Source organism: Labrenzia sp. PHM005 (assembly GCF_006517275.1).
In the GTDB taxonomy this organism is placed as follows: Bacteria; Pseudomonadota; Alphaproteobacteria; order Rhizobiales; family Stappiaceae; genus Roseibium.
The window spans coordinates 3,329,054-3,386,724 of record NZ_CP041191.1; the positions used below are offsets into that span (position 1 = coordinate 3,329,054).

53 protein-coding genes, 1 tRNA gene and 1 riboswitch (2 of these 55 running past the window's edge) are annotated in these 57,671 nt (G+C 55.7%); of the genes, 39 read left to right on the forward strand and 15 right to left on the reverse strand.

The window, feature by feature from the left end:
• The 20 genes from rplE to FJ695_RS15180 all read left to right on the forward strand — a co-directional run.
• A protein-coding gene (rplE, locus tag FJ695_RS15085; RefSeq protein WP_141186219.1) for a 50S ribosomal protein L5 crosses the window boundary here: on the forward strand, positions 1-454 show its 3' portion. It extends 104 nt beyond the left edge of the window; the window shows 454 of its 558 coding nt (coding positions 105-558); the start codon falls outside the window, past its left edge; its stop codon occupies positions 452-454.
• Positions 455-475: 21 nt separating this feature from the next.
• Positions 476-781: a 30S ribosomal protein S14 gene (gene rpsN, locus FJ695_RS15090; protein ID WP_141186220.1), complete on the forward strand. Its 306-nt coding sequence runs from the start codon at positions 476-478 to the stop codon at positions 779-781.
• A gap of 12 nt (positions 782-793) precedes the next feature.
• Entirely contained in the window at positions 794-1,192 is a 399-nt protein-coding gene (gene rpsH / locus FJ695_RS15095; protein WP_006936438.1) for a 30S ribosomal protein S8, read from the forward strand.
• Between the two features lie 41 nt (positions 1,193-1,233).
• Positions 1,234-1,767, forward strand: a complete 534-nt coding sequence (gene rplF, locus FJ695_RS15100; RefSeq protein ID WP_141186221.1) for a 50S ribosomal protein L6 — start codon at positions 1,234-1,236, stop codon at positions 1,765-1,767.
• A 12-nt stretch (positions 1,768-1,779) separates the two neighbouring features.
• The gene (gene rplR / locus FJ695_RS15105) at positions 1,780-2,142 is read left to right on the forward strand and encodes a 50S ribosomal protein L18 (protein WP_141186222.1); all 363 of its coding nucleotides are present in this window, start codon (positions 1,780-1,782) and stop codon (positions 2,140-2,142) included.
• A gap of 41 nt (positions 2,143-2,183) precedes the next feature.
• A complete protein-coding gene (gene rpsE, locus FJ695_RS15110) occupies positions 2,184-2,750 on the forward strand; it encodes a 30S ribosomal protein S5 (RefSeq protein ID WP_141186223.1) in 567 nt (188 codons plus the stop codon).
• Between the two features lie 41 nt (positions 2,751-2,791).
• Entirely contained in the window at positions 2,792-2,989 is a 198-nt protein-coding gene (gene rpmD / locus FJ695_RS15115) for a 50S ribosomal protein L30 (RefSeq protein ID WP_006936433.1), read from the forward strand.
• A 19-nt stretch (positions 2,990-3,008) separates the two neighbouring features.
• On the forward strand, positions 3,009-3,476 hold the full coding sequence (gene rplO / locus FJ695_RS15120; protein WP_141186224.1) for a 50S ribosomal protein L15: 468 nt from the start codon (positions 3,009-3,011) through the stop codon (positions 3,474-3,476).
• 49 nt (positions 3,477-3,525) lie between these two features.
• Entirely contained in the window at positions 3,526-4,857 is a 1,332-nt protein-coding gene (secY, locus tag FJ695_RS15125; RefSeq protein WP_141186225.1) for a preprotein translocase subunit SecY, read from the forward strand.
• On the forward strand, positions 4,854-5,450 hold the full coding sequence (locus tag FJ695_RS15130; protein WP_141186226.1) for an adenylate kinase: 597 nt from the start codon (positions 4,854-4,856) through the stop codon (positions 5,448-5,450). Before secY ends, FJ695_RS15130 begins: the two co-directional genes overlap by 4 nt.
• 181 nt (positions 5,451-5,631) lie before the next feature.
• On the forward strand, positions 5,632-6,000 hold the full coding sequence (gene rpsM, locus FJ695_RS15135; RefSeq protein WP_141186227.1) for a 30S ribosomal protein S13: 369 nt from the start codon (positions 5,632-5,634) through the stop codon (positions 5,998-6,000).
• Positions 6,001-6,069: 69 nt separating this feature from the next.
• Positions 6,070-6,459 carry a 30S ribosomal protein S11 gene (gene rpsK / locus FJ695_RS15140; protein ID WP_006936427.1) on the forward strand — a complete coding sequence of 130 codons (390 nt, stop codon included), beginning with the start codon at positions 6,070-6,072 and terminating at the stop codon, positions 6,457-6,459.
• 92 nt (positions 6,460-6,551) lie between these two features.
• Positions 6,552-7,574: a DNA-directed RNA polymerase subunit alpha gene (locus FJ695_RS15145; RefSeq protein ID WP_141186228.1), complete on the forward strand. Its 1,023-nt coding sequence runs from the start codon at positions 6,552-6,554 to the stop codon at positions 7,572-7,574.
• Between the two features lie 80 nt (positions 7,575-7,654).
• Complete coding sequence (gene rplQ, locus FJ695_RS15150) at positions 7,655-8,080, forward strand: 50S ribosomal protein L17 (RefSeq protein WP_141186229.1); 426 nt, start codon at positions 7,655-7,657, stop codon at positions 8,078-8,080.
• Positions 8,081-8,247: 167 nt separating this feature from the next.
• Positions 8,248-10,428 carry a methyl-accepting chemotaxis protein gene (locus FJ695_RS15155; RefSeq protein WP_209010674.1) on the forward strand — a complete coding sequence of 727 codons (2,181 nt, stop codon included), beginning with the start codon at positions 8,248-8,250 and terminating at the stop codon, positions 10,426-10,428.
• 130 nt (positions 10,429-10,558) lie between these two features.
• Positions 10,559-12,016 carry a DegQ family serine endoprotease gene (locus FJ695_RS15160; protein ID WP_247653641.1) on the forward strand — a complete coding sequence of 486 codons (1,458 nt, stop codon included), beginning with the start codon at positions 10,559-10,561 and terminating at the stop codon, positions 12,014-12,016.
• Positions 12,017-12,029: 13 nt separating this feature from the next.
• Positions 12,030-13,337 carry a replication-associated recombination protein A gene (locus FJ695_RS15165; protein WP_141186230.1) on the forward strand — a complete coding sequence of 436 codons (1,308 nt, stop codon included), beginning with the start codon at positions 12,030-12,032 and terminating at the stop codon, positions 13,335-13,337.
• Between the two features lie 216 nt (positions 13,338-13,553).
• Entirely contained in the window at positions 13,554-15,944 is a 2,391-nt protein-coding gene (locus FJ695_RS15170) for a patatin-like protein (protein ID WP_141186231.1), read from the forward strand.
• A gap of 118 nt (positions 15,945-16,062) precedes the next feature.
• A complete protein-coding gene (gene crcB, locus FJ695_RS15175) occupies positions 16,063-16,446 on the forward strand; it encodes a fluoride efflux transporter CrcB (RefSeq protein WP_141186232.1) in 384 nt (127 codons plus the stop codon).
• Between the two features lie 148 nt (positions 16,447-16,594).
• The gene (locus tag FJ695_RS15180; RefSeq protein WP_141186233.1) at positions 16,595-17,617 is read left to right on the forward strand and encodes an RluA family pseudouridine synthase; all 1,023 of its coding nucleotides are present in this window, start codon (positions 16,595-16,597) and stop codon (positions 17,615-17,617) included.
• 46 nt (positions 17,618-17,663) lie between these two features.
• Here the strand turns inward: FJ695_RS15180 and FJ695_RS15185 are convergent, their stop codons facing one another.
• Together FJ695_RS15185 and FJ695_RS28175 are read right to left on the reverse strand one after the other, a co-directional pair.
• Positions 17,664-17,876, reverse strand: a complete 213-nt coding sequence (locus FJ695_RS15185) for a hypothetical protein (protein ID WP_141186234.1) — start codon at positions 17,874-17,876, stop codon at positions 17,664-17,666.
• A 29-nt stretch (positions 17,877-17,905) separates the two neighbouring features.
• The gene (locus FJ695_RS28175) at positions 17,906-20,029 is read right to left on the reverse strand and encodes a DUF2778 domain-containing protein (protein WP_209010675.1); all 2,124 of its coding nucleotides are present in this window, start codon (positions 20,027-20,029) and stop codon (positions 17,906-17,908) included.
• Positions 20,030-20,418: 389 nt separating this feature from the next.
• Here FJ695_RS28175 and FJ695_RS15195 point away from each other — a divergent pair, with 389 nt between their 5' ends.
• Positions 20,419-21,099, forward strand: coding sequence for an HAD-IA family hydrolase (locus tag FJ695_RS15195; protein WP_141186235.1), 681 nt, complete (start codon positions 20,419-20,421; stop codon positions 21,097-21,099).
• Complete coding sequence (locus FJ695_RS15200; RefSeq protein ID WP_141186236.1) at positions 21,099-21,872, forward strand: ATP12 family chaperone protein; 774 nt, start codon at positions 21,099-21,101, stop codon at positions 21,870-21,872. Before FJ695_RS15195 ends, FJ695_RS15200 begins: the two co-directional genes overlap by 1 nt.
• Before the next feature lie 72 nt (positions 21,873-21,944).
• Here the strand turns inward: FJ695_RS15200 and mgtE are convergent, their stop codons facing one another.
• The 5 genes from mgtE to FJ695_RS15225 all read right to left on the reverse strand — a co-directional run bounded on the left by mgtE (position 21,945) and on the right by FJ695_RS15225 (position 27,508).
• Entirely contained in the window at positions 21,945-23,372 is a 1,428-nt protein-coding gene (mgtE, locus tag FJ695_RS15205) for a magnesium transporter (protein WP_141186237.1), read from the reverse strand.
• Between the two features lie 93 nt (positions 23,373-23,465).
• The gene (locus FJ695_RS15210; protein ID WP_141186238.1) at positions 23,466-24,197 is read right to left on the reverse strand and encodes a proteasome-type protease; all 732 of its coding nucleotides are present in this window, start codon (positions 24,195-24,197) and stop codon (positions 23,466-23,468) included.
• Between the two features lie 83 nt (positions 24,198-24,280).
• Positions 24,281-25,099, reverse strand: coding sequence for a transglutaminase family protein (locus tag FJ695_RS15215; protein ID WP_141186239.1), 819 nt, complete (start codon positions 25,097-25,099; stop codon positions 24,281-24,283).
• A 27-nt stretch (positions 25,100-25,126) separates the two neighbouring features.
• Entirely contained in the window at positions 25,127-26,077 is a 951-nt protein-coding gene (locus FJ695_RS15220) for an alpha-E domain-containing protein (protein WP_141186240.1), read from the reverse strand.
• 6 nt (positions 26,078-26,083) lie between these two features.
• On the reverse strand, positions 26,084-27,508 hold the full coding sequence (locus FJ695_RS15225; RefSeq protein WP_141186241.1) for a circularly permuted type 2 ATP-grasp protein: 1,425 nt from the start codon (positions 27,506-27,508) through the stop codon (positions 26,084-26,086).
• 271 nt (positions 27,509-27,779) lie between these two features.
• Between FJ695_RS15225 and FJ695_RS15230 the strand changes: the two genes are divergently transcribed.
• The gene (locus tag FJ695_RS15230; RefSeq protein ID WP_141186242.1) at positions 27,780-29,312 is read left to right on the forward strand and encodes an acyl-CoA carboxylase subunit beta; all 1,533 of its coding nucleotides are present in this window, start codon (positions 27,780-27,782) and stop codon (positions 29,310-29,312) included.
• Positions 29,313-29,408: 96 nt separating this feature from the next.
• Here FJ695_RS15230 and FJ695_RS15235 read toward each other — a convergent pair whose 3' ends face one another.
• From FJ695_RS15235 to FJ695_RS15250, 4 genes are all read right to left on the reverse strand, one after another.
• Positions 29,409-31,088 (reverse strand): BCCT family transporter, encoded by a 1,680-nt coding sequence (locus tag FJ695_RS15235; protein ID WP_141186243.1) that lies wholly within the window; start codon positions 31,086-31,088, stop codon positions 29,409-29,411.
• Between the two features lie 320 nt (positions 31,089-31,408).
• Positions 31,409-31,717 (reverse strand): hypothetical protein, encoded by a 309-nt coding sequence (locus tag FJ695_RS15240; RefSeq protein ID WP_141186244.1) that lies wholly within the window; start codon positions 31,715-31,717, stop codon positions 31,409-31,411.
• A 124-nt stretch (positions 31,718-31,841) separates the two neighbouring features.
• Positions 31,842-32,321, reverse strand: coding sequence for a hypothetical protein (locus FJ695_RS15245; protein ID WP_141186245.1), 480 nt, complete (start codon positions 32,319-32,321; stop codon positions 31,842-31,844).
• A 111-nt stretch (positions 32,322-32,432) separates the two neighbouring features.
• Positions 32,433-32,906: a hypothetical protein gene (locus tag FJ695_RS15250; protein ID WP_209010676.1), complete on the reverse strand. Its 474-nt coding sequence runs from the start codon at positions 32,904-32,906 to the stop codon at positions 32,433-32,435.
• 224 nt (positions 32,907-33,130) lie between these two features.
• Here FJ695_RS15250 and FJ695_RS15255 point away from each other — a divergent pair, with 224 nt between their 5' ends.
• Positions 33,131-35,143 (forward strand): acetyl/propionyl/methylcrotonyl-CoA carboxylase subunit alpha, encoded by a 2,013-nt coding sequence (locus FJ695_RS15255; RefSeq protein ID WP_141186246.1) that lies wholly within the window; start codon positions 33,131-33,133, stop codon positions 35,141-35,143.
• Between the two features lie 70 nt (positions 35,144-35,213).
• Here the strand turns inward: FJ695_RS15255 and FJ695_RS15260 are convergent, their stop codons facing one another.
• Entirely contained in the window at positions 35,214-36,806 is a 1,593-nt protein-coding gene (locus FJ695_RS15260) for a bifunctional diguanylate cyclase/phosphodiesterase (RefSeq protein ID WP_168206375.1), read from the reverse strand.
• 286 nt (positions 36,807-37,092) lie between these two features.
• On the opposite strand from FJ695_RS15260, the gene FJ695_RS15265 reads away from it, so the two are divergent.
• The 4 genes from FJ695_RS15265 to FJ695_RS15280 all read left to right on the forward strand — a co-directional run bounded on the left by FJ695_RS15265 (position 37,093) and on the right by FJ695_RS15280 (position 41,726).
• Positions 37,093-37,749, forward strand: a complete 657-nt coding sequence (locus FJ695_RS15265; RefSeq protein WP_141186248.1) for an HAD hydrolase-like protein — start codon at positions 37,093-37,095, stop codon at positions 37,747-37,749.
• A 128-nt stretch (positions 37,750-37,877) separates the two neighbouring features.
• A riboswitch (FMN riboswitch) is annotated at positions 37,878-38,026 on the forward strand.
• A gap of 81 nt (positions 38,027-38,107) precedes the next feature.
• On the forward strand, positions 38,108-39,013 hold the full coding sequence (locus FJ695_RS15270) for a DMT family transporter (RefSeq protein ID WP_141186249.1): 906 nt from the start codon (positions 38,108-38,110) through the stop codon (positions 39,011-39,013).
• 92 nt (positions 39,014-39,105) lie between these two features.
• Positions 39,106-39,645, forward strand: a complete 540-nt coding sequence (locus FJ695_RS15275) for an RNA polymerase sigma factor (protein ID WP_141186250.1) — start codon at positions 39,106-39,108, stop codon at positions 39,643-39,645.
• A complete protein-coding gene (locus FJ695_RS15280; protein ID WP_141186251.1) occupies positions 39,642-41,726 on the forward strand; it encodes a VWA domain-containing protein in 2,085 nt (694 codons plus the stop codon). Before FJ695_RS15275 ends, FJ695_RS15280 begins: the two co-directional genes overlap by 4 nt.
• 47 nt (positions 41,727-41,773) lie before the next feature.
• Here FJ695_RS15280 and FJ695_RS15285 read toward each other — a convergent pair whose 3' ends face one another.
• The gene (locus FJ695_RS15285; RefSeq protein WP_141186252.1) at positions 41,774-42,028 is read right to left on the reverse strand and encodes a hypothetical protein; all 255 of its coding nucleotides are present in this window, start codon (positions 42,026-42,028) and stop codon (positions 41,774-41,776) included.
• Between the two features lie 89 nt (positions 42,029-42,117).
• Here FJ695_RS15285 and FJ695_RS15290 point away from each other — a divergent pair, with 89 nt between their 5' ends.
• From FJ695_RS15290 to FJ695_RS15315, 6 genes are all read left to right on the forward strand, one after another.
• Positions 42,118-42,405, forward strand: a complete 288-nt coding sequence (locus tag FJ695_RS15290; RefSeq protein ID WP_141186253.1) for an acylphosphatase — start codon at positions 42,118-42,120, stop codon at positions 42,403-42,405.
• A gap of 153 nt (positions 42,406-42,558) precedes the next feature.
• Positions 42,559-43,779, forward strand: coding sequence for an NAD-dependent epimerase/dehydratase family protein (locus FJ695_RS15295; RefSeq protein ID WP_141186254.1), 1,221 nt, complete (start codon positions 42,559-42,561; stop codon positions 43,777-43,779).
• Positions 43,780-43,789: 10 nt separating this feature from the next.
• Complete coding sequence (locus tag FJ695_RS15300; protein ID WP_141186255.1) at positions 43,790-44,641, forward strand: glycosyltransferase; 852 nt, start codon at positions 43,790-43,792, stop codon at positions 44,639-44,641.
• A 12-nt stretch (positions 44,642-44,653) separates the two neighbouring features.
• Positions 44,654-45,571, forward strand: coding sequence for an NAD(P)-dependent oxidoreductase (locus FJ695_RS15305; RefSeq protein WP_141186256.1), 918 nt, complete (start codon positions 44,654-44,656; stop codon positions 45,569-45,571).
• A 124-nt stretch (positions 45,572-45,695) separates the two neighbouring features.
• Positions 45,696-46,331, forward strand: a complete 636-nt coding sequence (locus FJ695_RS15310) for an HAD family hydrolase (protein ID WP_141186257.1) — start codon at positions 45,696-45,698, stop codon at positions 46,329-46,331.
• Positions 46,328-47,134: a phosphodiesterase gene (locus tag FJ695_RS15315; RefSeq protein ID WP_141186258.1), complete on the forward strand. Its 807-nt coding sequence runs from the start codon at positions 46,328-46,330 to the stop codon at positions 47,132-47,134. Before FJ695_RS15310 ends, FJ695_RS15315 begins: the two co-directional genes overlap by 4 nt.
• 102 nt (positions 47,135-47,236) lie before the next feature.
• Here FJ695_RS15315 and lipB read toward each other — a convergent pair whose 3' ends face one another.
• Positions 47,237-47,944: a lipoyl(octanoyl) transferase LipB gene (gene lipB / locus FJ695_RS15320; RefSeq protein ID WP_141186259.1), complete on the reverse strand. Its 708-nt coding sequence runs from the start codon at positions 47,942-47,944 to the stop codon at positions 47,237-47,239.
• 97 nt (positions 47,945-48,041) lie between these two features.
• Between lipB and FJ695_RS15325 the strand changes: the two genes are divergently transcribed.
• Together FJ695_RS15325 and FJ695_RS15330 are read left to right on the forward strand one after the other, a co-directional pair.
• Complete coding sequence (locus tag FJ695_RS15325; protein WP_141186260.1) at positions 48,042-48,308, forward strand: FliM/FliN family flagellar motor switch protein; 267 nt, start codon at positions 48,042-48,044, stop codon at positions 48,306-48,308.
• A gap of 123 nt (positions 48,309-48,431) precedes the next feature.
• Positions 48,432-48,518: transfer RNA gene (locus FJ695_RS15330), tRNA-Leu, on the forward strand.
• Positions 48,519-48,621: 103 nt separating this feature from the next.
• On the opposite strand, the gene FJ695_RS15335 is transcribed toward FJ695_RS15330, so the two are convergent.
• A complete protein-coding gene (locus FJ695_RS15335; RefSeq protein WP_168206376.1) occupies positions 48,622-49,356 on the reverse strand; it encodes an MOSC domain-containing protein in 735 nt (244 codons plus the stop codon).
• 661 nt (positions 49,357-50,017) lie between these two features.
• Between FJ695_RS15335 and FJ695_RS28295 the strand changes: the two genes are divergently transcribed.
• The 3 genes from FJ695_RS28295 to FJ695_RS15365 form a co-directional block, all read left to right on the forward strand.
• Entirely contained in the window at positions 50,018-55,381 is a 5,364-nt protein-coding gene (locus FJ695_RS28295) for a LamG-like jellyroll fold domain-containing protein (RefSeq protein WP_247653643.1), read from the forward strand.
• 241 nt (positions 55,382-55,622) lie between these two features.
• Positions 55,623-57,272, forward strand: coding sequence for a U32 family peptidase (locus tag FJ695_RS15360; protein ID WP_141186262.1), 1,650 nt, complete (start codon positions 55,623-55,625; stop codon positions 57,270-57,272).
• A 206-nt stretch (positions 57,273-57,478) separates the two neighbouring features.
• Positions 57,479-57,671, forward strand: partial view of a VOC family protein gene (locus FJ695_RS15365; RefSeq protein WP_141186263.1) — the 5' portion only. The gene runs 350 nt beyond the window's last position; only the first 193 of its 543 coding nucleotides appear in the window; its start codon is at positions 57,479-57,481; its stop codon lies off the right edge, out of view.

Sequence of the window (57,671 nt, forward strand, 5' to 3'; positions counted from 1 at the left end):
GCAGCTTGAAAAAATCGTCCTGAACATTGGTGTTGGCGAAGCAGTGGGCGATTCCAAGAAAGCCCGTATCGCTGCTGAAGATCTGGCTGCAATTGCTGGTCAGAAGCCAGTCATCACCAAGGCGAAAAAATCCATCGCGACCTTCAAGGTCCGCGAAGGCATGCCGCTTGGTTCGAAGGTGACACTGCGCCGTCAGCAGATGTTCGAATTTCTCGATCGTCTGATCACCATCGCGCTGCCGCGTGTTCGTGACTTCCGTGGCCTGAACCCGAAGAGCTTCGACGGCCGTGGCAACTACGCCATGGGCATCAAAGAGCACATCGTGTTCCCGGAAATCGAGTACGACAAGGTCGACCAGATCTGGGGTATGGACATCATCGTCTGCACCACGGCGCCGACCGATGACGAGGCGCGCGAGCTTCTGCGTGCTTTCAACTTCCCGTTCACGAAATAACGGGCAAGGAAGGAAAACACGATGGCGAAGAAAAGCGCAGTCGAAAAGAACAAGCGTCGCGAGAAGCTTGTCAAGAAATACGCCGAGAAGCGTGCCGCTCTGAAAGCTATGGCCAAGGACGCAACCTTGAGCCCTGAAGAGCAGTTCAATGCCCGCCTGAAGCTGGCCAAATTGCCGCGGAACTCCGCGCCGAACCGCGTTCGCAACCGTTGCGAAGTGTCCGGCCGTCCGCGCGGTTATTACCGCAAGCTGAAGATGTCGCGTATTGCGCTTCGTGAACTGGGTTCTCTGGGTAAGATCCCGGGCCTGGTCAAGTCGAGCTGGTAAGGAGAAACTCCGATGGCAATTTCTGATCCGTTGGGGGATATGCTGACCCGGATTCGCAACGCGCAAATGCGTCGCAAGAACAAGGTCAGTTCACCAAATTCCAAATTGCGCGCACACGTACTTGATGTGCTTGCAAAAGAAGGGTACATCCGTGGCTACACCACGGTTGAATACGAGGGCGGTAAGTCCGAGTTGGAAATCGAACTGAAGTATTTCGACGGTGAACCGGTGATTCGCACGATTGAGCGCGTTTCCAAGCCGGGCCGCCGCGTGTACTCATCGGTGAAAAACATCCCGCATGTCTCTAATGGGCTGGGCGTGTCGATCATTTCGACTCCGCGCGGTGTCATGAGCGACCATCAGGCGCGGGACGAAAACGTAGGTGGCGAGGTACTGTGTCGCGTCTTCTGATGCGGCATTCTCGCTGTTAAAACAACGACAAGGTTGGTCAAATGTCTCGTATTGGCAAAAAGCCAGTCCCCGTGCCGAGCGGGGTAACGGCATCGATCGACGGTCAGACAGTCTCGATCAAGGGCCCGAAAGGCGAAAAGTCTTTCGTGCTCAATGATCTTGTTCTGGCCGAAATGACTGATGACGGGATCAAAATCGATCCGCGTAACAACTCCAAGCCGGCTCGCTCCATGTGGGGCATGAGCCGCACCATGGTTCTGAACCTGATCACCGGCGTGACCGAAGGCTTCAAAAAAGACCTCGCGATCACTGGTGTTGGTTACCGTGCTCAGGTTCAAGGTCAAAACCTTCAGCTGGCGCTTGGTTTCTCGCATGATGTTGTCTATCCGATCCCGGAAGGCATCGAAATCAAGTGCGCGAAACCGACGGAAATCAGCGTTTCTGGTACCGACAAACAACGTGTCGGTCAGGTCGCAGCTGAAATCCGCGAATTCCGCCCGCCGGAGCCGTACAAAGGCAAAGGCGTTCGTTATGCAGACGAGTTCATCGTCCGCAAAGAAGGCAAGAAGAAGTAACGGACCAGGATCATGGCGAACAGCAAACAAGCTTTCGAACGCCGCCGCGATCGCGTGCGCCGTTCAGTCAAGAAAGCCGCGAACGGTCGTCCGCGCCTTTCTATCTTCCGCTCGTCGAAGCAGATCTACGCCCAGATCATCGACGACGCGCAGGGACATACAATTGTCTCCGCTTCTACGATCGAAACAGATCTCAAGGGCAGCCTGAAAACGGGCGCCGATGTGTCTGCAGCTGCAGCCGTTGGCAAGCTTGTTGCCGAGCGTGCAGCCGCCGCCGGTGTCAAGCAGGTCGTGTTCGACCGTGGCGGGTACCAGTATCATGGGCGTGTTAAAGCGCTCGCCGATGCCGCCCGCGAAGGTGGACTTGAATTCTGACCAGCGCCCGTTGGCGCTCTTAAGTACGGAAGACGTATAAAATGGCGAGACAGGATAATCGCGATCGCGACGAGCGAGACAGCGAATTCGTCGACAAGCTCGTACACATCAACCGCGTGGCCAAAGTGGTCAAGGGTGGCCGTCGCTTCGGCTTCGCAGCCCTCGTTGTTGTTGGTGACCAAAAGGGCCGTGTCGGCTTCGGTCATGGTAAAGCACGTGAAGTGCCGGAAGCCATCCGGAAAGCAACTGAAGCTGCAAAGCGCACGATGATTCGTGTACCGCTGCGCGAAGGCCGGACGCTCCACCACGATGTGGAAGGCCGTCACGGCGCTGGTAAGGTTCTGCTGCGTGCAGCACCGGCCGGTACCGGTATCATCGCAGGTGGTCCGATGCGTGCGGTTTTTGAAACACTTGGCGTTCAGGACGTTGTGGCAAAGTCTCTGGGGACTTCCAACCCCTACAACATGGTTCGTGCGACTTTCAACGCGCTGACCAAAGAAGACAGCCCGCGCTCCGTTGCTGCCCGCCGTGGCCTTAAGGTCTCTGTGTTGCAGTCCCGGCGTCGTGACAACAACGAAGAGGCGGCTCCGGCTGCTGCTGAGGGTTGACCTTAGCGGCGCGAGCCACCAGCTGAATGAGGGTTAGTTCCATGGCGAACACCGAAAAGACTGTTACGGTCGAACAGATCGGCAGCCCGCTGCGCCGTCCTAAGGACCAGCGCGCGACGCTCGTCGGTCTCGGCCTGAACAAGATGCACCGCCGTTCCACACTGAAGGACACTCCTGAAGTGCGCGGCATGATCAATAAGGTCCAGCATCTCGTTCGCGTCGTCGAAGACAACGCGTAAGGGGTGAGGAGATAAAGACATGAAGCTCAACGAACTTCGTGACAACGAAGGTGCCTCCCCGGAGCGCACACGCGTTGGCCGCGGTATCGGCTCTGGCAAAGGCAAGACCGGTGGACGTGGTGTTAAAGGTCAAAAGTCCCGCTCTGGTGTAGCGATCAAGGGCTTTGAAGGCGGTCAGATGCCGCTTCACCGCCGTCTGCCAAAGCGCGGCTTTACGAACATTTTCGCCAAGGACTACAGCACTGTGTCCGTCGGCCGTGTTCAAAAGGCAATCGACGCTGGTAAGCTGAACGCTTCTGAGACGGTGACCGTCGAAGCGCTGAAGGCTGCAGGCGTGGTCAAGCGGGTCCGTGATGGCGTCCGCATCGTTGCCAACGGTGAACTCACCGCGGCAGTGACCTTTGAAGTTGCCGGTGCCTCCAAAGGCGCTGTAGCAGCGATTGAAAAAGCAGGCGGCAAAGTCGCCGTTCTGGGAGCTCAGGCTTAACAGCCTGGGCTTTTCCCATTTGTCAGCAAGCATCCGACCGGAGTAGGGCATGGCATCGGCCGCCGAGCAACTGGCGTCAAATCTAAATTTCTCAGCTTTCGCCAAGGCTGAAGAACTCAAAAAGCGCATCTGGTTCACGCTAGGGGCGCTTTTGGTTTATCGACTGGGCACTTACATTCCGATGCCCGGGATCAATCCGGAAGCCTTTGCGCAGGCCTTTAGTCAGGCCCAGTCCGGTATCATCGGCATGTTCAACATGTTTGCCGGTGGTGCGGTTGAGCGCATGGCGATTTTCGCCCTCGGCATCATGCCGTACATCTCCGCCTCCATTATCATGCAGCTGATGACGACCGTCGTTCCGACGCTCGAGCAGCTGAAGAAGGAAGGCGAGCAGGGCCGGAAAGTCATCAACCAGTACACCCGCTACGGCACCGTGATTCTGGCTGCGTTCCAGGCTTATGGCATTGCGGTTGGCCTGGAAGGCGCGACTAATGTTGTCACCGATCCGGGTTGGTTCTTCCGCGCATCGACGGTGATTACGCTGGTTGGCGGCACCATGTTCCTGATGTGGCTGGGTGAGCAAATCACTGCCCGCGGCATTGGTAACGGTATTTCGCTGATCATTTTCGCCGGCATTGTCGCAGGTCTTCCGTCAGCGATCGTACAGACACTTGAACTTGGCCGTCAGGGATCCCTGGCGACTGGTATCATTCTGGCCGTTATTCTGCTGGCAGTTGTCGTGATTGCGCTGATCGTGTTCATGGAACGGGCGCAACGCCGTCTCTTGATCCAGTATCCGAAGCGTCAGATGGGCAATCGGATGTTCGAGGGCAATACCTCGTTCCTGCCGCTGAAGCTCAACACGGCCGGCGTTATTCCGCCGATCTTCGCATCTTCACTCCTGTTGGTTCCGGCAACGATCTCCGGGTTTAATGCCGGTGGAGGTAACGATGTGCTGACCACCATCACAGCGCTTCTTGGCCATGGCCAGCCGTTGTTCATGGTGTTCTATGCCGCAATGATCATCTTCTTCTGCTTCTTCTACACAGCGATTGTTTTCAATCCGAGCGATACGGCTGACAATCTGAAGAAGCATGGCGGCTTCATTCCGGGCATCCGTCCGGGTGAGCGGACAGCGCAATACATTGACCATGTGTTAACCCGGATTACTGTCGTTGGTGCAATTTACATCACCATCGTTTGTCTATTACCCGAATTCCTCATTTCGGCGACCGGCGTTCCGTTCTATTTCGGGGGGACATCCTTGTTGATTGTCGTGAGCGTGACAATGGATACCGTATCTCAGATCCAGGGTCATTTGCTGGCGCATCAATATGAAGGGCTGGTGAAGAAAGCGAAACTTAGGGGGAGACGCCGATGAGGCTCATTCTGGTTGGACCGCCAGGTGCGGGGAAGGGGACACAGGCTGCGCGGCTTGTTGAGAAATATGGAATTCCTCAACTGTCGACAGGTGACATGCTGCGCGCAGCTGTTGCAGCCGAAACCCCGGTTGGTCTGAAGGCCAAAGCGGTTATGGATGCTGGCGGACTGGTGTCGGATGACATCGTTGTCGGCATCATCCGGGACCGTATCGCCGAAGACGACGCCAAAAAGGGGTTCATCCTGGATGGCTTCCCACGGACACTGGCCCAAGCAGAAGCGCTTGATCAGATGCTCACCGAAAACAGCTTGACGCTGAACAGCGTTGTTGAGCTTCGGGTCGATCAGACCAAACTGGTCGACCGGATCATCAACCGGGCTGAAGAAGCAAAGGCTGCCGGTCAGCCGGTCCGCAAGGACGACGACCCGGAAGTCTTTAAGCAGCGTCTTGAGGCGTATAACCGCGATACCGCTGTTGTGGTGCCTTACTACGAGAAAACAGGCCTCCTGTCGGTAATCGATGGCATGCAGTCAATCGATGACGTAACGGCTTCGGTTAATTCCGTTCTTCAGGGACTTGACGAGAACGTTTAGAGCCGGTAAACGACCCGCTCTAGCTTACAGTTCAGCCGGTTCCATGCCCATGGGACCGGCATTGTCTGTGCCGGGTCTGACCCGGCATTTTCGTACCCCGCAAGGGCCGGCCTCCACCGGACGCGGGGCTTTTTGAAACGCGATCTGGTTTCGGCTGGACCGCAAAAACATGGAGATCAACGTGGCACGTATTGCTGGCGTTAACATCCCGACGAACAAGCGCGTTGTCATCGCGCTTCAGTACATTCACGGCATTGGTGCGAAATTCGCCCAGGAAATCATCGAAAAGAACAACATCGATGCTGCCCGCCGTGTAAACGAGCTTTCTGACGCAGAAGTCCTGCAGATCCGTGAAACCATCGACCGTGACTACATGGTTGAGGGTGATCTGCGCCGTGACACTGCAATGAACATCAAACGTTTGATGGACCTTGGCTGCTACCGCGGCCTGCGTCACCGTCGCGGCCTTCCGGTTCGTGGTCAGCGGACGCACACAAACGCACGTACCCGTAAGGGTCCGGCGAAGCCGATCGCTGGTAAGAAGAAATAATCATAACCTCGATTGGTGGTGGAGCTGCCGGAATTACGGCAGTGACGAGATCAAAACAAGGATACAAGAATGGCTAAAGATACGACGCGCGTGCGTCGCCGCGAGCGCAAGAATATCTCTTCTGGCGTTGCGCATGTGAACTCTACGTTCAACAACACCATGATCACGATCACGGACGCTCAGGGAAATGCGATTTCCTGGTCTTCCGCCGGTGCACTCGGTTTCAAAGGCTCCCGTAAGTCTACACCGTATGCTGCGCAGGTTGCCGCTGAAGATGCTGCCAAGAAAGCTGCTGAACACGGCATGCGTACTCTCGAAGTTGAAGTCCGTGGTCCAGGTTCTGGTCGTGAATCTGCTCTGCGCGCGTTGCAGGCTGCTGGTTTCCTCATCACGTCCATCCGTGACGTGACGCCGATTCCGCACAATGGCTGCCGTCCGCGCAAGCGCCGCCGCGTCTAAGGCTTTCCAGCTTTAGGTACCTGTTTCTCCAAATGGCAAAGAATTGCCCGGCATTGAATTGAACCGGGCGGGATAGCCGAAGGGACGAAAACGTGACCATTCAAAAAAACTGGCAAGAACTGATCAAGCCGACCAAGCTCGAGATCAAGCCGGGTGAAGATCCGCGCTTCTTGGCAACTGTTGTTGCCGAGCCGCTTGAGCGTGGCTATGGCCTGACCTTGGGCAATGCTCTGCGCCGGATTCTGCTGTCTTCCCTTCAAGGTGCAGCAGTAACTGCGGTTCAGATCGACGGCGTTCTGCACGAGTTTTCCTCGATCCCAGGCGTGCGTGAAGATGTCACCGACATCGTTCTCAACATCAAGGAAATCGCCATCCGTATGGAAGGTGAAGGCCCTAAGCGCATGGTTGTGCGTAAGCAGGGACCTGGTGTTGTGACCGCAGGTGACATCCAGACCGTTGGCGACGTGGAAGTGCTCAATCCAGAGCTGGTGCTGTGCACCCTGGATGAAGGTTCAGAAATCCGCATGGAGTTCACTGTCAACACAGGCAAGGGCTATCATTCGTCAGACCGGAACCGTCCGGAAGACGCGCCGATTGGCTTGATCCCTGTCGACAGCCTCTATTCTCCGGTCAAGAAGGTCTCCTACAAGGTGGAAAACACCCGTGAAGGCCAGGTTCTTGACTATGACAAGCTGACCCTGACTGTCGAAACCGATGGTTCCGTCAAACCGGATGATGCCGTGGCTTTCGCCGCACGCATTCTGCAGGATCAGCTCTCCATCTTCGTCAACTTCGAAGAGCCGCAGCGTGAAGTCGCCGAGGACACTGTCCCGGAACTGGCGTTCAATCCGGCGCTTTTGAAGAAGGTCGACGAACTGGAACTGTCTGTCCGGTCTGCAAACTGCCTGAAGAACGACAATATCGTGTATATTGGCGATCTCATTCAGAAGACCGAAGCGGAAATGCTGCGGACGCCGAATTTCGGCCGCAAGTCGCTCAACGAAATCAAGGAAGTTCTCGCCCAGATGGGTCTCCATCTCGGTATGGAAGTTGCCAACTGGCCGCCAGAGAACATCGACGATCTCGCCAAGCGTTACGAAGATCATCAGTATTAAGGGCGTACGCGTCCTAACGGAGCAACCGGGCAAGTGCTTTAAACAAAGAGCAGACTGCCTGAAAGACAAAGGAGAGGGCCATGCGCCACGGTAAATCCGGCCGCAAGCTCAACCGGACCGCTAGCCACCGCAAGGCTATGTTCGCGAACATGGCAGCGTCGCTGATCAAGCACGAACAGATCGTTACGACCTTGCCGAAGGCTAAAGAAATGAAGCCGATCATCGACAAGCTCATCACCTTGGGCAAGCGCGGTGATCTTCATGCACGCCGCCAGGCAATTTCGCAGATTCGCGACGTTGCTATGGTCAAGAAGCTGTTTGACACGCTGGGTGAGCGCTACAAGGACCGTCAGGGCGGTTACTCGCGCGTTCTCAAAGCTGGTTTCCGTTATGGAGATAACGCTCCGATGGCCGTCATCGAGCTGATCGACCGGGACCCGGAAGCACGTGGCGCTGAAGACCGCGCGCGTGTTGAAGCTGAAGAAGCGGCTGAAAACGCAGCGTAAGTCGTACGACTTTCGTTTCAGGAAAGGCGGGCTATCAGGCCCGCCTTTTTTGTTGCGATTTTTTCGGATGGTCGCGATCTAGCGATTGCAATCGCCACATTATCAATACTTTAACGGTCACTGGGTAGTTTTCTCCCATGTCTCGCGGGGGGACCAGGAGAATCCAATTGACCCAAGCATCTACCTCACCCAAGGCCAGCAAATGGCCAGCCATTCGTTTGTCGTTTTTGATTCCGGCTCTCATGGTCTTCTTGACCATCGGTGCCTGTACTGCGGTCGGAGTAATCGGCTACATCAATGGTCGGGATGGATTGCGGGAAGCGGCTGAAGCTGAACTGGGCATGGTCGTCAATGCCAAGTCCGCGCTGTTGGAAGCCAAGCTGGCTTCAATCGAAAATGAAGTCGTCAATGTGGCGACCGGCGCAGGGATCGGTGAAGCACTCGTCAACATGACGAATGCGACCATGAACCTCAGCAAACAACGCCCAGAGATCCTGGAATACTACCAGTCACCGGCGACGCCTGAAGAACGCGCCGAAAAACTCGGTGACGATCACAAATCCATGTACTCCTGGCGCCACTCAGAAATCCACGGGTCTTTCGTGTCGATTTGGAAGAACGGCGGTTACGGCGATGTCTATCTGATGGATCCCGAGGGCCTGGTGATTTATTCCGTCGCCAAAGGTGAAGAATTCCTTACACCTGTTGCCGAAGTTGCTGGTGGGGAAAGTGGTTTGAAAACTGCTTTTGAGCGGGCAAAGGAATCTGAAGAAGGTCAGATCGCGACCAGCCAATTTGAAGTTTATGGGCCGGGCGGCAATTCCGCTTCGATGTTTGTGGCCGCGCCGGTATATGTGAATTCCTTTGGTGATATCTCTTTCGGCGGCGTTGTTGCCATTAGAGTAGACGCCGGTGTCCTGGACGGTGTTGTCTCCAATCGGGCTGATCTTGGTCAAACTGGACAAGCTTATGTGGTGAATGGGGACGGGTATTCTCTATCCAACAAGCCGCTGTCTGCAGATGTCACTGCTTTGACGGAACTTAATGAAGGTTCTGTCGTGAAATCTGCCTTGGGCGGGTCTGCGGGCGCAGGAATTGAGACTGGGCCAGACGGAATGGACCGTTTGATGGTCGCCAAGCCTCTGACTTTCCAAAACCATCAGTGGGCAGTCGTTGCTGAAAAGACGGTTGAAGAAACCTTTGCCAGCGTGACCTCCATGCGCAACTCCATGGTCATGTGGTCCATGATCGCAATTGCGATTGCCGCTGCCATCGCCATTGTCTTCTCGCGGAACATTACAAAACCGCTGAGCACCCTGGTGGGCGCACTAACTGCGATTGCAGAAGGTGATCTCAACGCGGAAATCACCGCTGCTCGCCGTAAGGATGAGATCGGAGACATCGGACGTGCTGTTCTGCAAATTCGCCAGAATGCAGCTGAGGAAAACGAACAGCGGGCGGCCGAACAGGCTCAAACCGCCGAGCGTCAAGCTGCGCAGCGCCAGGAAATGCTGGCGAGCCTTGCTGGCGACTTCGAAGCAACTGTTGGCACGGTTGTCGACAAGGTTGCGCAATCAGCTGCTTCCTTGCGTGAATCCGCCGGTAATATGCGGAACATGACCGAGACTGCCGGCGAAACATCCGCCAAGGCCGCCGGCATGTCGCAGGAGGCTTTGGCAGAAGTCGAATCCATCGCTGCCGCCTCTGATCAGCTGTCCAGCTCCATTCAGGAAATCTCGACCTTGATCGAGCGGTCCTCCAGCGTTGCAGCTGATGCGACCCGCCGCGCGCAAACGACCAACGAAACGGTTAAATCGCTGGCTGAAGCGGCCAACCGGATTGGTGAAGTTGTTACGCTTATCAGCGATATTGCCGACCAGACCAACCTCCTGGCCCTGAACGCCACCATTGAGGCGGCGCGTGCAGGCGAAGCGGGCAAAGGGTTTGCGGTTGTTGCGTCCGAGGTGAAGGACCTTGCGGCTCAAACCGGTAAGGCGACTGGCGAGATCCAGCAGCAGATTGACGCGATCCGCGGTGCGACCGACGATGCTGTTGGCGCTATTGGCGACATTCAGAAAACCATCGACGAGATCACTCAGTCGGTCAGCGAAGTGGCTGCTGCGGTAACGGAGCAGAGCTATGCAACGCAGGGCATTGCTGAAAACACGCAGCGTGCGGCTGGCGGAACGTCTCAGGTCACTCAGGATGTCCAGAACGTGTCGTCCTTGTCTGAACAGACCAACAGCGCAGCTCAGTCCTTCTCCGAAGAAGCGTCCGCGATGGCAAGCCAGGCAGACCATCTGGATGAAGAGGTTCGGAACTTCCTGAGCCAAGTCCGCTCTGCCTAAGTGCAGTCCATAATGCTATTAGAAAGCCGCGGGTCACTCCCGCGGCTTTTCTCTTTGTATTTTCCTCTCTTCTGACCTATCTGCCATGTAATCAAACTGGAATGACAGATTCGAATAGAGGGGAGCCTTCATGCGTCTGATTAGAACCCGTTTAGCAGGCTATGCGAGAACCGTTATAGCCGGGCTGATGGCGGTGTGTTGGATCGGATCAGCCGCTGCCCAATCGCCGCAGCCAACACCTGCAGACTTGCGTCTCGTTCCGGAAAGTGCAGCCCAGGTCAAATTGTCCTTCGCGCCGCTGGTCAAGGAAGTCGCACCAGCTGTGGTCAATGTCTATGCCAGCCGGAAGGTCGTCCAGCGCCAGCGGACGTCGCCGTTTTTTGACGATCCTTTCTTTCGCCGATTTTTCGGTCAGCCAAACGGTGGCGGTGACCGGCCGCGCGAACGGGTGGAGTCTTCGCTCGGTTCCGGCGTTATCATTTCGGCCGATGGTACGGTCATCACCAATCATCACGTCATCAAAGGTGCGGATGAGGTGCGTGTTGCGCTTAACGACCGCCGCGAATTTGATGCCGACATTGTGCTGATGGACGAGCGCACTGATCTGGCGGTCCTGAAAATCAGGGAAGGGGCCCCGTTTGACCATGTCGAATTCGCCAGTACGGACAGTCTCGAAGTTGGCGATCTGGTGCTAGCCATCGGCAACCCGTTTGGTGTTGGCCAGACGGTGACACAGGGGATCGTATCGGCCTTGGCCCGCACACAGGTCGGTGTGACGGATTTCCAGTTTTTCATTCAGACCGATGCGGCCATTAACCCGGGCAACTCGGGCGGTGCCTTGGTCGATATGACCGGCAAGCTGGTAGGCATCAACACCGCGATCTTTTCTCGATCAGGCGGGTCCAACGGGATTGGGTTTGCAATTCCCGCCCATATGGCGCGTTATGTTGCAAAGGCAGCCGATCAGGGTGGTAAGGTTCAGCGGCCTTGGCTCGGAGCAACCGTGCAGCTCGTGAGCGCCGAAATTGCGGAAGCTCTGTCCTTGGACCGGCCGCGCGGTGTACTGGTCACCGCCGTTTTTGATGGGACACCTGCCCATGAGGCGGGGCTTCGGGTCAGTGACCTGGTTGTCGCGATTGACGGCAAAGAAGTCATAGATCCAAATGCCTTCGGATACCGGTTTGCCACCAAAATGATTGGAGAGAGTTCTGAGTTTACGGTTCTACGCTCCGGTAAGGAACAAATCGTCACCGTCGCCTTGAAACCGGCTCCGGAAACTGTTCCGCGCGATACCCGGGAGTTGATGGAGTTTTCACCTTTTGAAGGCGCGACTGTTATGAACCTGTCCCCCGCGGTCTCCCAGGAATTTGGTCTCGCCGGATTGCCGGAGGGGGTCATCATCACAGAAGTGAAACGGGGTGGCCAGGCGGATAAAGTTGGCATGCGCCCTGGCGATATTGTCCGTGCGGTGAATGATCAGAATGTGAACAGCACCCGCATGTTGGAAACCATAACCAAAACCCCGCCGCGCGTTTGGCGTCTCGAAATCGAGCGCGACGGTATCGTGAACCAACTGGTTCTGCGCTAACAAAGGCCAGGTTTTGAGCGATCTCTTCGAAGCATCTGGATTGGCGGCCTCGGCACCTCGTCCGCTGGCTGACAGGATGCGTCCGGCTCAGCTTGACGATGTCGTCGGGCAGGATCATCTGCTTGGTCCTGAGGGCACTTTGTCGCGTATGCTCAAGACCCGGACCCTGGGCTCCCTGATCTTCTGGGGTCCACCAGGGACCGGCAAGACAACGATTGCCCGCCTTCTTGCCAATGAAACGGATCTGGCGTTCGAGCAGATTTCCGCGATCTTCTCAGGCGTTGCGGATCTGAAAAAGGTGTTTGAAGCGGCACGGGCTCGGCGCATGGGCGGACGGGCAACTCTGTTGTTCGTCGATGAGATCCACCGGTTCAATCGGGCGCAACAGGACAGTTTTCTTCCCGTGATGGAAGACGGCACGATAACACTGGTCGGGGCCACCACTGAAAATCCGTCGTTTGAGCTGAATGCAGCGTTGTTGTCGCGCTCCCACGTGATGACGTTTCATTCGCTACACCAGCAAGCCCTGGAGCAGCTGCTGGCGCGTGCGGAAGAAACTGAAGAGAAGAAACTGCCGCTGGATGAAGAGGCGCGTGCGGTTCTGATCCGCATGGCCGATGGCGACGGACGGTCGGCTCTGACCCTTGCTGAAGATGTTTGGCGGGCGTCGTCTGAGGACGAGGTGTTTGACGCCGAACGTCTTCAGGAAATCGTCCAGCGCCGGGCGCCGATCTACGACAAGAGCGCGGACGGCCACTACAATCTCATTTCAGCGCTTCATAAATCGGTACGCGGCTCCGATCCAGACGCCTCCCTTTATTGGTTTTGCCGGATGCTGGATGGCGGAGAGGATCCGATGTATCTGGCCCGGCGTCTTATTCGCATGGCGGTTGAGGATATCGGTCTCGCCGATCCCAATGCGCTGGTCCAGGCAAACGCCGCCCGTGATGCCTATCAGATGCTTGGCTCTCCGGAGGGCGAGCTGGCGCTCGCCCAATGCGTGATTTATCTGGCAACGGCGCCAAAATCGAACGGGGCGTATGTCGCCTATAAAGCGGCCATGCGTTCGGCTAAAACAAGCGGCTCTCTGTTGCCACCAAAGCATATCTTGAATGCGCCAACCAAACTGATGAAACAGGAAGGCTACGGCGACGGCTACCAATATGATCATGATGCGCCGGATGGTTTTTCCGGTCAGGACTATTTCCCGGAAGATCTTGGCCGCCAAACCTACTACGATCCGCCGGAGCGTGGATTTGAGCGTGATTTGCGCAAGCGGCTTGAGTACTGGGACAAGCTGCGCAAAGACCGCAGGAGTTGAATTGCCTGGGCTTGCTTGATGTGTTCACCAGCGTCAGACGAGGCGGTTTTTCTATCAATTCTTCTGTTCAACAACAGACGATTACCCGGCTGTGACCAAGTGTGACCGTTGTTGTTCGGTGTTGCTGCTTTCAACGGTTCAGAGCTGATCCCAAATACACCAAACCAAAACCTGCCTGTGCTACGGTAAAGCCATGAGGAATCAGGTGTTCGTAGAATGAAGGAAGTCGAACTCAGATTAGCGCTTGTTCTTTATGGCGGGGTGTCGCTCGCCATTTATATGCATGGCGTTAGCCGGGAAATTCTCAATCTGGTTCGGGCCTCAAGCTACCGTTTGGAACGCAAGAGCAATTCCAATTTCAGGAATAAGCCACCTGAAAAAATGGGCCCAACCCAAACAGCCTATCAGGACCTATTGGATCTGTTGGCGCCTGTTGCAGATGTTCGTGTCGTGGTCGATGCGATAGCCGGGGCGTCTGCCGGCGGGGTCAACGGCATTATGCTCGGCCGGGCGCTGGCCCATGATCTGCCGCTCGACAGTCACAGTGAGATGTGGCTGGAAAATGCCGATGTGACCCGGTTGGCGCGGCCGCAGTCGGGATTGTCGCGCTATTTCAAGATGTCTGTTTCTCCTGTGCTGGACCGTCTGGTGTCGGCGCGATTGTCCCGCCGGATTGAAAGCCCGGAAACCCAGGACAAACTGCGCCAGTTTATGCAGTCCCGCTGGTTTTCGCCGCCATTTTCCGGCGAGCGGTTTATCGGCTGGATGCTGGATGCCAGTTTGAAGATGGAAGTTCAGCGCGACGCGGAACGCACATTGATCCCGCGTGGTCAGACGCTCGATCTTTTTGTCACGATCACGGATTACAACGGCGTTAAGCGGCGGATCTTGCTGGATGATCCTGATTTTGTTGAAGAGTGGGATCACCGCCGGATCTTGAATTTTCACGCCGCACACCGGTCACCGCATTATGTCGACAGCCAGTTCGATGCCCGCTGTATACCTGAATTGGTGTTTGCGGCCAGGGCAACGTCTTCGTTTCCAGGGGCGTTTCCGCCGGCAACGGTCGCTGAAATGGAACGGGTTCTGGCCCGGCGTGATGAGAAATGGCTGAATAAGGATCAATTCCTGGCAAAATGTCTGCGCCTCAGCGATGAAACAATGGCGCGTCATTGTTTTGTTGATGGCAGCGTGGTGATGAACAAGCCTTTCGCACCCGTGATCGATGTCATCAAGGATCGGCCAGCGGCGCGTGAAGTTGCCCGGCGTCTGATCTATGTTGACCCAACCCCGCTTGAGCAGGCCCCGGACGACCAGCGGTCAACAGAGTTGCCCGGCTTTTTCCGTGTGATTCTGGCGTCGCTTGCGCATATTCCGCGCAACGAACCAATTGGCGATGATCTGAAGGAACTGGAACAGAACAACCGCCGCAGCCGCTGGCTGTCGCAACTGGTCGATACTGCCGCGCCTATGGTTCAGGAGGCCGTGTCTGGTTTCCTTCCGAAGCGGCGTGCGATTACCGCCGAAATTGTTGCCAATTGCCGCCGGCAGGCAACGGCCACGGCGTTCGAGCAAGCCGGGTTTGCCTTTCTCAACTATCAATCCCTAAAGCTGCATGCTTTGGCTGAGCGGCTGGCGAAATTGGTGTCCGGCCTTGGCGGAACCGATGAAGCGTCCCGGCAGGAAGAGGGGCTGCTCACGTTGTTCTACGAGCGCTTTAGCGGGATCGCTGCTGCCAGCGCGGATCAGCTGGGACGGACAGATCCAGCCGTGATTGCGCTTCTAAGAGGCCTGGATGTTGATTATCGGATCCGGCGTTTGCGCTTTGTCATCCGCAAGCTCAATGGGTTCTACAATTACGATCCATCGTCCGATTTGCCGCCGCCGGATACCGAAGAACTCGACCGGCTAAAGGGGCTCTTATATGACCAGGTCGATCATTTGACATGGCGATGGCAGGACCGGTTTTATGGCGGCCGCAGCCAGGAACTTGCAGAAGAGCTTTGCGCAGGCGGGCTCACCACGGACAGCCGGGAGGCTGCTGTCCGGCGGTTTCTTGACGGAATGACCCAAATGATGGGGCTGGCCGATCTCGACCGGCTTCAGGACGAGTTGTTTGCCGAAGCTGCTGCCGGTTCGCTCGACAAGGAGCGGCATACAGCTTTGCTCGAGGCCTATATAGGTTTTGGCTTTTACGACCTGATCACCTTTCCGGTGCTCCAGCGGAACGACTTTTCTGAAGTGACGGAAATCCTGGTCGACCGGATCAGTCCGAGAGATGCCGAAAGCCTCTATACGGAAGGCTTTGAGCTCAAGGGCAAGCAGCTCAACACGTTTGGTGCGTTTTTCAACCGCTCCTGGCGCGAACACGACTATCTGTGGGGGCGGCTTAATGCCGCCGACCGCCTGGTCAGTGTGGTTTTGTCCTCTATCGGCGATGCTCCGTTACCGCAGCCGGAAGTCAATCAAGCGCGAGCTCGCATTTTCTTGGCGATTCTAGAGGAGGAGCGGGGAAAATTGCCCGAAATTCAGGAGGAAATCGAACGGATCGATGCCTTGATCCGATCCATTTATCCCGACTTTGCGCATGTGGCGGAAGAAGTTTAGAGCCTGCCGGCAGGCCTACCAAGTTCGTCGTTAGAGATTTTGAATCGGTGGTTCGGCCTTGATTCTCTTCGCTAGTCCGGCGATCACTGGCGTGAACGAAAATTTTGGGGCTGCATAATTGTATCATCTGTTTCTGGTTGTCATTGGCGGCGGGCTTGGGGCTGGCGGACGCCATTTGGTCTCTTTAGCAACCTTGCGCCTGTTCGGACCGGGCTTTCCTGTCGGAACCATGACCGTCAATGTGGCCGGCTCGCTCATCATGGGGCTTTTCATCGGCTGGCTGGTGAAGCATGAGGCCGCGCATCTGCAGCCGTTGCGGTACTTTCTCGCGACGGGCGTCTTGGGTGGGTTCACGACGTTTTCCGCATTCTCCCTCGACACCGCCGTGTTGTGGGAGCGGGGGGATGTGCAGCTCGCTCTGATCTATGTTCTTGGATCTGTCGTCTTGTCCATTTTGGGCGTGTTTGCCGGCTTAATGCTCATGCGGCTGGGCGGGGCTTGAGGCCTTGTTGAGCCGCAAGGCGAACGTTTTCCTTTCCTTTCGGGGCAAATCCGCCTATATGCGGCGCAATGATTTCTTGTCCGTTTGCCGCTGAGCCAACGGCGCAAATGCGCGCACTGCTGAAAGCGTGCTGCCAAACGAGACCAAAATGTCCGCGATTGAACAGAAAAAAGTGACCGCCGATGAGGCGGGCATGCGCCTCGACCGTTGGTTCAAAGCCCATTATCCGGGGCTCGGCTTCGGCCGTTTGCAAAAACTCCTGCGGACCGGCCAGGTTCGGGTCGATGGCAAGCGGGCGGAGAGCAACACCCGGATTGCCAAAGGGCAGATGATCCGTATCCCGCCGCTTGGTGTGGATCTGCCGGCGGATGACAAGAAGAACGCCAAGCCGAAATCGACCAAGCTGATTGCCGACGATAAAAAAGCAGTCGAAGACATGCTGCTTTATGAGGACAATCAGGTAATGGTCCTCAACAAACCGGCGGGACTGGCTGTTCAAGGCGGTTCTGGCTTGAAGCGCCACCTGGATGGAATGCTGGACGCCTTCACTGACCGTAAGGGCAACAAACCGCGTCTGGTCCACCGGCTTGACCGGGAGACTTCGGGGATCATCCTGGTGGCGCGTACCCGTCAAGCGGCTCAGGAGCTCACCAAAGCCTTCCGCCACCGCAACACCCAGAAAGTCTACTGGGCGATCCTTGCAGGCGTTCCCAAGCCGTTTCAGGGTCGGATCTCAACCTTCATTGCCCGCAATGAAGAGGAAGAGCGGATGCAAATCGTCCGCCAGGGTGGGGCGGATGACGCCCAGCATGCAGTGTCGCTCTATTCGGTCTTTGAAAAATCCGGACAGAAACTGTCTTGGGTGACCATGAAACCGGTTACCGGCCGGACCCACCAGTTGCGCGCTCATGCGGCTCATATCGGGCATCCGATCATCGGTGATGATAAGTATTTCAACATTGAGAACTGGGAGTTGCCGGGCGGTATCCAGAACCGCCTGCATCTGCTCGCCCGCCGGATCGTCATTCCGCATCCCTCCGGCCACGGCATGATCGACGTTTCTGCGCCGCTGCCGCCGCATATGCAGCAGACCTGGAACCTTCTTGGATTTGATGTCACCGATTATGATCCGGAAGCAGATGATCCGGATGAGAGTGTGATCAAACGCTGATGGGCTGTTCTTTTATGGTTCGCCGGAACATCGTTGCTGCCATGGCCTAAAACCCTTGAAACAGGGCAGTCAGGATGACCGAGGCGAAGGTGACGACAACCACACCGGCGACCAGTTTCCAGGCGTCTGCGCGTCTTTTCAAGCCCGGCCAGCCAAGCGGTTTGATGACCTGAATCGCTGCAATCAGCAGCAAGAAGACGCCTAGGATTTTTGTCACAAACAGCTCCGGAAGGATCGGGTGGGAGGCAAAGAAACCCATACCCAATCGCCCGGTCGATCACAAGCGTGCTACTTGGATGCGTAGTGGCGTTCCTTGTAAAGGGCCATGTATTTCGGCAGTTGGCTCATGTTCGGGACGACGATCATTGTCTTGACCTTGCCCTTTTTGAAAGCTCTCAAGAACTTGTTGTAGTGTGTGAAGGCGACGCAGCCATGAGAACCCTTGCTTTTACGAAGCAGCGGTGAATGCGCCAGCATGCCGTCCCGGCCGCGCATGGCCGCGACATCATACGGCAGCATACGGATAGCCTCGACACCATGGAACCGCCGCTCGCGCATGCGCAGCTTGTAGACATTCGGCGGGGTTGGGCCGAGGTTTTTGACGTAGGCATATTTGGGCTTGTTCATCCGGTGGCCAATACCGGAATTGGCCTTGAGCTTGCTGCCGTCCGGCATGTGAACTACGGCGGCGCTGATGTCGTAGACCGCAATCTTGCTGCTCCGGCCTGGCAAACCGGCCTTGCCACCATTGAAGAGCTTGCCAATTCCATCAAATGGCGGGAGTGCCGTTTTCGGCTCCTGCGGGGCTGCGTAAGCGAGCACCGGCGCCGGTTTTGTTTGCCGCGGCTTGTCTTTTGTTTTGGTTTTGACCTTTGTTTTTGCCTTGAACGGTTTGCGCGGTTTGTTGATGGCGCCGGGTTTGGAGCCGGCAGCCGGTTTTGAGCGCACCAATGGGCGCGGACGCAAGGCTGGGGCGGGCAAGATATTCGAAGGTGTTAGGCTGGCGACCTGAACCGGTACCTCCGCATCAATCGGAGGCAGCTCCTCGTCGATCATCGGCAGACGTGAAGCATGTCGCGTGCCATACAGGACCGAGGCGATTGTCATGGTTTCAGAAGAAGCTGGAGCAGCACTTGAGGCCGGCAGTTCGGTTTGGTTTTTAAGAGCTGTCTTCGAAGCAGCACCAGGGTTGGACGTCTCTGCTGGTGCTGAAACCTGTGTCAGGCTCGCGACCTGAACCGGTACCTCTGCATCAATCGGCGGCAGCTCCTCGTCGATCATTGGAAGTCGCGCCGCATTTCGGGCGCCATACAGGACCGAGGCGATTGTCATGGTTTCAGAAGAAGCTGGAGCAGCCGTTGAAGCCGGCTGCTCTGTTTGAGTTCCAAGAGCTCTCTTCGAAGCAGTGGCAGGGTTGGAAGCCTCAGCTTGTGCTGCATTTGGTGTAAGGCTTGCGACCTGAACCGGTACCTCCGCATCAATCAGGGGCAAGTCTTCATCGATCATCGGCAGCCGTGATGCATTTTGTGAGACTGATACAAGCGGAGTCGGTGCTGAGATGTCAGCAGTGGACGGTGCCGCTACAGCCTTGGACAGTTCCTTGCTGGTTTCAGCTGCAGGCTCTTTGTCAGCAAACAGTTTTGCAGCTTCGGCAGGGGGCGCCGGTGGGGCAAGGCTTGCGATTTGAAGGGCCGGGGTTTCGGTCGCTAGAATGGCAGGGCTTTTGTCGCTCGTCTGCCGGTTATCTCCATCCTTTGGGGCGGAGACAATCGATGTTGCTGGATTAGTTCCGGACAAAGATGGATCAGCCGCATCTGTTTCAATTGCCGCGACGGTTGCCGGGGCTTGGGCAGCGCCAGTCTCAGCCACCACAGCGCCTTCAGATGGAGAAATCTCAATCGCCTTATTCTTTTTCTCCGCTTGCGCTGCCAAAAGCGCGCGCCTCAGTTTTAATTTGGCGAGGCGCTGGGTAAGGAAATCTTTTGCGCTGGCTTTTTCGCCTGTAGCGGGAAGAGCCTTAGAGGTTTTAGGGGCAACACGTGCGGCATCAGAAGGACCTGCGGCCTGGTCTTTGTTTGGAATATGAACGGCCGCGACCACACGAGCTGTGTGTATAGGATCCGCGGCAGCCTCAACACGGACCGAAGCTGTGATCTCAACCGGCTTTTCCTTTTGGGAGGCTAGTACAGCTGTGTCTGAAGTCCGGTCTGATGTTTCTTGAATGCTCAACGAAGACACATTCAGCGGTATCGTTACCTGTGGTTCAGATTGAAACGACGGCAAGGCTGCCTTCACTGCAAGGGCTGCTGCCACTACTGCAACGGCACCAAGCGTCAGAAGGGGCTTCCCAAGCGGGACCGGTTTGGTTTCTGGACTGTTCTTCTTAGATTCAGACTGCGGTGTTCTTGGCATGAAACACGAAAATCCCGTTGGCCGCGACTGACATCGAGCGGCGTTGGTTCCCTAATTTCTGGCGGCAAGCTTGCCTCAGCCTTTGCTATCGCTTTGCAAAGGGGTCTGCCGTTGCCGTCCTGGCGGGGGAGAAGCTTGTTCCAAACTCAAGCCACCTTACGCAGGTGTTTGTTCTCTGCGCGGTCGAAATCGGCGATATCCAAAGAAGGCATGCAAGCAGGCTCTGGCCTGTGGAGCAACCGGCACTTTTTGCTCGGGCTGATCGACGCCATATCCAGCAGGCGCCGTTTTAACGGAAATCCCGGCCAAATTATGACCAGTTCGCTTGACCCGTCGGCCAAAAACCGGCACATGCGGCGGCAAAGATCTGCCCACATAAACGAGCCCAAATGTATCTGATCATTTTCGATGTCGATGGCACGCTGCTCGACAGTCAGAACACCATTGTTCATGGTTTTGAAGCTGCCTTTGCCGCTGTTGGCCTGCCTGTGCCGGGCCGCAAAACGATCCTGTCCATCGTCGGGCGGTCGCTGGATATGGCCTTTGCTGACCTTGTGGGACCTGAACATCAGGACAAGGTGCCGGAAATGGCAGCCGTTTACCGGGCTGAAAAGATCGCCCGGCGCAAGGCGGGACTGGACCAAGATCCGCTTTATCCAGGTGCACGGGAAGCGATCGACCGCTTGCATGCGCGTGAAGACGTTCTTCTGGGGATTGCGACCGGCAAAGCACTGCGCGGTGTGCATCACATGATGGATGTGCATGACCTTCACGGCCGTTTCATCACCATCCAGACAGCCGACACATCCCCGTCCAAACCGCATCCGGACATGATTGAGCGGGCGCTGAGCGAGACCGGTGCGGACCCCGAACAGACCGTGATGATCGGCGACACAGGATTTGATATGGCTATGGCCCGCGCCGGCGGTGTGCATGCCATTGGGGTGACATGGGGCTATCATGATCATTCGCAGCTGACCGCCGATGGCGCCGAGCGGATCATTCATAGGTTTGACGAATTGGATCAGGCGCTCATTGAGTTGCTTAAAATGGAAAAGGAAACAGTGTAATGCGCGACTATCTTGAAGCATTGCATGAAGATGCAGCGAAAGATCCGGAGCAGCGGGCCCGCGAATTGTCGCGCCGCGAGTTGCCAAAGAGATTCTATGAACGCGCCGAACATGTTGAAACCGAAGACGGATTTGCCATTCATCTGGATGGCCGGCCGGTCAAGACCCCAGGCAAATCCACGCTGTTGCTGCCGACCGAGCCGCTTGGGGTAGCCGTTGCTGCCGAATGGGCCGCGCAAGAAAAGGAAATAAATCCAGCTGTGATGCCGCTCACCCGGATAGCAAATTCGGCCCAGGATGCGGTTGCCAGCCGGTTTGACGAAGTGGCGGATGATGTCACCGCCTTTGCTGGCAATGATTCCTTATGTTACCGGGCGGACGATCCGCAGAGCCTGTGTGACACACAACGTCAGTTGTGGGACCCGGTCGTGGATTGGGCAGGCGAGCTGCTCGGCGGCCGGTTTTCACTGATTGAGGGCATCATTCACGCGCCGCAGGATGATAAGCTGCTTTCCGCGTACCGCGCCCGGATTGGCAGTGAGACACCGCTTCGGCTCGCCGCGCTCCACACAGTGACCACGCTGACGGGCTCTGCGCTTTTGGCGCTGGCGGTGCGCGAAGATAAGCTTACGGCTGATGACGCCTGGCAGGCCGCCCATGTTGAAGAAGATTTCAACGTCGAACGCTGGGGTGCAGATGCCGAAGCCACCCAAATCCGCGCCTACAAACGCTCTGAATTCGACGCGGCGGTGCTGATCTTGAAGGAAGGGTAAACCAGATCGACGCCATGGTAGGCCCTCTGAGCAAACGAGGGGTACATCCTTCTCGGTTTTGGCCTCAATGCCTCACCCGAGATAAAACGTCGTCGCCATCAGGAAGAAAATCAGGACCCCCAAGACGTCGTTGGAGGATGTGATGAAGACACCGATGGCCATGGCCGGGTCGATGCCAATTTTGTCGAGCACAATGGGCACGGTCGCGCCCACCATGGCGGCGATCGTGGTCACGCAGAGAAGCGACAGCGATGTGGCAAGTGCCAGCTGAAGCGGAGCTTCGAGCGGCACAACAATCGACGTGATCAAAACCAATGCGGCTAGGAGCGCACCGGCTACAGCGCCGTTAAACAATGCTGCCAGAAGTTCCTTGAAAAGCCGGAAAAAAATATCGCCGGACCAAAGTGCGCCGGTGGCAATTCCCTGAACAGCAACAGCTGAGGCTTGCAGTCCGGCATTTCCGGCCATGGACATGGTCACAGGGATGAACGCGGCCAAAATGGCAGCTTCTGCAAGCTGGTCCTCATATGACCCGACAACGGTTGCTGCGATGCTGGCACCAATAAGGCCGGCAAGCAGCCAGGGCAGGCGGCCGCGCACGATCCTGAAGACGGTGTCGTCGGAGCGGGCCTCGGCTGAAACACCGCTCATGAGAAGCATGTCTTCTTTGGCTTCATCCGAGGCGATGCGAGTCAGTTGTTTTGGTGTTACCCGGCCGATCAGGTGACCATCACCGCCAACGACCGGGACGCTGCGCATGTCTCGTTTGCGGGCGACACGCAGCACTTCCTCCTGGTCGGTATCTGCGGAAACGGTAATGAAATCCCGGTTCATTATTTCGGAGAGAGGCGTTTCGGCTGGAGCCAGAAGAAGTTTCCCCACTTCGACAGTCCCAGTCAGTTTGCCGGCAGTGTCGGTCACATAGACGGTGAATATCCTGCGGATCCGGGCCGCTTCCGCGCGCATCTGGGTGACGGCATCCCCAGCCGTGCAGGTTTCCGGCAGCGCGACGAATTTCTGCGCCATGACGCGGCCGGCAGTGTCGTCGGCATAAGATCCTCGCGTCGCCAAATCCTCGACATCGGGAAGGCGGGCAATCAGCTCTTCGGCCACATCTTCTGGAAATTCATTCAAGATCTCAACTGCGTCTTCAGGATCGAGGCCAGCGAGAATGTCCCGGAATTGATCCAGCGTCGATTCTTCCATCAGGATCGATCGGAACTCGGGCCTAAGTTCGGCAACAACCTTGATCGACGGGTTGGCGGGCAGCCATCTGAACAGCTTGCGCGCCTGTTTCAGCCGCAGCCTGGTCAATAGCTGCATCACGTCCACCGGGTCCCATCGTTTGAGGAGATCGGTGAGCTCCTGGCGCTGCCCGGTCTTGAGCATGTCCCGGATCGCTTTGAGCGTTGCGTTGTTTTCGGCCAGAGGTTCTTGAGCCGGTTCCCGGATCCAAAGGACAGATTTGGCGCCGTCTGTAGGGATATCAGTCTGACTCATCGTGGCGGATCTCCGGCTCTATCCGGCCGCTTGTAGCGGCTCTCTGTGACGGGACCCTAACAGGCCGCGCCACAGCGCGGGAGAGGGGAGTTATTAGACGTCGAATTCGTCTAGGTCCGCAAACCCTTCACGCAGTTTGTCCGACCAGCCGCGCGATAGCCTTTGAAAATAGGGATCGTCCTGCTCGATCCGGACCTGCCGGTCGGTGGAGAAACTGTCCGTGTTGTAAAGCAGCATATCGATCGGCATGCCGACGGACAGGTTCGAGCGCAATGTGGAATCAAAGGACAGCAGCACCATCTTGGCCGCTTCCCCAAGACGCATGTCCTTGCGGGTCACGCGGTCCAGGATTGGTTTGCCGTATTTGTGTTCGCCAATTTGCAGGAACGGGGTGTCGTCGGAGACTTCAATGAAATTGCCGGCGGCATAGACTTGGAACAGGCGCGGCTCTTCGCCCTTGATTTGGCCGCCAAGGATGAAGCTGACAAAAAAATTGTCGGCATTGGCTGCCAGGGCTTCGCCATCGATTGTTTTGACTTCCCGGACCGCGCTGCCAACCAGCCGGGCGACTTGGAACATGGTCTTGGCGTTCATGACCGTGGTGCGGTCTTTGTCGGCAGTCTCAATATGTTCACTAAGCAGGGAAACCACTGCCTGCGTGACCGCTAGGTTGCCGGAGGAAAGAAGTGTCACAACACGCTCGCCGGATTTTTCCCAGACGTGCAGTTTCTTGAAAGAGGCAATGTTATCGAGACCTGCGTTGGTGCGGGTATCGGCGGCCAGCACCAGTCCGCGATCCAGTTTCAGTCCAACGCAATAGGTCATGCAGCTCTTCTTGTTCCACTTTTTTCGGCCGGTGCCGTTTAGATGCTGTTCCGGGGCTTGGCAAGAGGCGTCAGACCATTGGATTACTGCTGCTGCTGAATGGCTGCCTGAACAACATCCACTTCAACATGCAGATTTTCCTCCTGGCCGCCAAAACGGATACCCCGGATTGGAGCAGCGGAACGCGAGTCGAGCCCGGCCGTCAAGCGGATATAGTGGTCAGTAGGGCAGATACCATTGGATACGTCGAAACCGACCCAGCCGAGGCCCTCAATACGCACTTCTGCCCAGGCATGATGAGCTTCCGAGGCCTGTTCTTCTTCCAAGAGCAGATATCCGGAAACATAGCGGGCGGGAATGCCGACCGACCTGGCCGCAGCGATGAAAATATGGGCATGGTCCTGGCAAACCCCTTCACCGGCAGCCAGCGCGGAGATGGCGCTCGCATGTGTTTCGGTGACACCAACTTTGTAGTCGACCTTGTCGCGGATGGCATGCATCAAAGTATGGAAACCGGAAATCTTGTCGGGAGATTCAATTAGAGTGGCGAGCTTGGAGATTGCCTGGTTGGCTTCAGTGAGCGGTGTGACGCGGGTATAGATCGAGGATGGTGCACTGGCACCCCGCTCGTTGCCAATGATGCCATTGGTCTCTACGGTCTCGACCGTTCCGGTCGCTGTAATTTCGACATCCTCCACCGGACCGGCTCTGGAAATCATGTGTACCGCATTGTCGAAGGCGTCGGTGTAGGTGGTTGCCCGTTCAATACCGGGAGCCTCTATTGCCCACGTCAGGACCTTTTGCGCGGGATTGTCCGCCGGGGTGAGGCGAAGCTGCTGCATCGCATTGGCAAGTGGCTGATCGTACTTGTAGCGGGTGGTGTGTCGGACAAATAGGCGCATGGGTCTCAATGGCTTTCCGGTGTTGGATCAGGCGAAGTTGTAGTCCTCGCAAAGCTGGTGAGCGAACTGGTTGTTCTTGCCGATGAAGTCGGTCAGGAATTCGTGCAGGCCTTCCTGGTAGATATCCCGCATCTGCTTTTCCTTCAGCTCTTTGCTGAGATCGGTGGCTAGATCGAGGCTTGGCTCGCGGGAACCATAAAAATGACCGAGATCTTCAGCTGTGTCCGCCAGCCAATCATAACAATAGGCAAGAGAGCGCGGCATTTCCCTTCGCAGGATCAGGAATTCGGCGATATTGAAGGCTTTCAACCGCGCATTAGGATAGGCAAAGCGGTAACTGCGGCGGCCGGAAAGGGCTCTGAGAATAGCAGACCATTGATAGCGTTCGGAGCTGCCGTCTTCGATGATGTCGTTGTCGGCCAACAGTACCCAATACTGGTTGTCCAGGATCCGGGCGGTGTTGTCGGCCCGTTCGACGAAATTACCCATTTGGCTGAAGTAGTAACCGTCATCGCGCAAAACCGTGTTCAGCAGAGCCCCGCGGAAAAGGTGGGCGCGTTGGGTGATCCAGGCGAGAAAATCCGGCAGTTTTTCTTGAGTTATTGACTGCGGATTGACGTCGCAGAACTCGATCCAGGTGGTGTTGATCGCTTCCCAGAGGTCTGCAGTGATGCCGGTGCGGACGGCTCTGGCGTTGTTGCGCGTCTGCTCCAGGCAATTGCGCACGCTGGTGGGGTTGTCTTTGGAAAACACCATGTGGGCGGTGATGTGCCGGGCGATCAGCTCATCGTACTTCTCGCTGTAGCCATGGTGGCAGCCGGCACAAGACAGGGCAAATTGCCAGTGGCTGCCCTCTGCTTGGCCTGCATGGGCCATGATGGAACCGCGATAGCCGACTTCCAATAGACGGGTGACGTTCTGCGCACGTTCCTGGTAACGGGACATCCAGAACAAGGAGGAGGCTGTTCTACCAAGCATTTGCGATCAATCCTCCAGAACCCAAGTGTCTTTGGTGCCGCCGCCTTGGCTTGAATTGACAACCAGCGAGCCCTTTTTAAGTGCAACCCGTGTCAGGCCGCCCGGTGTAATGCGCACCTGATCGCCGATCAGCACAAACGGGCGCAGATCGACATGGCGTGGTGCGACACCGGAAGCGACATGTGTTGGACAGGCCGACAGCGCCAAGGTCGGCTGTGCAATATAGTTGGATGGGTTGCTCTGAAGCACCTTGCGGAATTCGGCGATTTCCCGCTTGGAGGCGGTCGGGCCGATCAGCATGCCGTAGCCGCCAGACCCATGGACTTCCTTGACAACGATGTCGGCCAGATTGTCGAGCACGTAAGCAAGATCATCTTCTCTGGAGCAATTCCAGGTCGGTACGTTGTTCAAGATTGGTTTTTGTCCAGTGTAGAATTCAATGATATCAGGAACATAGGCGTAGATCGCTTTGTCGTCGGCAATGCCGGTACCAGGCGCATTGCAGATGGTGACATTGCCTGCCCGGTAGGCGTCAAAGAGCCCTGGCACGCCGAGCATGCTGCCCGGATTGAAGGTGAGGGGATCGAGGAACGCGTCATCGATCCGGCGGTAGATGACATCCACTTGTTTCGGAGCGCGGGTCGTGCGCATGAAAACCTTGCCCGCATCAACAAACAGGTCCCGGCCTTCGACCAGCTCCACCCCCATTGAATCGGCCAGGAAGGCGTGTTCGAAATAGGCGGAATTATAAATTCCAGGCGTCAGGACAACGATCGTTTGTTCTGATTTTGCCGGATCCGGGGCGACGCTCTCCAATGTCTGGCGCAGGAACTCCGGATAACGTTCAACCGCGGCAACGCTATGGCTTTGAAACAACTCCGGGAAAAGCCGCATCATAGTTTCCCGGTTTTCCATCATGTAGGAAACGCCGGAAGGCGTCCTGGTGTTGTCTTCCAGAACGTAGAATTCGTTTTCTGACACGCGCACCAAATCTGTCCCGATAATATGGGCATAGACCTTCCGGGCAGGCGTGAAACCGGCCATCTCGGGTAAAAAGGCTTCGTTTTGCAGGATCAGGTTTGCTGGGATCCGGCCAGCGCGCAGGATCTCCTGGCGGTGATAGATGTCATGGAGAAAGGCGTTGAGTGCGCGGACCCGCTGATCGATGCCGGCGGACAAGCGCCGCCACTCGGATGCAGAGATGATCCTGGGAATCGGGTCGAAGGGGATCAGGCGCTCGGTCGCATCTTCTGCGCCGTAAACCGCAAATGTGATCCCCAGGCGCCGGAAAATCGTCTCCGCATCCCGGCTCTTTTTGGTGAGGAAATTGTTCGGCTTGTCTTCAAGCCAATTTGCCAATCTTGAATAGGGCGCGCGCGGTGAGCCGTCCTCTTCAAGCATTTCATTGAAAAAAGCCCGGCTGTCTGACATCGCCCCCCCAAAATTCTTTGTTTGTTACTTGTGAAGATGGCAGGCATTTGAAAACAACCCAAGGTTAATCTATTGGCGATTGGTGCCTAAATTTTGGGCGCTTGGGCAAATTGGCCGGGTGACCACTTCCGGAACGGCTACCAGTTTGCTGCAGGCACCCGCTGGTGCTGGCTATCAAAAGAGTACGACGGCTCATTCACCCTTGTGCTGACTTTGCCGGGTGAAGACGGCGTGGTAGGACCACTGCAGACAGAGAAATTGGGAGAACCAGATGAGAGACGTTCTGGCGGAGTTGGAACAGCGCCGGGAAACTGCCCGGATGGGGGGCGGACAGCGGCGTATCGATTCCCAGCATTCCAAAGGCAAGCTGACCGCCCGAGAGCGGATCGAGATCCTGCTGGACGAAGGTTCGTTCGAAGAGTTCGACATGTTCAAGCAGCACCGCTGCACTGAATTTGGCATGGAAGAACAGCACATCCCAGGAGATGGCGTTGTCACTGGCTGGGGAACGGTCAACGGTCGGACGATCTATGTGTTCTCCAAAGACTTCACTGTTTTTGGCGGCTCGCTCTCCGAGACCCATGCTGAAAAGATCACCAAGCTTCAGGATATGGCTCTGCAGAACAGGGCGCCAATCATCGGATTGTTTGACGCTGGCGGCGCGCGTATCCAGGAAGGCGTGGCAGCGCTGGGCGGCTATGGCGAAGTGTTTCAGCGCAACGTGCAGGCCTCTGGTGTTATTCCGCAGATCTCTCTGATCATGGGGCCCTGTGCCGGTGGTGATGTTTATTCTCCGGCCATGACCGACTTTATCTTCATGGTGCGGGACACGTCCTACATGTTCGTGACCGGCCCGGATGTCGTGAAGACGGTGACCAACGAGACAGTGACAGCAGAAGAACTGGGCGGAGCATCCATTCACACCACCAAGTCTTCGATCGCCGATGGCGGCTTTGACAACGACGTTGAAGCCTTGCTGGAAATGCGCCGGCTGATTGACTTCCTGCCGATGAACAACCAAGCCGAATTGCCGGAATTGACCAATTATGACGATCCGGACCGGATCGACATGAGCCTGGATTCTTTCATTCCCGACAATCCGAACAAGCCTTACGACATGAAGGAACTTGTTCTGAAGACACTGGATGAAGGCGACTTCTATGAGATCCAGGAGAATTTCGCTGGCAACATCATCACCGGCTTCGGCCGTATGGAAGGGCGTACGGTCGGCGTAATCGCCAACCAGCCAATGGTTCTCGCCGGCGTCCTGGATTCCGATGCCAGCCGCAAGGCGGCGCGCTTTGTCCGTTTCTGCGACTGTTTCAACATTCCGATCGTCACCTTTGTTGACGTTCCTGGCTTCCTGCCGGGCACCTCACAGGAGTATGGCGGACTGATCAAACACGGCGCGAAACTGCTGTTTGCCTATTCCGAAGCAACGGTCCCGAAGGTGACCGTCATTACCCGGAAAGCCTATGGCGGTGCTTATGACGTGATGAGCTCCAAGCACATCAGCGGTGATATCAACTATGCCTGGCCGACGGCTGAAATCGCGGTGATGGGCGCCAAAGGTGCGGTTGAGATCCTTTACCGCTCCGAGCTGGGAGATCCTGAGAAAATCCAGCAGCGCACCAAGGACTACGAAGACCGGTTTGCCAACCCGTTCGTGGCCGCTGAACGCGGATACATCGATGATGTGATTCGGCCGCATTCGACCCGTCGGCGGGTATCCAAGGCCTTGGCCTTGCTGCGCGCCAAAAAAGTCGAAATGCCTTGGAAAAAGCACGACAACATTCCGCTCTAAGCGGTCATGGATTGAAATGATAAAACCCGCCAGATGTAGGTCTGGCGGGTTTTCCTTTTTTTGCTTCCGGCACGGGCCGCCGTGCCGGACACAGGTTCAGGCGTGAAGGTCCTGGGTGACGTGTGTTCCATCAGGTGCATATTCGCGCACCTCGATCGGCGTTGCCGACGGATCGTCGGACAACGACTTCAGCAGTCCCCAAGTCATCGCCAGCAGAATGAAGGAAATGGGGAAGGCTGCGGCAATGGAGGCCGTTTGCAGCGCCCCGAGGCCGCCTGCAAGGAGCAGCACCGCTGCCACAAATCCTTCGCCCATGCCCCAGATGATCCGGAACACCTTCGGTGGATTGTCATCGCCCATCGACAGCATCGTGGTAATCACCAGCGTGCCGCTGTCGGAGGAAGTGATGAACCAGGAAGCCAGCAAGAATGTTGCCAAGGCGGACAAGGGCCACTGGATCCAGCTCATGTCACCTGCCCAGGAGGTTGTTCCCAGGTTGTCGATGGTGCCATAAAGGGCCGCTGGTAAGTTCCAGGCCCGGACCGTTTCGATTATTCCGGCGCCGCCGGGGCCTCCGACTGCATTCAATTCTTGCCAGATCGCGTTGCCACCAAACATACATAGCCAGAAGAAGGCGATTGTGGTTGGGACAAACATCACCCCGACCATAAATTCACGAATAGTGCGTCCCCGCGAAATACGCGCAATGAACATGCCGACGAACGGTGCCCAGCTGATCCACCAGCCCCAATAGAAGATGGTCCAGCCACCTTGCCAGCTGACATTGCCCGCTTCATTGGCTGTCCAGAAGCCCATCGGAACGACGTTCCAAAGATAGTCACCCAGGGATGTGACGAAGAAGCTCATCAGCCATTTGAACGGTCCAAAGGCGATGAAGGCGGCCAGAAGAACGACTGACAGCCAAATATTCCACTCCGAGATGATCCGGATGCCGTTGCCGACACCGGACACCGCCGACAAGGTCGCGACGATCGATATCACGATTATCAGGATGATCTGTGTGGTGATCCCAGGGTCAACGCCGAACAGCACATTCAGCCCGGTGGCCATCTGGCTGACGCCGAGACCCAGCGATGTTGCCACGCCAAATACGGTTCCAAATACGGCCAGCAGATCAACGGCATGGCCGACGCGGCCATAGATACGCTGTCCGATTAAGGGGTAGAGCGCTGACCGCATGGTCAGCGGCAGCTTTTTCCGGAAACCGAAATAAGCGAGGCACAGGCCCACCATGACGTAGACGGCCCATCCATGGAACCCCCAGTGGAAATAAGTAACCCGCATAGCATCGACCGCACGCTGCATGTTCATGTCTGTGTGGCCGTTTAAATCCGCGTGCGGATTGTTCGGGTAACCAAATGCGCCGGAGTTATCGAAGTAGAATATGGGTTCCGCGACCCCAAAGAATAGGATCCCAATTCCGACACCAGCGGAAAACAGCATGGAAAACCAGCTGAAATTCGAGAATTCTGGAGTGCTGTCGTCATTTCCGAGTTTGATCCGGCCGTATTTTGAAAACATCAGGAACAGGCAGACAAACAGGATCACTGTGACGGCCGAGATATAGTACCAGCTCAGCGCTCCTTCAATCCAGCTTCGGATCGCACCATAGACGCTTCCGGCAAACTCAACATTCAGGACCGTAAACAAAACAAAGGCTGCAACCATGCCTTTTGCAGCCAGCCCCATTCCGGGATGTAATCCCGTGAAAAAGCCTGATGTCGCCACCAGGTCTCTATTACGATGTTCAGGCATTTCTCCTCCCTTCAATCTCCGGTTTTTCGATCCGGTTATTGTTTTATTAAAGAAAGGTTACATCGGAATAATTGATCTGTATATCTCGAAAAGTTGCTTTGCTAGTGCTTGATTTTTTCTATGTAGATTTGTTCGGAAATTTGATGATTTTGTCGTTTATTATAAATTCCTCGTCGGAAAGAGGCGGTCGAGACCTGTGAATGCGGGTTCCGTCCAAGCGCCTCAGCTGGTTTTCGCCGCTGACTCTTGCGCCACCCTATCCGGGCAAGGCCTTTGTGTTCGTCGTTTGCGGCGCGCTCAGCGCCGAAAGCTCCGACGCTCTAGTCATCAAAAGAAAACGGTCGGAACAACGGTTCTCTGCATTCAAAGGCCACATGGCATTTGGGATTGTCCCGTGTTGGACCGTATTGGGGAAAGAGCTGTTGCCCCCAGTCACACCAACTGCGGTTGGATACATACATGGAGTAAGTATGCCGTCCGGTGGTGAAAACAACCGCGCCATGCTGAAGAACCAATTGTTGGGCCTGCGCACAGGTCATTTTGCGTAAATCAGGACGGGCTTCGGCCGGTGTCGCAATCGCAAATGCAGATGCAATTACAGCCGGGATCAGGAGGTTATGCGATTTCATGGGCGTCTCCAGCTGTCATGGGTCAACCGGAAGGGCAGACCTCTAACTGAAGCGCAGTATACCTTGATTTCGTCAGGTTAAGTGTGATGTGGCGCACATATCTGCGGACATTCAGGGCTTCTGATCACTGGCGTTTGGCCTGCAGGCCCGTGTTTGTGGCGCAGACGTTGGCTGGGATAATGTCACCTGCGCCAATGGTCGAAAATCCTGCATACCGCCGGTCTTCATCGAACAGGACCGCGAAACGAGCAGAGTTTCGAAGAAGTTGCCAAAAATATCTCAGCTTGTCTCCGCACGCGGCGCAATCCGGCCTGATGTATCCGTCTTCACTGGCCGTAAATTTGATTAGCCGACGGTCAAGTTCGACCCGGATCAACGTTTCAGGCGCAGGTAGCCGGCCCTTAATGTCAATCCCGATAAGGGGAAGGGCGCTTTTCTTACTGTCCGGGCACCAGATTGTGAACCGGGAGCCGCGTTGGTTCTTGGTCCAGTAACTTTGATATCCATTGACTTTTTCGCTGTGCCAGCTGCCAATGGTTTCAGAGTTCGCGGGAGCCATCGTAAAGCCCCAGATGAATGCAATTGCTGTTAGACGAAAAAACATTGTAAGCCCCAATGAACGCATTGCTGAAAATACCGGGGGTTGTCTTAAATTTTAACTAATCCCAATCCGTTTAATTGACGGCTTCGTGCGGAATATAAGAGGAAGGAGTTGTCAGGAAGCTTGTTTCTTGTGCCAGTCAGTCGGGCAGGCCTTTGCAGGCAAGAGTTCTTTGGCGCCTTTGAGCGAAAATCCGGCATACCTGTTGTCAGAAAATTTGACAGCGATGGCTGTCGCTGATCGCAACTGATGCCACACATATTCAAAACTGTCTGCACAAGTGGCGCATCCGGTGTCTGTATACCCTTCAGCATTGACCGGCAGCTGAATAATATCCTTGTCGATTACCAGTTTGATGCGGGAATTCGGCTGCGGTGTTGCGCCGTCGATGACCACATGAAGAAGCGTGCCGTTGGTTTTCCGTTCCGGGTGGCACCAGACGACAAAACTAGCGCCAACATTATTTGTCGTCCAATATCGGGTGAAACCATCAACTTCGCCGCGGTTCCATTTCTCAATGGTTTGCGCTTCCGCTGTGCCGAAAAGGATAAAACCGGCAAAAAGTGTTTTTATAGCTGTTTTTGACACGAAAACTTACTCCCGTTTCTTGTTAAACCTATCAAGGCCATAGTTAAAAAAACGGAAACCGGAGATTTAATCCGAACGACTTGTTTAAAGTTTGCCTTATTCTGTTTTAGCGCCGTTTTTTCGGTTGTGTAGTTTGGTGGTGTCTGACCACCCTTTGGATAAGTTGCGCAAGAGGGGAGGACCGGCCTACAACTCAGAAAACGGATCCAGCTGGGTGGAAATGCATGTTCTCGAAAATTCTGATCGCAAACCGGGGTGAGATCGCGTGCCGGGTCATTAAGACAGCCCGCAAGATGGGCATTAAAACCGTCGCGGTCTATTCTGACGCTGATCGTGATGCAGTCCATGTCGAGATGGCCGATGAAGCAGTTCATATCGGTCCGGCAGCGGCGGCAGAATCCTATCTCATTGCCGACAAGATTATCGCTGCTTGTAAAGAGACAGGCGCTGAAGCCGTCCATCCAGGTTACGGTTTCTTGTCTGAGCGCGCGAGTTTCCCGGAAGCGCTTAAGAAAGAAGGTATTGTCTGGATCGGTCCCAACCCGCGCGCTATTGAAGCGATGGGCGACAAGATTGAATCCAAGAAATTCGCCAACGACGCCAAAGTCAGCACTGTGCCGGGTCACATTGGGGTCATCGATACGCCTGAGGAGGCGGTCGAAATCGCCAAGGACATTGGTTATCCGGTGATGATCAAAGCGTCGGCAGGCGGTGGCGGCAAGGGCATGCGGATCGCCTGGAATGATGAGGAAGCCTACGACGGTTACGTACGTTCCAAGTCAGAGGCCGCGTCTTCCTTTGGTGATGACCGCGTCTTCATTGAAAAATTCATCGAAAATCCGCGCCACATAGAAATTCAGGTTCTGGGCGACAAGCACGGTAACGCCATTTATCTCGGCGAGCGGGAGTGTTCGATCCAACGCCGGAATCAGAAGGTGATCGAAGAAGCCCCGTCACCCTTGCTGGATGAAGAAACCCGGCGGTTGATGGGGGAACAGGCCGTCGCTCTTGCCAAGGCGGTTGACTACGACAGTGCCGGTACGGTGGAGTTTGTTGCTGGTCAGGACAAAAGCTTCTTTTTCCTTGAAATGAACACCCGACTGCAGGTGGAACATCCGGTGACTGAGCTGATCACCGGGGTTGATCTGGTCGAACAGATGATCAGAGTTGCTGCTGGCAAAAAACTTGAGATTGCGCAGGACGACGTCAAGCTGAACGGTTGGTCTGTCGAAAGCCGGATTTACGCAGAAGATCCGTACCGCAATTTCCTGCCGTCCATCGGCCGCCTTGTGCGCTACTTGCCGCCGGAAGAACATGAGAGTGATGAGGTGACCATCCGCAATGACACTGGCGTGGTCGAAGGCTCTGAGATTTCAATGTTCTACGATCCGATGATCTCCAAGTTGATCACGCATGCGCCAACACGTGAACAGGCGATTGATGCGATGAGTCAGGCGCTTGATGGGTATTACGTCGATGGCATTCAACACAATGTGCCGTTCCTGACAGCTTTGATGAACCATCCGCGCTGGCGATCTGGCGAATTGGCAACGAGTTTCATTGCCGATGAATATCCAGATGGCTTCTTCCCAGCCGAACCGGACGATGAGGCAAACGGTGTTCTGGCGGCGGTTGCTCTGTCCATGGGCGCGATCGAACGCGAGCGTCTGGACCATTTACCGGGACGTTTGCGTCCGCACTCTGGCGCAGTGCGCGAAGACTGGGTGGTGAAGCTCGGCAAAACCTATGTGCCAATTCGGCTCGCGGCCGGTTATCCGGGCACACCGATTGAGCTGGGCGTTGCTATTGGCGACGGGCCGGTTGTCAGCGTGGAATCGGACTGGGCGCCGGGCTCCTCACTGTGGAGCGGAGCCGTAGGTGGCAAAGATGTTACGGTTCAGGTGCGGCCGGTAACCGGTGGCTACCGTCTTGATTGGCAGGGCTATTCCCTCGTTGCCAAGGTGATGACACCGCGCATTGCGGAACTAGACGAATTAATGCCGGAAAAACTGCCGCCAGATACTTCGAAGATGCTGCTGTGTCCGATGCCGGGGTTGGTGGTGTCCATTTCCGTCAGCGAAGGCCAGGAAGTCAAAGCCGGTGAACAGCTGGCGATTGTCGAAGCCATGAAGATGGAAAACGTGCTGCGCGCGGAACGTGACTGTGTCGTTACAGCTATCATGGCAGAGCCGGGCGACAGTCTGGCCGTTGACGCCGTGATCATGGAGTTTTCTTGATTAGACAGCATCGTTGAACTGGAATTTGAAAACCCGCCGCATTGCCGGCGGGTTCTTTTTTGGTGCCAGGTCAGGCGATCAGTTCTGCCGCGGTCGCTTGTTCGGCCGAATGGCAATCCAGGTAACGAATGAATTCCGCTTCAGGCATCGGTTTCGCGAAATAATACCCTTGGAGCAGATGACAGCCCTGGTCGGCTAGAATTTCAGCATGTTCCAGGGTTTCAACGCCTTCTGCAACGACCTCAATGCCCAGAGCCGTTGCCATATCAACAACACTCTTGATCAGCTTGCGGGAGCTTTCTGAAGTGACGATCGGCGCCGTCAGGTTCCTGTCGATTTTCAATCGCTTGGGCCGCATTTCCAAAAGGCTGAGAATTGATGCACGACCGGATCCGAAATCATCAATCTCCACTTCAAATCCTTGATCGGCGAGGGCCTCCAGATTGAAGCGCGACATGTCATCCAGGTTTTCGAATGTGACCGCTTCGCTGATTTCGAAAACCAGAGCTTCGGGCTCAACGTTGATGTTCCGGATCGTGTGCAGGAACAACGGCGACTTGAGGCGGTCTGCGGAGATGTTGACAGAGATCCGCGGCGTGATTGATCCGGCATCTTTCAATTTGTTTCGGATCCGCAAAGCTTCGTCGAACATGAATTGGTCGATGTCACTGATGATGCCCAAAGACTCCGCAGCTTCAATAAAGGCTACCGGAGCAAGGATGCCTTTTTCCGGATGCCGCCACCGTACCAAAGCCTCGGCGCCGACGACTTCAAAGGTCCGTGCATCCATAAGCGGCTGAAAATACGCTTCAAATTCTCTCCGTTCCACGGCTTTCAAAAGCTCTTCGGCCAGGATGGTTCGTGCTTCAAACTCCTGGCGCATAGACGGATGATAAATCTCAAAACGATTTCGGCCATTTGATTTGGCGGCGAACATCGCAATGTCAGCGCTGGTCATAAGGCGCTCGAAATTGAGGTACCGGTTCGGTGCGAAATCATCGTTTAATGCGATGCCAATAGAAGTCGTGACGGCATGCTCAACTCCCCGGAAAGCAATAGAACGGTTGAGGAGTTTTACCAGATAATGGCCAAGATCAGAGATTTCAGACCGGTTTTTGTAGGACTTTAAAAGCAGGAACTCATCACTGCTGATCCGGGCAAGCATAGCGTCATCGTCCAGTCGGCTCTCCAAAAGCTCCGAAACTTGTTTCAAAACGCCGTCGCCAACGACCGGGCCATAACGGTCGTTGATTTGTTTGAACCGGTCCAAGTCAATGTGAAAAAGAGCGTACCTGGTTTTTTTGATTTGGCCAGTTTTCAGGCGCGTTTTGATATCTGAGAAAAACTGGACCCGATTAGCCAAACCGGTGAGCGGGTCCATTGAGGCCAATTCTTGCACTTTGCCTTGGGCTTGCTCGCGTAGACCCATTTCCTTCTTCAAATCTCGCAAGCGGCGGAACAAGAAAACCGTCAAGACAGCTGGAAGAGCAAATATAGCCGCAAAGATATCGTCGAACTCATAATTCTCATGAGTTCGGGAGAAGTTGTAAAGCGCTTCAAACAAGTCGACTGATGCAAAGAGTGCAGCAAGGCCTGCAAAAACAACAAGCGTGAAGCCGGCTTCCCAAAGAAGGGTTTTTCTTTGTGTAAGTTTGACGATCATATAGCGAATCTGCCGGAGGGTCCGATTTCGTTTCTCAACAGTGAGTACTGTAAAAGTTACCAATCCCTTCATTTTTCGGTGATCGAGTAAAAAGAATTGGAAATTTTGAAATAAATTTCAGTATTTGATCCGGATACACCGCAATGTATTCATTATCTGACGGACTTATTTTGATTTCTCTGTTTACAGTGAATTAATTTCTTGATTTTTATTGCGCTGCACACTGCGTCGTCAAAGATCTCCCGATGTCAAAGTGAAGCGGTCCAACAAGACAAAAGTTTACTCCTTGGAATTCAACACAATTCTGTTTGATCTCGATGGCACATTGACCGACCCTTTTGAGGGGATCACCAAGTCAATCCAATATGCACTTCAAAAAATGGGCGGAATGGTCCCAGAGGCGGAAGACCTCAAGTGGTGTATCGGGCCGCCGTTGTGGGACAGCTTTCAGGTGCTGCTGGAAACGGACAATCAGACCGAACTCGATCAGGCAGTAGCGTTTTACCGGGAACGCTACACCGTGACCGGACTTTACGAGAACACTCTCATTCAAGGAATTCCAGAGCTACTGGAGGTATTGGCGAGAGAAGGCCGGAGTCTTCACGTGTGCACCTCTAAGCCGCATTCTTATGCAGGCAAGATCGTTGAACATTTTGGTCTTTGGGATTTTTTTGGGACAGTTTTTGGGTCCGAACTCGATGGGTCACGCTCTGCCAAGACCGATTTGATTGCTCACATTTTGAAGGCCGAAGAGCTGGATGCGTCTGAGGCCGTCATGATTGGCGACCGCAAACACGATTTGATCGGAGCAAATGCAAATAATGTGGCGTCGATCGGCGTTCTTTGGGGCTATGGAGACAAGGCAGAATTGCAATCTCAAAAACCGCTCGCCATTGCTGAGCGACCAAGGCAGATAGCCGACATTGTTCGGAGGCGTTTTTAGCGCAATTGCTGAAGCAACAAAAACAATGCGGCGGTTTCATCAGTGATCTTACGCCTTTCAGTTACACTGAAAAATCCTTCTCAAGACTGTTGCACGGTCCAATAGGGCCCGCTAAAGAGGATCTGAAGAACAGTTCTCGGGGCGGGGTGAAATTCCCCACCGGCGGTATCAGGGAAACCTGGAGCCCGCGAGCGCTTTGGCAGGATGATGCCAAGGGTCAGCAGATCCGGTGAGAGGCCGGAGCCGACGGTTATAGTCCGGATGGTAGAGAACTTGGCCGCGCAGCTTCTCTTGGAGCTGCGGGGTGCATAGGTCTTTGGAGACTGTTCTGGGCTGAAACTAGAACGGACATAAGACCATGACTACACGAACTTCCGCATTGAAACCGCAGCCGTTGCTTGCCGCCTTGGCGATGATTGGGGCGGGGGCGTCTTTCGCGCTGGTCAATGGGGCATTACAAGCGTCCACCATGCAGCTCGGTGTGCCGTCTACCTCGGCCGCTTTTTGGCAATACGCCTTAGGGCTAGCCTTTGCGCTGCCCTGGGTGTTGCGCCGCGGCCGGACGGCGCTCAAAACACAGCAGCTGGGTTTGCACCTCTTGCGCGGCGCTCTTGCAGTGGTCGGCATTCAGCTTTGGGTTGCAGGTTTGGCGCGGGTGGAAATCTGGCAAGCAATTGCGCTTGTTATGACATCACCATTTTTTGTTATTCTTGGTGCTCGGATTTTTCTGGGCGAACAGGTCGGTCTGGTGCGCTGGCTGGCCACTGTCGCCGGGTTTGCCGGCGGCATGGTAATCCTGGAGCCATGGTCGCAGGCGTTTCATTGGGGCGCAGTTCTGCCCGTTGGCGCAGCTGCCTTTTGGGCTGGCACCTCGTTGGTCACCAAAAAACTGACAGAGCGTGAAGCCGCCGATTCCATCACGCTGTATCTCTTGCTGCTGTTGACCCCGGTGAATGCGCTTTTAGCGTTTAGCGATGGCGGCATCGTCCCGAGTGGCCCTGCGCTCTATCTGCTGATTGGGGCCGGGCTCTTAACGGTTCTTGCCAATTATCTCCTGACGCTTGCCTACCAAAAGGCCGACGCCGCTTTCGTGCAGCCGTTTGATCATCTCAAATTGCCGCTCAACATTGCCGTTGGTTTTTTTGCGTTCGGCTTTGCGCCTGCAGGGGCTTTCTGGCCCGGCGCGCTGGTTATCGTTGGAGCATCATTGCTGGTTATGATGGACGAACAGCGGCGCAGTGTTGCGGCGGCAGAAGCCCGTTAGTGTCCGCTGCCAGACAGGCTATGGCAACAAAATTCAAAAAAAATACGAAGCCCGCCAAGGAATGGCCATCGGGCTGCGTCTAATCTTTCAAGATGGAAAGTCAGCTGAGTGACGAAGAATTGGTGGAAGCGGCAGCCGCTGGCAATGCGGGTGCCTTCGGCTGGCTGCTGGAACGCCACTACGACACGGTTTTCCGGTTTTCTTACCGGCTTCTCGGCCACCGGGAAGATGCTGAGGATTTGGCGCAGGATGTGTGTTCCGCGCTCGCGGTGAAGCTGTCCAGTTTCAAGCGGCGTTCCTCCTTTACCACCTGGCTGTACCGGATTGTCTTGAATGCGGCCCGTGACCGGCATCGGCGCCGGGTGTCTTTCGACAAAGCTGCAGCTGGTTTTGGCGAGGTGGATGCCCTGCGGCGGGCTGAATGGGCGGAAGCTGGAGATCAAACCGCTTGGCTTTACGAAACGCTAGAGGCCATCGGCGGCGACCTTCGGGAAACCGCGGTTCTTGTGCTCGGTGAAGACATGACCCACGCCCAGGCGGCGGAGGTTTTGTCTGTGCGGGAATCGACCATCTCCTGGCGCATGTCCAAACTGAAGGACACTCTCAAAACACTTGCGAAAGCAGAAGCATGACGGACGATCTGGACAAATTGCGCAGTGCCTTCCGGCAAGAAAGCACCGTCACCGCTCGCCCGGATGCGCGGAAAGCGGCAATTGATGCTGCGCTCTCCCGCTTTGAAGACCAAAAGGCAGAAAAAAATTCACATCGTCACCAAGGATCGGAACCCGGCGCACGTCTCATGACCAGAGCTGCAGCATTTGCAGCCAGCGTTTTGAGGAGAGTTTTCATGACCGGTTCTTATCAGAAATTGTCTTATGCCATGGCAGGCGGCGTCAGCCTTCTGGCGCTTGCGCTTGTGTTTAATCTGAACAATCTCAACGAGTTTAAAGATCTGCGCGGACCGATGCCGCAGCAAGCTCAAGAGGGGGCTGGGACGAGCTCCCCCTTGCCGAAATCCGAACACCCCACCAATCAACCGCTTGGGCTCATTGCGCCATCTGAGCCGGAACCCATGCTGGAACGCGTTGAAGCCGATGCTGAGGTGGGGGCTGCGGCGGGAACCCGGGCCCGTGAAGTGCTGGCTCCGGCAAAATTGAAACGGATGCAAAAACAGGTTGCCGCACCGCTGGCAGCGGCACCGGCCGGAAGGGCCGTGCCTTCGAGTGCTTTGGCGCCGGCAGATGATGCTGCCAGCACGGCCGTTTATGAAGAGCAAGGCCGGGACAAGTTTGCCGATCACGACGACAATCCGGTCAAACGGGCCGCTGAAGAGCCGGTATCGACCTTTTCGGCCGATGTGGATACGGCTTCTTATGCCTTTGTCCGCAAAGCTTTGAACAACGGGGCTCTGCCGCCGAAGGATGCGGTGCGCATCGAAGAGATGGTCAACTATTTCAATTATGATTATCCGCTGCCAGATAGCCGGGACATCCCGTTCCGGGCTGATGTGGAGATCTTGCCCACGCCCTGGAATGGCGAAACCAAACTGATGCGCATTGGCATCAAGGGCTATGAGTTGGAGCGTGCCAGCGCACCGCCGGCCAATCTGGTGTTCCTGCTTGACACGTCCGGATCGATGAATGCGCCGGACAAGCTGCCGCTTCTTCAGAATGCGTTTCAGATGTTGGTGTCCAACCTGCAGCCGGAAGATACGGTGTCCATCGTTGCCTATGCCGGAAGCGCCGGGACAGTCCTGGAGCCGACACCAGCTTCTGATACCGCAAAAATCCAGACGGCCTTGCAGAACTTGTCGGCGGGCGGGTCTACAGCTGGCGGCGAGGGGATCCGCCAGGCCTATCAACTGGCCGAGCAGAGTTTCAAGAAAGATGGTGTCAACCGGGTCATTCTGGCGACAGACGGGGATTTTAATGTCGGCATCCAGAACCCGGAAGAGCTGAAGGATTTTGTCGAGCGCAAGAGGGGCACCGGCATCAGCTTGTCCGTGCTTGGATTTGGCCGCGGCAACTACAATGACCTTCTGATGCAGGAGCTGGCCCAAAATGGCAACGGCAATGCGTCCTATATCGATACCTTGAGCGAAGCCCGCAAAGTTCTGGTTGATGAGGCCAGTTCAACGCTCTTTCCGATTGCCAAGGATGTGAAATTCCAGATCGAATTCAATCCGTCTGCTGTGAGCGAGTACCGATTGATCGGTTATGAAAGCCGCCTGCTCAAACGTGAGGATTTCAACAACGACAAAGTCGATGCCGGCGACATAGGCGCTGGCCACACAGTGACCGCACTTTATGAATACCGCCCAGCGGCAGCCACCGGCGCCCTGATCGAACCGCTGCGCTATCAGACAACGGCAATACCGGCAACAGGTGCGAGTGCTGAAGAAATCGCTTTTCTGAAAATCCGTTACAAACTGCCGGAAGAAGATCAGAGCAAGCTGATCGAGGTTCCCGTTCAAACGGATAGAGTCAGGTCAGAATTGGCAAGTGCGTCCAACGACAGCCGGTTTGCCGCGGCTGTGGCTGCCTTCGGACAAATCCTCAAAGGCGGCAAACACACTGGTGATTACTCTTTTGAGGATGTGCAAGAGTTGGCCGCCGGTGCCCGCGGCAATGATCCGTTCAACTACCGTGGATCCTTCCTTGAACTTGTCCGCCTGGCCCAAAGTGCCCAGGCAATGGAGCCGCTGAAGAAATAAATTTTGGCTGAGATATCCGGTCGCCGTGTCAAAGCGGCGGCTGGAGATCATTCAGCCGTTTCAAATATCGTCTCAATTGCCTCGAACATGATTTTGTAAACCTCTAGTTCGTCTTTCGCGAAGTCGCCGTGCGGCACAGTCTTTTTGGCTTCAGTGATCAGATCCGCTTTGATGGCATCCAGATCAATGCTTGTTTTTCCAGCAACATTGGACAGTTCCACGTGCAGCCGCTTGGCAATGCCGGCATAAGCCACGATCGCCGCCGCAGCGAGGGTTTGTTTTTCCGGAACTTGGATCTTCATTCTGTCGCTTTCATTTTTATTTAGTGTCGACTGGACGTCGCCGAGTGTGTCAGATGTAGTTCATTACGGACCAATTGGAAGGAACACCGATGACTCAGGATCCGTTGACCGTTCATGTGCTGATTGAGGGCCGGGTGCAAGGGGTTGGCTACCGGGCCTGGTGTGCGGATGAAGCGATTGCCCGGGATCTCTCCGGTTGGGCGCGGAACCTGAATAGCGGCGCGGTCGAGGCTGTTTTCTCCGGTCCTTCCGATACAGTTGTCGACATGATGGATGCCTTATGGCGGGGCCCATCCCTTGCCCGGGTGACCTCTGTGAGTGATCTTGATCCGGTGGATCCTGCTACCGGACGTTTTGAGGTTCGCACGACCGTCTAAAGCATTGAGCTACCGGTTAATCGCAAATTACCTATATCAATTCCAACAAACTCCGTTGAACTGTCACAGAAATTTCGCAATCATCTGATCTCACGTGTGAAACAATCGCGGCGAGCGGTCTTGTTCGCTGGATCGGGAGCAGGGAGCGGACTTGTGAAAATCGCAATTTTGGGTGGTGATGGGTTTGTTGGTTGGCCGACGTCTTTGCATTTGTCCGACAAGGGGCACGAAGTTCACATCATCGACAATCTGAGCCGCCGGTGGATTGATGCCGAACTCGGTGTGCAATCTTTGACCCCGATGGATTCCATCCAAGAACGCACCCGGATCTGGAAACAGGAAACCGGCAATACCATTCATTTTCATCTGATCGATATTGCTGAAACTTATGAGATTTTCAAAGCTTGGCTTGCAGACGAGCGGCCAGACGTGATCATCCATTTTGCCGAACAGCGCGCCGCGCCCTATTCGATGAAATCGGATCAGCACAAAAACTACACGGTCAACAACAACGTCAACGCCACCCATCATCTGCTCAACGCGATGGTAGAGCTGGATTTGGATGCTCATCTGATCCACCTGGGCACCATGGGGGTCTATGGCTATTCCAATGTCGGTGCTGCGATCCCCGAAGGCTATCTCAATGTGGATGTGGAGACGCTCTCCGGCGCTACCGCCAGCCAGGAGATCCTCTACCCGGCCAATCCCGGTTCGATCTATCACATGACCAAGTGCCTCGATCAGCTGCTCTTCCAGTTCTACGCCAAGAACGATGGTCTCAGGATTACAGATCTGCATCAGGGAATCGTCTGGGGCACCCACACAGAGCAGACGCTGAAACACAAACAGCTGATCAACCGCTTTGATTATGATGGCGACTACGGCACCGTTTTGAACCGCTTCCTGATCCAGGCGGCGATCGATTATCCGCTGACGGTTCATGGTACTGGTGGACAAACCCGAGCCTTCATCCATATTCAGGATTCTGTGCGCTGTATCGAACTGGCGTTGAAAAATCCGCCGGACCGCGGTGACCGGGTGATGGTGTTCAATCAGATGACGGAAACCCACCGGGTACGCGATCTGGCGGACCTGATTTCCCGGCTAACTGGGGCGAAAATCGCCTATCTGCCGAACCCCAGAAAGGAAGCTCCGGAAAACGATCTGGTGGTCAAAAACGATCAATTTGTGGAACTCGGCCTTAATCCGATCAAGCTGGAGGACGGACTTCTCAGCGAAGTGGTCGATGTAGCCAAAGCCTATGCCTATCGGATCGACCGCAGCCGGGTGCCGGCCGTTTCCGCCTGGACGAAAGAAATTGCCGTCGACATCGAGCATGATCCGGAGCACCCGCGCTTGAAGTCTGTTTCCTGAGGCATCTGATATGACGGATCGTCCGGCCTTTGAGTCAGAAGCGACGAGCGCACACGCCTATGTCACGCTGGTAACCAATGCTGATTACGTGCGCGGTGCGACGGCCCTGTTGCGCTCCTTGCGTCTCAGTGAAACGGTCGCGGATTTGGTCGTGCTTTATACGCCCGGTGTTGCGCCGGAGGAGCTGGAAGTCCTGCGCGAATTCTCGCCGCGGCTGGGTCAATGCGATCGTCTGCCAACCTCGGAAGCTTTCAACGAGCGGCATGAGCGCGGGCGGTTGCACAAGACTGCCCCTTTCACAAAGGGCGGTAAGCCGCAGTTTCACACACCGCTCGACAATTTCGTCAAGCTGCGTCTGTGGCAATTGCGGGACTATGACAGCGTCGTCTTCATTGATGCTGATGCGCTGGTTATAAAAAATTGCGACAAGCTGTTTGGCTATCCGGAGTTTTGCGCCGCGCCCAATGTCTATGAAGCGCTGGGTGATTTTCACCGTTTGAACAGCGGTGTGTTTACCGCCCATCCGAATGCAGCGACCTTCGCTGATATGCTTGACCGCCTTGATGCGCCGGATGCTTTCTGGCGGCGGACCGACCAGACCTTTTTGGAAAGCTATTTCCCGGACTGGCACGGCCTGCCTGTCTTCTACAATATGTTGCAATACGTCTGGTTCAACCTGCCAGAGCTGTGGGATTGGGATCAGATCCACATTCTGCACTACCAGTATGAAAAACCGTGGCAAACCGGACACGCGCGCTCTGAGCGCTTGCGCCCTCTGATTGATCTGTGGCAGGCCTATTATGAGGGGCGGGATGTTGGCAAAACGCTTGCTAACATGCCGTCACCGCCCGCACAGAAGTAGAAAAGTCGATCCATGCATATTCTTATGACCGGGGCCACAGGGCAGCTTGGCCGGTTCATTGCGGCGCGTCTGCGCCAGGACGGTCACCAAATCACCTGTCTGGGCCGTACGCCATCAGATGTCCCGGAAGATGTGTTCATCAAATGGGATTTGGAAGATCGTGAATTCACTCTGCCGTCAGCGGATGCTCTGATCCACTGTGCCTTATCGCATGTGCCCGGCAAATACCGGGATGGGGAGGGCGATGATCCGCACGGTTTCATCACACTGAATGTAGAAGGAACACAGGCGCTTTATCAGGCAGCCAAAGCGGCCGGCGTCGATCAGTGCGTGTTTCTCTCCAGCCGCGCAGTTTACGCTGGCGCGTCCGATTGGGGCGTGTTGACCGAAGAGGCTCCAGTTGAAGCGGATTCGTTTTATGGTCAGGTCAAATACGCCGGAGAGCTTGCCCTCCAAGTATTGTGCGACGATACATTCAAGGGAACGGTTTTACGTTCGACAGGGATTTATGGGGTCCCGCCGGGCCTAGACACCCACAAGTGGTCCAAACTGTTTTCCGATTTTTCCAAGGGGGAGGCGGTTGTTCCACGGGTTGGCACAGAAGTGCATGGCGAGGACCTGGCCGAAGCTGTGGTGGTGCTGCTGGAAAAACGGTTGGCTAGCAGCGACGTCTTTGATGTGTACAACGTGTCCGACATCCTGCTCGATCTTCAGGACCTTTTGAAACTCTATGCAGAAACTTTCCCGGTGGAGGCCGTACTGCCTATCCGCTCTCCAGGTGCCGTGGGCGTGATGGATGTCGCCAAACTTGTCAAACTTGGCTGGACGCCCGGTGGCAAAGCCAAGCTCGTAGAGTTTGTCCAGTCTTTGCCTGTTCCTAAGAACATTGATCAAACCGGCGAACCCGATACCGCTTCCCAAAGCGTGTAACGGTGGGAGGTAAGGGCGGTTTTGAAATCGAAAATGGCGCTAATTCCTCTGCACGTGTCATGAGCCAGGTGGATAAACTTCTTAAGACAAACCGGCACTGCGTCCTCACACAGGAAACCAGCACATGATCATGTTTGATTTTGATGGTGTGATCTCTGATTCAAAAGAGGTCTGCCTAGAGGCTTGCCGTGCGGCGGCCCGGGAACAGGATGAACGGGTCGCGATTGGTGATGATGCCTTCTCAGACCTCGACCCGCTGACATTCGAAGCGCTGGCCATCCGGCACGCTCTCAAGCCGGATGCCTTCGCGGCGTCTGTCGCTAATCATGTTTCACAGCGGGCGGACCTTTGCCAGCCATTCGGCGGCATCCCGGAAATGATCGCAGAGATTTCCGGGCAGCATGAATTGGCGGTGATCAGCGCAAGTCATAGCCGTGTGATCCGGTCTTTTCTGGTCAGGCATGGACTGATCGAAAAGTTTCTTCACGTGATCGGTGGAGATACTCCCGGCAACAAGGCTGAAAAGATCGCAAATCTCAAGAAGACGGCCGGCGGATCAAGCCACGCGTTTGTTGGTGATGCTGTTAGCGATATGCAGGCCGGGCAAGCCTGTGAGTTGCCGGTGATTGCAGTAACCTGGGGATGGCAACCGCGGGGGCGTCTTGAGGAGGAAAACCCGGATCATATTGTGACCAGCCCTCAGGAGCTGAGTGAAGTCATCCGGGGAATTTCTGTGTCGACGGAAGGAGCATCCTTATGAAACTCATCCATCTAACGGATCTCCATATCGCCCCCGATGACAACGGGACCGCCTACGAAGGGGCGGCGAATCGCGCGGCACGGGCGGTTGATATCATCAATGCGGATCACGCCGACGCAGAACTTTGCGTTGTTACCGGCGATATCGTTTATGACCCCGACCCAGAAGCTTACGAGTTGGCTGAGCAAATCCTCTCGAAGCTTCAGGTTCCGGTGATCAGCCTGGTGGGCAACCACGATGACCGTGATATGGCGTTCAAAGCCTTGTCGTCCCTAACTCTGGATCGGGATGGTTTTGCGCAATGTGTCGTAAAGACCTCCGGTGCCACTTGCATCATGCTGGACACCAAAGCCGAAGGGACACACGCGGGTGCGTTTTGCAAAAAACGCCAGGATTGGCTGGACGCCGCTCTGAATAAGATCAGCGGCTCAGAACCTGTCTGGATCTTCCTGCATCATGCGCCGTTCCCAACCGGTTTGCCGGCCATGGACACCATCGGTTTGAGCCCTGAAGACGCCAATGCGCTGGGCGATTTGCTCTCCGCGCATGGCGGTGTCGAACATCTTTTCTTTGGGCATTATCATCGGCCCATGTCTGGCCGCTGGCGGAACATTGCTTTTTCGGCACACCGGTCGTTAATGCTGCAATGTGCGCTTGATCTTAAGACCCAGGAACATGTCCCGGCGGTTCCGGAAGAGCCGCAGTTTGGCATTGTTCTGGCGCAGCCGGATTTGACCGTTGTTCACTACCATGATTTTGACAGGGATCCGCCGGACTTGACCTTGGGCGCTGCCGAAAGTTGACCGCCTCCGGTAAGCAAATGAGTTGGCCAGGTTCCTCTGCGCAGGCGCCCATGTTGAACCACGGCGGTTGCAAAAATGGTTGAGAGCGGGCTTCAGCTGGTTTTAAGCCGCAATTGTTTGTCCAAAAATCTTCTCAAATTCGGCCCGCAACACACTGTCGTTTTCGGCCATTGTGACCGGAATGCCGAGATCGACCAGGCTGGTCACACCGTGCTCGCTGACGCCGCAGGGAACGATGCCGGAGAAATGATCCAATTCCGGCTCCACATTAAAGCTGATGCCATGAAATGTGGTCCATTTGCGTAAGCGAATGCCGATGGCAGCAATCTTGTCTTCTACGTTGAGGCCGCGGTCTGGCCGGGGAACCCAGACGCCAACCCGGTCTTCGCGCCGTTCACCGCGGATGTGATAGTGCCACAGGGTGTTGATCAGCCAGGCTTCGAGCGCTGAAACAAACACGCGAATGTCCTGCCTGCGGCGTTTGAGATCCAGCATGACATAGGCAACCCGCTGTCCGGGCCCGTGATAGGTGTGCTGACCGCCCCGGCCAGTGCGGTAGACCGGAAACCGATCTGGGGTGATCAGATCCTTGTCGTCGGCTCTCGGTCCGGCCGTATAAAGCGGCGGGTGTTCCAACAGCCAGACCTGCTCATTCGCGGTGCCATTGATGATTCGCTGCACATGAGCATCCATTTCCCGTGTGGCGTCCTCATAGTCGACGAGATCATCTGAAATCCGCCATTCAACCGGTGCAGAGCCTGGAAGTGGCAGAAAATCAATGTTTAGGGCGTCGCGGTCGTCAGGTGACATGTGGATGACACTTCTTTGTTTTTTGAGCAGGCTGCCCATCCCGTGGTAAGATAGGGCGCTGGCGGATGTCCGCTCTATTTAAGGACTAAGGCGTGTTATGGCCACCTTTGATGAAATCAATGTCGATATCTCAGTCGTACTTGGCGAGAACCTCATGCCTGTGCACCAGCTTTTGCGCATGGGCCGCGGCGCGGTGATCGATCTCGATGTTGATGAAGACGACGACGTCAAGATTTACGCCAACAGCACGCTGGTTGCCAAAGGCCAGGTGGTTCTGCTGGGCGAGCGGATCGGCATCTCCATCACCGAAGTTCTGATGCGGCCGCCGGAAATCCGGCCGATGCGGACCGATGGGCCGCTTTGAAAAAACTCTTCAAAAGAAAATTCAGGTGCCTGTGAATTATTGCAGGCTTCGCTCTTGCGCCCCCAAAAACCTTTTGCTACATGGGGCGCCTCGACGCGATCAGCGCCGGGAAAAACTGAATATGCGGTCGTGGCGGAATTGGTAGACGCGCAGCGTTGAGGTCGCTGTGGGCTAACCCCCGTGGAAGTTCGAGTCTTCTCGACCGCACCATTCATCAATCACACTACCAGGTGATTGAAAACAAAGGCGCTCTTCGGAGCGCCTTTTTTGTTTTGGCGCCTATCCGAGAAATTCCCCTTCCTTGGGTCAAGAGTTAAAAACCAAGATCTGTGTCACGTCGATGGGCCGGGTCCTTGGCCGGGTAAGAAATCCCGACGAGCTGTCCAGCTTCGACCGTTCCAGGCCGTAGAACCGACGCATAGACACCGAAATTCAAGTCGAATGACCGTGAGATCGCTTTCAAGATTTGCGGATCTTTGGGGAGGGTGTCTTGTCCGGCCGTGACCATGACACAGCGTTCGGTCTTGTGGGTGACCTTCAGGCGGGCATCGCCGATTGAAAGGACACTTCCAAGAAGGTCTTCAGATGTCATGTGGTCCGGGACATCCAGAACGATATTGGCGCGGAAGCGACGCGTGTCGATCTCGGCTTCCGGAAGAAGTGCCTGCAACTTATCCAATTCGGACGACAGAATGATGTGAACCGCTGCATCATCGAAGTGCGGACTATTTTGCTCGCGAACGATTTCAACTGGCTGATCCAGAACCTTTGACAAGCGTTGGTCAAGACCGTCCGATTGAATGTGCTCCAGCTGATCTCCGGGCGTCCCGATATACGTGGTTCCATCCTTAATTTCCGCGCGCAAGGCGAGGAGATTGCCGATTCTTTGGAACCTGTTTGTCGATTTGCCGCTGCCGAGTTTTCCGTGTTGATCGGCCAATGCAAAGAGCCTGTCGCCTTGGAAGCCTCTTTCCTCGGCATAAACCAGATCCACTTGTTCGCCCTGCAGGGATTTCACCGGATATCGCCACAGGGATCGAATTCTCATGTTGGTGTTCCTGGCAGATGAAAGACCGTGTTTCAAAAACATGTTCGCCAGAGATCCGAGGGCTGCTGCGCTCTGGTCTGGTTATCAGTAATTTTCATCGTTTTGGACGTTTGTCCATGTTGCTGTTTTCCGGCGGAAACCAGCTGTATCGATAAACTATAAATGGGGATTTCTTGCAGAGGTCCGTTTCGATAGGTGCGTTATGTTATCTGTTCTGATCGGAAATTGAATTCCTTTGCGGAAATCGTTTGGAATAACTCGCCGTCCCCGTTGATTTTTATTACTCCGCTGAAAATAGTTTCAAAAAAGTGAAGGCGAACGTTTCTGTTATGTATATTTTGGATTAATTTAAAATAGAGTTTTAGTAAAAATCTGGTTGGAATTCCTTCTTTTGAATTTCTAATTTATATATATAAAACAATAATTTAATAAAAATCGAATTTAGTAAATATTTATTCAATTTTTATATTTGTCTCGATGTCCAAATTCTATCAATAAATGAATATATTTTCGACATATTTTGCTATTTTTTTCGTCAAATTTTCAGAATTACATTAACTCCGTCGAAGCAGAATCCAGAAATTAATCTTTTGGGCGCCATGCGTTTATGCAGCAGGTCGGGGGGCTCGTTGTATTCATTTTTCATGGGGAGGGCAGGACCATGCAATCGACAAGTATTTCTCTTCATAACTCCGCTGTTTATACAATCGCCGGTCCGACGGATTTTTCTGGCGAGCGCGGGGATTATTTGCAGGCGGCGCATTCAGACGCTCTGGCCTTGGCCAATGGCACGATCTCGCTGACCTTTGCGGCCGATACGGTTGAGGGCAGCCGGACGCTGTTTTCCAAGGATGGCCGGGGCTATGACAGCGGCGGTCACCTGACGGTCTATCTGAAGGACGGCTTTTTGTATGTGCGCCAGCAGTCGGACACAAAAAGCGAATATCTGAAGGTCAAGGACGTGGTGATTGCTGCCGGCCAGACCTATCACTTGGCCGTCTCCTTTGGCGCGGACGGGGTGAACTTTTATCTGAACGGCCAGCTGGCAGCGTCCGAGCCGGAGTTCCAGCAGGGACTGGAAGCCAACACCCGGGCCTTTGTGGTCGGTGCGTCCGGGGCCTGGCGCTCCGATGACAGCCAGCGGGCATCCTCCCAGTTTGACGGCACGATCTCCGACGTGATGGTGTTTGGCAGCCAATTGGGTCAGACCGATGTGGCGGCACTTGCCGGAGCGGTGGATGCCAATTTTGAGAGCGTTGCTCTCAACGCCATTGCGCAGAACAATCTGATCCCGGCGTTCCAGCAGCTGCATCATGGCTCGGATGAAGCCAAGGCGCTGGCCATGGCCTATGGCATCACGCATGACGGCGATCTGACCACCGGGGCGGCGATCCAGTCCGGAACCGATGGGGCCGATACGCTTGCAGGAACAGGTGAGGCCGATGCCATTGATGGCGGGCTTGGCAACGACACGATCGATGGCGGGGGCGGCAATGATGTCCTGCAGGGCGGCTATGGCAATGACGATCTGAGCGGCGGCGAGGGCAATGATGTTCTCGATGGCGGCCACGGCGAAGATGTGCTGAATGGCGGGGCGGGGGATGATCTTCTGATCTCACGCTCCGATGGCCGGGAAGGGGCGATTGCCTATGTGGAAGGGCGCGACGAGGGCGACCCTTACAATGAGCTGACCAATGGCAAGCTCTATCCGAACCAGCCGATCCCGGCGGATGATGTTCTGACCGGCGGCGCGGGCGCGGACACCTTCTACTTCCAGACCCTGATCAACGCCAAACAGCGGTACATCGAAGAGCACACCCAGGATGACGGCACGATCCGCTGGCATGGGGTGGCCGGCGAGAACGACAAGCTGCACGACCATTGGGTCGACATGATCGGCAATGACGTGATTACCGACTTCAACCGGGGTGAGGGCGACCGGATCCTCATTGAGGGCCACACAACCAAGATCCGCTCGATCAGCTATGGCGATGCCAACTCCGACGGGGTTATGGATCACTCGGTGATTCAGCTTTATTCCGACCAGGGCCGGGGCGGCGGCGCCCACCATATGGATGAGCTGGGTACGATCACGGTCTATGGCGACCTGGTGCGCCTCACCGACATCTCCACCACCTCCCGGCCGGCTTACGGTATCGTTGAATCCATCGCCGATCTCAACGAGGCCATCCAGCCCATCCAGATCTCAGAAGACAGAGGACCAATCACGCCACCGGACAATCTGCCGGAACAAGCGGACTTGCCACTGCCAGTCGGAATGACACCTGTCTTTGCCTTTGCCGGTCCGACGGATTTTTCTGGCGAGCGCGGGGATTATTTGCAAGCGGCGCATTCGGAGGCGCTGGCCTTGGCCAATGGCACGATCTCGCTGACCTTTGCGGCCGATACGGTTGAGGGCAGCCGGACGCTGTTTTCCAAGGATGGCCGGGGCTATGACAGCGGCGGTCACCTGACGGTCTATCTGAAGGACGGTTTTTTGTATGTCCGTCAGCAGTCGGACACAAAAAGCGAATATCTGAAGGTCAAGGACGTGGTGATTGCTGCCGGCCAGACCTATCACTTGGCCGTCTCCTTTGGCGCCGACGGGCTGAACTTTTATCTCAATGGCCAGCTGGCGGCCTCCGAGCCTGAGTTCCAGCAAGGTCTGGAAGCCAATACCCGGGCCTTTGTGGTCGGGGCCTCCGGAGCCTGGCGCTCCGATGACAGCCAGCGGGCGTCCTCCCAGTTTGACGGCACGATCTCCGACGTGATGGTGTTTGGCAGCCAATTGGGGCAGACCGATGTGGCGGCACTTGCCGGAGCGGTGGATGCCAATTTTGAGAGTGTGGCGCTTAATGCCATTGCCCAGAACAATCTGATCCCGGCGTTCCAGCAGCTGCATCATGGCTCGGATGAAGCCAAGGCGCTGGCCATGGCCTATGGCATCACGCATGACGGCGATCTGACCACCGGGGCGGCGATCCAGTCCGGAACCGATGGGGCCGATACGCTTGCTGGAACAGGTGAGGCCGATGCCATTGATGGCGGGCTTGGCAACGACACGATCGATGGCGGGGGCGGCAATGATGTCCTGCAGGGCGGCTATGGCAATGACGATCTGAGCGGCGGCGAGGGCAATGATGTTCTCGATGGCGGCCACGGCGAAGATGTGCTGAATGGCGGGGCGGGGGATGATCTTCTGATCTCACGCTCCGATGGCCGGGAAGGGGCGATTGCCTATGTGGAAGGGCGCGACGAGGGCGACCCTTACAATGAGCTGACCAATGGCAAGCTCTATCCGAACCAGCCGATCCCGGCGGACGATGTTCTGACCGGCGGCGCGGGCGCGGACACCTTCTACTTCCAGACCCTGATCAACGCCAAACAGCGGTACATCGAAGAGCACACCCAGGATGACGGCACGATCCGCTGGCATGGGGTGGCCGGCGAGAACGACAAGCTGCACGACCATTGGGTCGACATGATCGGCAATGACGTGATTACCGACTTCAACCGGGGTGAGGGCGACCGGATCCTCATTGAGGGCCACACAACCAAGATCCGCTCGATCAGCTATGGCGATGCCAACTCCGACGGGGTTATGGATCACTCGGTGATTCAGCTTTATTCCGACCAGGGCCGGGGCGGCGGCGCCCACCATATGGATGAGCTGGGTACGATCACGGTCTATGGCGACCTGGTGCGCCTCACCGACATCTCCACCACCTCCCGGCCGGCTTACGGTATCGTTGAATCCATCGCCGATCTCAACGAGGCCATCCAGCCCATCCAGATCTCAGAAGACAGAGGACCAATCACGCCACCGGACAATCTGCCGGAACAAGCGGACTTGCCACTGCCAGTCGGAATGACACCTGTCTTTGCCTTTGCCGGTCCGACGGATTTTTCTGGCGAGCGCGGGGATTATTTGCAAGCGGCGCATTCGGAGGCGCTGGCCTTGGCCAATGGCACGATCTCGCTGACCTTTGCGGCCGATACGGTTGAGGGCAGCCGGACGCTGTTTTCCAAGGATGGCCGGGGCTATGACAGCGGCGGTCACCTGACGGTCTATCTGAAGGATGGCTTTTTGTATGTCCGTCAGCAGTCGGACACAAAAAGCGAATATCTGAAGGTCAAGGACGTGGTGATTGCCGCCGGCCAAACCTATCACCTGGCCGTTTCCTTTGGCGCGGACGGGCTGAACTTTTATCTCAACGGCCAGTTGGCGGCCTCCGAGCCGGAGTTCCAGCAGGGGCTTGAAGCCAATACCCGGGCCTTTGTGGTCGGTGCGTCCGGAGCCTGGCGCTCCGATGACAGCCAGCGGGCGTCCTCCCAGTTCGACGGCACGATTTCCGACGTGATGGTGTTTGGCAGTCAATTGGGTCAGACCGATGTGGCGGCACTTGCCGGAGCGGTGGATGCCAATTTTGAGAGTGTGGCGCTCAATGCCATTGCCCAGAACAATCTGATCCCGGCGTTCCAGCAGCTGCATCATGGCTCGGATGAAGCCAAGGCGCTGGCCATGGCCTATGGCATCACCCATGATGGCGATCTGACCACCGGGGCGGCGATCCAGTCCGGAACCGATGGAGCCGATGCGCTGTCGGGAACCGGTGAGGCCGATGCCATTGATGGCGGGCTTGGCAACGACACGATCGATGGCGGGGGCGGCAATGATGTCCTGCAGGGCGGCTATGGCAATGACGATCTGAGCGGCGGCGAGGGCAATGATGTTCTCGATGGCGGCCACGGCGAAGATGTGCTGAATGGCGGTGCAGGCGATGACCTTCTGATCTCGCGCTCCGACGGCCGGGAAGGGGCGATTGCCTATGTGGAAGGGCGCGACGAGGGCGACCCTTACAATGAGCTGACCAACGGCAAGCTCTATCCGAACCAGCCGATCCCGGCGGACGATGTTCTGACCGGCGGCGCGGGCGCGGACACCTTCTACTTCCAGACCCTGATCAACGCCAAACAGCGGTACATTGAAGAGCACACCCAGGATGACGGCACGATCCGCTGGCATGGGGTGGCCGGCGAGAACGACAAGCTGCACGACCATTGGGTCGACATGATCGGCAATGACGTGATCACCGACTTCAACCGGGGTGAGGGCGACCGGATCATCATAGAGGGCCACACCACCAAGATCCGCTCGATCAGCTATGGCGATGCCAACTCCGACGGGGTTATGGATCACTCGGTGATTCAGCTTTATTCCGACCAGGGGCGGGGCGGCGGCGCCCACCATATGGACGAACTGGGCACAATCACGGTCTATGGCGACCTGGTGCGCCTCACCGACATCTCCACCACCTCCCGTCCGGCCTACGGCATCGTTGAATCCATCGCCGACCTCAACGAGGCCATCCAGCCCATCCAGATCTCTGAAGACAGGGGACCAATCGCTCCACCGGATAATTTGCCGGGGCTGAGCGGTCTCACTCCTCCGGCTGGTGTCAATGCCGTGTTCTCTGTCCCTGGTCAGCTTGAGTTTGAAGATGTGCGCAACGGTCAATTTGCCATTCCGCATCAAGGTGCGATGCAGGTTGATCAAGGGACCATCGCGTTCTCATTCAGAGCAGACACAATCTCTTCGTATGATGCGCTGTTTTCCAAGGACGCAAGCGGCAATGGGTCTGGCGGACATGTGACTGCCTTCATCAAGGATGACGGAACCTTGAAGGTCCGGTTTCAAAGCTCAACCGATGAAACCTGGCTCTACGCAAGGGATGCGGTTGTTGCCGGGCAGGACTATGATTTTGCGCTGACGTTTGGCGATGACGGGGTGGTCGTTTATCTGAATGGGCAAGCAGTTGCCTCGGATGCGGAATTCGATGCCAGCCTCCTCGGTAATCAGGAGTATCTGATTTTGGGTGGCAATGGCTGGGGCAGTGATGCCGGTGAAATCGGCTGGATCGGCAACCGGTTTGATGGCACGATCTCCGACTTCACAATCCTTGATCAGCAACTGGGCGCGTCCCAAATCACCCCGCTGTTCACGGATGACACTGCTTTTTATTGACGGCGCCTCAACAACTCTGGAAAGCGGATCAGGGCATTCTTTAGGGCAGCGTTCCGCTTTCCAGCTTTTTCGGACACTCGAGACCGTCAGTTCACACACGCAATCATGACCCCGGTTTGCTCTATCAGCTATGGATGCTTCGGCATCGAATGCTGTTTCGGCGTTTTACGGGTTTTTACAGATCTCAGATCCGCCAATTTCCCTTATGAGGCGGGCGTTTCAGACTGTTTAGGCAAACCCCATGACCGAGAAGCGTTCCGAACTCCTGATGCCGGCTGGCAACCTGCGCAAATTGAAGATGGCCATCCTTTATGGCGCGGATGCCGTCTATCTCGGAACGCCAGACATGTCCTTACGCACGAAATCAGAGTTTTCGCTGGAGGACGTGGTTGAAGGTGTCGAGTTTTGTCACAAGCACGGCCGGCGCGCTTATCTCACGCTCAATCTCTTTTCGCATAACAAGGACATTCCGAAGCTCGACGAATACATCGAGACCGTGCGCAAGGTGAAGCCCGACGGTTTGATCGTCGCCGATCCCGGTGTCTTTGCCTATGTGCGTGACAAGGCGCCGGATCTTCCTTTGCATGTCTCCACTCAGAGCAATATCTGCTCCTGGCTGTCGGTGAAATTCTGGCAGGACCAAGGGGCTGAACTCTGCGTTTTGGCGCGCGAGGTTTCCTTCGCTGAGCTCACCGAAATTCGTGAAAAATGCCCTGATATCAAACTGGAGGCCTTTGTGCACGGCGCCATGTGCATGACATATTCCGGCCGCTGTCTGTTGTCGAATTTCATGGCTGAACGCGGCGCGAACCAGGGCAACTGCGCCAACTCCTGCCGCTGGAATTATAAACTCCACGTGCGGTTGAAGGATGGCACGGTCGAAGAACTGAACATCACCGAGGACAATGCGCATCTGTTTGAGTTTCTGCTTGAAGAAGGCTGCCGTCCGGGCCAGCTGATGCCGATTGAGGAGGACGAGCGCGGCTCTTACATCCTTAATTCCAAAGATCTGTGCATCATGCCGAAGCTGAACGACTATCTGCAAATCGGTGTTGACAGTCTGAAGGTCGAGGGGCGGGGAAAATCAGAATACTACTGCGCCATCGTGGCAAGAGCCTACCGCATGGCCATCGACGACTATTATGCCGATCCGGAGAATTGGGATCCAAAACCATACATGCGCGAGCTGGAGGCCGTTGGAAACCGGGGTTATACGCTGGCGTTCCACGAAGGCCGGCTGACCAATTACGCCCACGATTATGAGCACACAGCCTCGCTCGCCCAGTGGGAATATGCCGGTGTTGTCACCGAAGTGACCGAAGACGCCTTCCTGGTTGAGGTGAAAAACAAGCTGGTGGCCGGTGAGGTTCTGGAATTTGTTTCGCCGATTTCCCGCGAAACGGTGCTGCTGCGCGTTTATGATTTTGAAAAGGCAGCCAATGGCGAACGTGTGCCGGAAGTTCATGGCAGCAACCGGACGGTGATTCGGCTGCCGTTCGCGTTGTTTGATCACGAGAACCTGGACGGTCTCAAGGCCCGCTTCCCGGCCTTTACAGTCTTGCGCAAAGAGCGGGCGCTGACGGACGAGCAGTGGAACCGGGTGCGGTTCGACAAACTGGTGCAAGGGCTGGAGGTCACCGGTAAGGACAATCCAAAAGCCTATGAACGTCGCCGCGATGCCTTGGTTGAGAGCATCGGGGAAGGGGCAGACGAGCGCCGGTTCAAAACCAACCGGATCGGCACCGAAGGCTGCTGCGGCAAGGGCTGCAATGGCTGCCTGATGTTCTGGCAGGACCCGCAATATGAACGGGCCCGCGACGTTCTCCTAAAACGCAAACAGGGCGAACAGCTCACGCGTGCTGAGGCCAGTGAATTGAAGCAGGCGGGATGAGCCGGGCTGCATTATCTTCCTGCAGTCGTTGAGAACTGAGGCTCTATCCGCCCCTTTTTCAGTCCGCTAATCGCCAGCGGAAAACACCTATCGTGTACCTTGTGACTTGCAATTAGTTACATATGTAACTAATTTGATCTAAATCAAGGCAGCTGATTGGTGGCTGTATATAGTTACAAACGTAACTAATAAGGAGGATTGGGTTGATGAAAATTGAGCAGATGCATCACGTTGCCTACCGGTGCAAAGACGCCAAGGAAACCGTCGAATGGTACGGCAAGATGCTGAACATGGATTTCATCCTGGCAATTGCCGAGGACCATGTGCCGTCCACTCATGAGCCTGATCCTTACATGCACATCTTCCTGGATGCCGGGAACAACAATGTTCTCGCCTTCT

Excerpts from the sequence above, each read along its gene's own strand:
- rpsN (WP_141186220.1), top strand. The coding sequence starts at position 476 with ATGGCGAAGAAAAGCGCAGTCGAAAAGAACAAGCGTCGCGAGAAGCTT.
- rpsH (WP_006936438.1), top strand. The coding sequence starts at position 794 with ATGGCAATTTCTGATCCGTTGGGGGATATGCTGACCCGGATTCGCAAC.
- rplF (WP_141186221.1), top strand. The coding sequence starts at position 1,234 with ATGTCTCGTATTGGCAAAAAGCCAGTCCCCGTGCCGAGCGGGGTAACG.
- rplR (WP_141186222.1), top strand. The coding sequence starts at position 1,780 with ATGGCGAACAGCAAACAAGCTTTCGAACGCCGCCGCGATCGCGTGCGC.
- rpsE (WP_141186223.1), top strand. The coding sequence starts at position 2,184 with ATGGCGAGACAGGATAATCGCGATCGCGACGAGCGAGACAGCGAATTC.
- rpmD (WP_006936433.1), top strand. The coding sequence starts at position 2,792 with ATGGCGAACACCGAAAAGACTGTTACGGTCGAACAGATCGGCAGCCCG.
- rplO (WP_141186224.1), top strand. The coding sequence starts at position 3,009 with ATGAAGCTCAACGAACTTCGTGACAACGAAGGTGCCTCCCCGGAGCGC.
- secY (WP_141186225.1), top strand. The coding sequence starts at position 3,526 with ATGGCATCGGCCGCCGAGCAACTGGCGTCAAATCTAAATTTCTCAGCT.
- FJ695_RS15130 (WP_141186226.1), top strand. The coding sequence starts at position 4,854 with ATGAGGCTCATTCTGGTTGGACCGCCAGGTGCGGGGAAGGGGACACAG.
- rpsK (WP_006936427.1), top strand. The coding sequence starts at position 6,070 with ATGGCTAAAGATACGACGCGCGTGCGTCGCCGCGAGCGCAAGAATATC.
- rplQ (WP_141186229.1), top strand. The coding sequence starts at position 7,655 with ATGCGCCACGGTAAATCCGGCCGCAAGCTCAACCGGACCGCTAGCCAC.
- FJ695_RS15160 (WP_247653641.1), top strand. The coding sequence starts at position 10,559 with ATGCGTCTGATTAGAACCCGTTTAGCAGGCTATGCGAGAACCGTTATA.
- FJ695_RS15170 (WP_141186231.1), top strand. The coding sequence starts at position 13,554 with ATGAAGGAAGTCGAACTCAGATTAGCGCTTGTTCTTTATGGCGGGGTG.
- FJ695_RS15180 (WP_141186233.1), top strand. The coding sequence starts at position 16,595 with ATGTCCGCGATTGAACAGAAAAAAGTGACCGCCGATGAGGCGGGCATG.
- FJ695_RS15185 (WP_141186234.1), bottom strand. The coding sequence starts at position 17,876 with ATGGGTTTCTTTGCCTCCCACCCGATCCTTCCGGAGCTGTTTGTGACA.
- FJ695_RS28175 (WP_209010675.1), bottom strand. The coding sequence starts at position 20,029 with ATGCCAAGAACACCGCAGTCTGAATCTAAGAAGAACAGTCCAGAAACC.
- FJ695_RS15195 (WP_141186235.1), top strand. The coding sequence starts at position 20,419 with ATGTATCTGATCATTTTCGATGTCGATGGCACGCTGCTCGACAGTCAG.
- FJ695_RS15200 (WP_141186236.1), top strand. The coding sequence starts at position 21,099 with ATGCGCGACTATCTTGAAGCATTGCATGAAGATGCAGCGAAAGATCCG.
- mgtE (WP_141186237.1), bottom strand. The coding sequence starts at position 23,372 with ATGAGTCAGACTGATATCCCTACAGACGGCGCCAAATCTGTCCTTTGG.
- FJ695_RS15210 (WP_141186238.1), bottom strand. The coding sequence starts at position 24,197 with ATGACCTATTGCGTTGGACTGAAACTGGATCGCGGACTGGTGCTGGCC.
- FJ695_RS15215 (WP_141186239.1), bottom strand. The coding sequence starts at position 25,099 with ATGCGCCTATTTGTCCGACACACCACCCGCTACAAGTACGATCAGCCA.
- FJ695_RS15220 (WP_141186240.1), bottom strand. The coding sequence starts at position 26,077 with ATGCTTGGTAGAACAGCCTCCTCCTTGTTCTGGATGTCCCGTTACCAG.
- FJ695_RS15225 (WP_141186241.1), bottom strand. The coding sequence starts at position 27,508 with ATGTCAGACAGCCGGGCTTTTTTCAATGAAATGCTTGAAGAGGACGGC.
- FJ695_RS15230 (WP_141186242.1), top strand. The coding sequence starts at position 27,780 with ATGAGAGACGTTCTGGCGGAGTTGGAACAGCGCCGGGAAACTGCCCGG.
- FJ695_RS15235 (WP_141186243.1), bottom strand. The coding sequence starts at position 31,088 with ATGCCTGAACATCGTAATAGAGACCTGGTGGCGACATCAGGCTTTTTC.
- FJ695_RS15240 (WP_141186244.1), bottom strand. The coding sequence starts at position 31,717 with ATGAAATCGCATAACCTCCTGATCCCGGCTGTAATTGCATCTGCATTT.
- FJ695_RS15245 (WP_141186245.1), bottom strand. The coding sequence starts at position 32,321 with ATGTTTTTTCGTCTAACAGCAATTGCATTCATCTGGGGCTTTACGATG.
- FJ695_RS15255 (WP_141186246.1), top strand. The coding sequence starts at position 33,131 with ATGTTCTCGAAAATTCTGATCGCAAACCGGGGTGAGATCGCGTGCCGG.
- FJ695_RS15260 (WP_168206375.1), bottom strand. The coding sequence starts at position 36,806 with ATGATCGTCAAACTTACACAAAGAAAAACCCTTCTTTGGGAAGCCGGC.
- FJ695_RS15270 (WP_141186249.1), top strand. The coding sequence starts at position 38,108 with ATGACTACACGAACTTCCGCATTGAAACCGCAGCCGTTGCTTGCCGCC.
- FJ695_RS15275 (WP_141186250.1), top strand. The coding sequence starts at position 39,106 with ATGGAAAGTCAGCTGAGTGACGAAGAATTGGTGGAAGCGGCAGCCGCT.
- FJ695_RS15280 (WP_141186251.1), top strand. The coding sequence starts at position 39,642 with ATGACGGACGATCTGGACAAATTGCGCAGTGCCTTCCGGCAAGAAAGC.
- FJ695_RS15285 (WP_141186252.1), bottom strand. The coding sequence starts at position 42,028 with ATGAAGATCCAAGTTCCGGAAAAACAAACCCTCGCTGCGGCGGCGATC.
- FJ695_RS15290 (WP_141186253.1), top strand. The coding sequence starts at position 42,118 with ATGACTCAGGATCCGTTGACCGTTCATGTGCTGATTGAGGGCCGGGTG.
- FJ695_RS15300 (WP_141186255.1), top strand. The coding sequence starts at position 43,790 with ATGACGGATCGTCCGGCCTTTGAGTCAGAAGCGACGAGCGCACACGCC.
- FJ695_RS15305 (WP_141186256.1), top strand. The coding sequence starts at position 44,654 with ATGCATATTCTTATGACCGGGGCCACAGGGCAGCTTGGCCGGTTCATT.
- FJ695_RS15310 (WP_141186257.1), top strand. The coding sequence starts at position 45,696 with ATGATCATGTTTGATTTTGATGGTGTGATCTCTGATTCAAAAGAGGTC.
- FJ695_RS15315 (WP_141186258.1), top strand. The coding sequence starts at position 46,328 with ATGAAACTCATCCATCTAACGGATCTCCATATCGCCCCCGATGACAAC.
- lipB (WP_141186259.1), bottom strand. The coding sequence starts at position 47,944 with ATGTCACCTGACGACCGCGACGCCCTAAACATTGATTTTCTGCCACTT.
- FJ695_RS15325 (WP_141186260.1), top strand. The coding sequence starts at position 48,042 with ATGGCCACCTTTGATGAAATCAATGTCGATATCTCAGTCGTACTTGGC.
- FJ695_RS15335 (WP_168206376.1), bottom strand. The coding sequence starts at position 49,356 with ATGAGAATTCGATCCCTGTGGCGATATCCGGTGAAATCCCTGCAGGGC.
- FJ695_RS28295 (WP_247653643.1), top strand. The coding sequence starts at position 50,018 with ATGCAATCGACAAGTATTTCTCTTCATAACTCCGCTGTTTATACAATC.
- FJ695_RS15360 (WP_141186262.1), top strand. The coding sequence starts at position 55,623 with ATGACCGAGAAGCGTTCCGAACTCCTGATGCCGGCTGGCAACCTGCGC.